Below are 50,293 nucleotides of genomic sequence, written 5' to 3' on the forward strand. Positions count from 1 at the left end.
AGGGACCAGTTGAACATTTAATTTCTAAATATGACTTGTAGCTAGTATTTAATCAACAAATTAGGAGCACTGCCGATGCGTCAAACAATATTCAGCTTGAGTGCCTTGGCATTGATTGCAGGGACATTAATCATGACCGAACCAACTTTGCCGGGCCACCACGCAGTTGCACATGCGCAAAGTTCTCTCATTGAAGCCGCAGCTGCGGGTAATCTTGCTGCAGTCAATGATGCTATCAAAGCAGGTATTGATCTAAACGCGCGTGGCAGCCGGGGCGAAACCGCCCTGCTGGCCGCCACCCACGCCAATCATGTCGATGTCGCTCGTGCGCTTATCGAAGCGGGCGCAGATGTGAATGCCAAGGATGCAATCAAGGATAGCCCCTATCTTTATGCAGGTGCACGCGGTCATCTCGAAATCCTCAAGCTCACACTCTCCCATGGTGCCGACCTCAAAAGCACCAATCGCTATGGTGGCACGGCGCTGATTCCAGCGTCAGAACGCGGTCATGTGGAAACCGTACGGACATTGATTGAAGCAGGCGTGAAGGTTGATCACGTCAATAATCTCGGTTGGACCGCTCTTCTCGAAGCCATCATCCTTGGTGATGGTGGGCAGCGTCATGTCGACATCGTGAAATTGCTGATTGATGCGGGAGCAGTTGTAAATCTTGCCGATAATGATGGCGTTTCGCCGTTGCAACATGCGCGTCAGCGCGGTTTTGCGCCTATGGTGGCGATGCTGGAAAAGGCTGGCGCGAAATGAGTGTGAACCGCGCATTCCTCGATCAGGCAATCGCGCTCGCATTTGAAAATGTCGAGCAAGGCGGACGCCCCTTTGGTGCAGTTGTCGTGAAAGACGAAAATGTCATCGCCACCGGCGTCAACCGGATGCAAGCAGACTGTGACCCGACCGCCCACGCCGAATTATTGGCACTGCGCGCAGCAGGCAAAGTATTGCAATCACCGCGTCTCAATGGTTGCAGTGTCTATGCAAGTGGACAGCCCTGCCCCATGTGCTTTGCTGCGATGCGCATGTCGGGCGTGGACAAGATCGTGTTCGCCTATTCAAACGATCAGGCTGAACCTTACCATCTCTCGACTGCAAGAATTGCCGAAGAACTTTCCAGGCCTATAAGCGAGCAAACCGGCATCAAGGTTGAGCATTGCTCTCCTGACGATGGCGAACGGCTCTATCGCGTATGGCAGGAAAAAGAACAGTCAAAACGCTAGATAAAAAATGCATCTCTCCACAACAGCGCCAGCTGGCAAGCAAGCCAGTCCAATCGCCCTTATCATCCTCGTTGTCTTGATCGGGCTTAATCTCCGGCCTTTCCTCACGGCACCGGGGCCGGTTCTCACGGATATCGCGAGCGATACCGGAATGGGCTTTGGCGCGCTGTCGTTGCTCACCTTTTTACCGATGCTGTTGATGGGGCTTGGTGCCTTTGTCGCGCCGCGCATTCAATCCTTGATCGGCACGCGGCGCAGCATGTTCACAGCGCTGATGGTGCTTGCAGCAGGCTCGGCCCTGCGTGGCTTTGTACCAAACGGCTTCTCGCTGGTGCTCACTGCCGTCCTCTGCGGTGCAGGCGTTGCCATGATTCAAGCAATGATGCCGGGGCTCATCAAGGCGAAATTTCCAGCAAATATTGCAGCCGTTACAGGTCTTTATTCCGCAATGATCATGGGCGGCGGCGCGCTTGGTGCCCGTTTGACACCATGGCTGGCGGGAACCGAACATAATTGGCGTCTTGCACTTGCAGTTCTCGCAATTCCAGCGGTCGTGGCGTTGCTCGCAGCAATACCAATCCTGAGTGAAACGGCCTCATCCGGTTCAAACACGGGCATAACGATCAAGCTGCTTCGACGCCCCCGAACATGGGTCCTGATGGCAGCCTTTGGGCTGGTGAATGCCGGTTACACGTCGATGGTGGCCTGGCTTGCACCTTATTATCAGTCGCTCGGCGTCGAAGCCTCGGCAACAGGCAATCTGGTGGCAGTCATGGCAATTGCTCAGGCGCTCTCGGCCTTCGGCCTCCCGCTTCTTGCACGACGCAGCATCGACCGCCGGCCTTGGCTCTTTCTGACATTGGCCATGCAGGGCATAGGATTTGCGGGTCTTGCCTTCACCCCACAGCTTTCCCCGATGTTCTGGTCTGCCATTTGTGGAGCCGGTCTCGGCGGTAGTTTCGCGCTCGCAATGATAACGTCGCTCGACCATCTACCGAAGCCGGAGGAAGCCGGTGCGCTGGCAGCCATGATGCAAGGCGGTGGCTTTCTGATTGCCGCCCTCGGCCCGATTGCCACAGCATTCCTGCACAACCTGACCGGCAGCTTTGCTTCCGGCTGGATCATGCATCTTATTTTGGTTGCAACTATCTGCCCGCTTTATCTGAGCTTCAATCCGCGACACTACGCACGCGTGATGAGCTTCGCAATTGCGACCGAAAACAGCACACAATAGCGTTACCTGACCCTTTTCATGGGTTAAAGACGATGTTTTGCGCGAAATTTAGGAGTAGACACCTTGCTGACCTACCCAATACGGATAAGGTTCGCAGAGTTCTCTCGCATATTCGCAGCGCAATGATCTGTCGCTCGCCACCCATATAATTGGTCGTGAAATGAAGCATGAAACGGTCGTCAAAGAAGGGTCATTCGTAGCACCGGATGGTCTTCCCAAGCCGCGCATTTATTGGGCGTGGGCAACACTCATGGTGGGGCTGACCCTTGCCGTCATCGATGGCACCATCGCCAATGTCGCGCTTCCGACCATCGCTGCCGACTTTTCCGCAGGCCCCGCCGCGTCTATCTGGATCGTCAATGGCTATCAGCTTGCAATTGTCATCACGCTTCTGCCTCTGGCAGCATTGGGTGAAATTTACGGCTACCGCCGCGTTTATCTTTTGGGCGTGTCATTGTTCACACTTGCCTCGATTGCCTGTGTTTTCTCCCGCTCGTTGGAGGCGCTGACCATAGCGCGTGTCATTCAGGGCTTTGGCGCTGCGGGCCTGATGAGCGTCAACACAGCATTGCTGCGCTATACGGTGCCACAGGCCAGGTTCGGCACGGCCATCGGTCTGAATGCGCTCTTCGTTGCCGTTTCCTCGACCATCGGCCCCACCCTTGCGGGAATCATCCTGCATTCGCTCAGCTGGCCGTGGCTTTTCGTCATCAACATTCCGCTTGGCGTGCTGGCGGTCGCAATGGGCATCAAAAGCTTGCCCGACAATGAACGCTCTTCACGCCGCTTCGACTATCTGAGTGCGGTTCTCAGTGCGCTCGCGCTCGGATTGCTGGTGACGGTGATCGATAGTGCAGGTAACGGCGTCGAAGCTGGCTGGCTTTTGTTGCAGGCCGTGGCTTGCGTGTTCGCTGCAATATGGCTTATCCGCCGTTCACTTCGCACCAGCGATCCGCTGTTACCGCTCGATCTGTTGCGAATTCCTGTTTTCAGCCTGTCGCTCTGCACATCGATCATGTCATTTCTGGCGCAGATGATGGCCTTCATCTCTCTGCCGTTTCTGTTTCAGAGCGTTTACGGCTTCAAACCGATCGAGGTCGGTTTCCTGATAATGCCCTGGCCAATTGCGCTGGCGGTCGTCGCGCCCCTATCCGGTAAGCTCTCAGACAAATATTCGCCCGCAACACTGGGACTTGTTGGATTGGTGATCTTTGCGACAGGCCTGACCTTGGTTGGCCTTCTGCCAGAACAGCCGACTATTCAGGATATCTGCTGGCGCATGGCAATTTGCGGCATTGGCTTTGGCTTCTTCCAGGCACCAAACAACCGCATGATTATCACCTCTGCGCCACGTGCCAGAAGTGGCGCGGCAAGTGGCATGCTCGGAACAGCGCGATTGATGGGACAGTCACTCGGCGCGGCCTTCGTTGCCTTCCTGCTTGCCCATTGGGGGATCGCCAATATCCCGAACATCTTGCTTGTTGCAGCAGGCTTTGCTGCGTTCGCCTCCATCATCAGTATCGCGCGGCGCAAGCGTTAAAGGCGGAATGGATCAGCCTGTGAATCTTTGCAAATATCTTAGTCGAAACATCAAATTCCCTGTTGCAATCCCGAAATGCTTAGTCCATATAGCGCTTGCCTAACGGAAACGACTTCTCTCAGAGAAGACTGGCGCGAGCGGGTGTAGCTCAGGGGTAGAGCACAACCTTGCCAAGGTTGGGGTCGAGGGTTCGAATCCCTTCGCCCGCTCCAGTTTTCCTAACATTATCAATGACTTGCGTTGCACTAAGCGCGACGTCTGCCTTCTGGATTTCGGCTGGGCTACCACCGGGCTACCACGTATAGAGGCTAGTTGCCGACATCCGCTGGCGCCCCGCAATGGTTGCGCAAGCATTTGTATCAGCAATGCAATCAGGGCATGTAGCCATCTCTCGCTAGGAGAAGATGGTGGACGACCGGAAGGAAGTATTGCCGCTCCGCATCGTCGCGGGTCGCTTCATCAACACCGATGAGAAAATCGGACTTGCCGAGCTTGACCGCATCACCGCGGATGCCTCGCGCGCGATCCGGAACCAATATTGGATCTGGACGGTCTCGTTCATGACGACGGCAGCAGTAACCGCCGGCTCCGTTCTCGTTGGCGGGGCTCTTACAATTGGCGGGATGCCGGGCGCGGATTTGTCGGCTCTGATCGGACTTGGCGGCGCTGGGTTGATGGTTGCGGAAGGAGCATCGTGGCGCGTATTCCAATATGGCGGGATGAAAGCGAGATCGCCTCAGGATCCTGTGTACGCGGACCGAGGGGACAAGGCCGTTTTAAATCTGGAACGCCTGTTCGGCATTCTCCAGCTCGAGTCGACGCCGCGCCCCTTCTACTATGCCCGCAACGGCGCGCGCCGATACGTCGACCATCGCTATTTCTTCGGAAAGCTTCGCGCCGCGCATGTAGCTAATGACAACGCGATCCGCAGCGCACTCTTCGGTCCCGTAGGTCTCTGGTTCGACCGCGAACTATTCCTCGAGGCGGACATCGACAAGCTTATGGCCGACGCCAAAGCGAGGCCGAATCGCGCCGGAGCGCCCAAGAAATATGATTACACGGACGCGGTTATCTCGTTGATCGAGCATCCCGAGGTGCGGAAGATCGACATAAGCAAGAACCGCGGAAATCAGACTCGAATCGTCGAGCTGCTGGAAGATTGGTATGACAGCCGCCGCCGTGAAGCCCCGAGCCGAACGCAGCTTTCCTCCTATGCAAAGCAGATTCTGGAGACGATCGCGAAAAATCGTTCATCTTAATCTGGCGCTGAATTACCGAGGAACGACGCATTTCCGCGCGTTCTGTTCGACGGCAATTACCGGGGAACAGTCGCGAACGGCGGATTCCCGATACATCCGCATGCCGTTGGAACTGCCGACGATTAGCTGCAAATGATCCTGTCGCCCGCCGCATCGCGGCACTCCAACGGAGGCGACAATGGATGAACTCGCATACTCGATTAACCGCACGGCCAAGGCGCTCGGCGTCGGCCGGAGCACAATCTACAAGCTCATCAAGACCGGCCAGGTCGATGCGCTGAAGATCGGCACGCGAACGCTGATCACGACCGCATCCATCGCGCGGCTCACCGAGGCTCGCCCCGAGACTTGATGCCGACGCGGCGAATTGCCGTCTGCGCAGCCCGATCACCTCTCGATTCAGGAGGACATGACATGTCCGTTCTTCGCAACGCTCTCGCCCGCTTCTTTTCTTCGAAGCCCAAGCCCGACATGCACATCGACGCCGATGTTCAGACCGCCATCTACATGTGGCCGATTATCGAAAAGTTGCTCGCCCCCGGCGAGGATGGCGACACCTACCGCGCCGCAATCAATTTCTGGCGCTACGCCGAGCGGCCGCCGCTAGCCACCTACGATGGCGATGGGAGCCACTGTCATATTGATGGTCCGCTTCAAATGGCGGGCGATTTTGATCTTCCCTTGGGCGGAGAAATCTTCAGTCGCGGCGTCACGATTGATCTCGATCCCTTCGAGGCGAGCGACCTTCGCGACCATATGCGGGCCGCTATCGAGCGCGCTATTCTCGCCTGGCTTGCGGACAATAGTCGCCGCGCATTTCCACCTTCGAAAAATCCTTACGACCGCCAAACAGCCGACCGCGAAGCCAAGGCGATGATCGCCGACTGGGTCGCACGCAGGGAAGCGAAGTGCCATGTTGCGGAGGGTCCGGATCATGTCTGAGCCGATAGACTTTCATGCAAGGTTGCGGGGCCGCGATGCTACGCATCGGACCCGTAATTTGGATACACACCTCACGCACAGGTGCATCCAGCTTTTCCGCCACTTTTCGAGGGTGCGATCAGAGTACGCTCTGCCATTGCTTCGCCGAAGCGACGCTTTTCCGCCAAAATCGGAGGGTGCGATCCGCACCCTCGTGGAGGTGGCGTGATGAAGACCGTCCAACATTCCATCCGCCTGCCCGCGGCGCTCGATACGGCGCTTCGCGCGCTGGCCGACCGGGAGGGCAAGACGGTTTACGCGATGCTCCGCCGCTGCGTGAAGACAGGGATCGACGGTCAGGTAAATCCCACCGTCAGCAGCTCAGACGATCACGAACTGGTCGCGGAGGTGGCGTCGATGAGCACGCGCCTCGCCGATATCGAACGCCTGCTCGACCGCACCTTGCACACGGCCTGCGCCGCCTATTGCTACGCGCGCAGCGCAGCGATGGGCGGCTGCAAGAACGACGAGGTCATCACCGCCGAGACGCAGCGGGCTTATGACCGGCAACGAGCGGCAGCGGAGGAACGGTCATGAGCGAGCCTCACGATCTCCGGCTTCATGCCGAGACGCTGCGGCGTCATCTTCGCTACAGCCAGACGCGGCGGTTCAAACGGCATGTTGCCGTCATGCTGTCATCGATCGCGCTCGGCGGTTTGGCGGCACCCTATCTGATGCTCGACCCGAGCATCCTTCGGGACACCGGCACCCATTATCACGCGAAGATGCTGTCATGGTTTGCAGGCGACGGCGGCGACCCCGGGATAGTGATCCGTTATGAGGGAAGGGACTATCTGACGCCCGCTCGCACGGTCGCGACCGATCCTTATTGGGTCCGCCGGGCGAGCATCGCCAAGTCCTTTATTATGCACGGCGGCATGCTGGGGTTTGTCGTGTGGCTGTCCGGCTTGTTCCTGCTCCGCGACGTCGCCGCGCGCAGGCGCGAACGCGCGCTTCGCGATCACGTGATCGACGGCACCAGGGTGACGAGCGAGAAGGAGCTTGTGAAGCTGGCGCGAGCCGAAGCCGGATCGCATCCTCTGGCGATCGGTCCTGTCCCCTTTCCCCGCCGCCTCGAAACCCGGCACATGGCGATGGTCGGCACCACCGGCAGCGGCAAGACGACGGTGCTGCGCCAGATGCTCGACGGGATCGCGGCGCGCGGCGAAGCCGCGCTGGTCTATGACACCAGCGGCGAGTTCATCGCCCATTATTACCGGCCAGAATGTGGCGACATTATCCTCAATCCGTTCGATGCCCGCTGCGTCTATTGGTCGCCCTTCGCCGAGATCGCGCATCCGGCCGATGCCGATCGCATCGCGCAGCAACTCGTCACCGAGACCGGGAAGCAGGACGACGACGTCTGGCTGGAAACCAGCCGCATCCTCGTCGCTAACATGATCCGTGAGTTGTGGAAGGAGAAGAAGTGCACGCTGCCCGACCTGCTTGAAGCGCTGCAGAAGATGGACAAGGACAAGCTCAAAACCTGGCTTAAGGACACGTCGTCGGCGCGCACCTTCTCGGACGACGCCGACCGCGCCACCGGCAGTGTGCTCTTCATGCTCGCGAAGGCCGCGAACCTGATCCAGTTCCTGCGGATGCCGGAGGAGGGCGAGAAGGCCTTTTCGTTCCGGAACTTCATCGCCGGCCTCGACGAGACGAAGGGCGCCAAGCCCTGGATCTTCGTGCCGCGGAAGGAAGAGCAATTTGCGGCGCTCAAGCCTCTGATCGCCTGTTGGCTCGAATGCGCCGCGAGCGCGATGCTGGGCCTTGCTCCGTCATCCGACCGCCGCGTCTGGTTCCTGCTCGACGAGCTTGCCGACCTGCCGCGTGTAGACAATCTGACTCGCCTGCTGCCCGAGGGACGCAAGTTCGGGGCGGCGGTCGTGCTCACCTTCCAGGGCGTCGGCCAGATGCGGCATCGCTACGGCGACGACCTTGCCGAATCCATGCTCGGCTGCTGCAACACCAAGCTCTTCCTCCAGATGGGCGACGGCGAGTCCCGGCGCTGGGCGAGCGACACGATCGGCACCTGCGAGGTCGAGATCCAGACCATGACCGGCGCGCTTGGCGAGGGCGACGACAAGCCGCGGATGACGCTCGGCCGCCAGCGCAAGACCCGGCCCGCCGTGTTCGAAAGCGAACTCCGCCTCGCGCGCTATGAAGGCTATTTGCTGTTCCCCGATGGGCTTCCCGTCGCGCGCATCGCGCTCACCGCCGACCATATTGAGAAACGCGGCAAACCGCGCCAGCCCGCCTTCGTCGCCGCGAACCCGGAGACGACCCTTTGGCACCGGTCGATAGCAGCGCCTGCGCTGGAGAAAGCCGAGGACGCTGCGCCGCCAGCGGCGGAGAAGCCAAAACCAAGGAAGAAGCCGCCGGCACCCCCGCCCGCAGACGATGGCGGGCCGATCTGATGGTCGCGTCGGTATCGGCGCTGACCAGTTCGGCGCAGGCGAGCAGCTATTATGAGGCCGACGATTACTACGCCGGAGGCGGGCTGTCGCCGTCCGAATGGCAGGGCAAGGGCGCCAAGGAGCTTGGGCTATCCGGCGATGTCGATCGCGACCAATTTCGGGAATTGCTCGACGGCAAGATCGCGGGCGAGCAGCTCGGCACGGTGCGCGACGGCCAGCTTGAGCATCGCCCTGGTTGGGACGTGACACTCAGTGCGCCCAAGTCGGTGTCGATCATGGCCGAGGTCGCGGGCGACCGGCGGTTGATCGAGGCACATGGGCAGGCGGTGAAGACCGCGCTCGCGCATGTCGAGACGCATATGGCCGCGACCCGCGTTCGGCATGGCGGCAGCGTGGCGCGCGAGGCCACCGGCAATCTCGTTGTCGCGAGCTTCCAGCATGGCACGAGCCGGGCGCAGGACCCGCAGCTTCATACCCATAATGTCATCATGAACGCGACGCAGGGTGAGGATGGATCGTGGCGCAGCCTGGAGCCGCGCGCGATCTATCAGCTCCAGAAGCAGATCGGCGCGATCTACCGGCAGGAGCTGGCGGTAAAGGTCCGTGAGCTCGGCTATGAGATTGCGCCGGGCAAGGAGTCGATGTTCGAGATCAAGGGTGTCTCGGCCGAGGTGATGGGCGCGTTCAGCACGCGCAGCGCCGAGATCGAGGCGGCGCTTGGCGAACGCGGAACTTCGCGCGAAGAAGCCAGCGCTGCTGAAAAGCAGGTGGCCGCGCTCGATACGCGGCAGGCGAAAGTCGCGACCGATCATGGCGCGCTTGTCGCCGGCTGGCGCGAGACCGCCGATCGGGCTGGGTTCAATGCTGAGGCCCGGCTAGCGCTGATGCGCGAAGCCGAAGCCAAGGCCGCGAACGGCGCTCATCTTCCCGATCCGTCGGTTGTTGACCGTGCCGTCGCCCATGCCGCAGACAAGCTCGGCGAGCGGCAATCGGTGTTCTCGGTCGCGGCGCTCCACGAGGAAGCGGGGCGGGTTGGGCTTGGGAAGGTCGGCTATGCCGAGATCGGCGAAGCGATCGGGCGTGCGGCGAAGGAGGGAGAGCTGATCGACCGCACTTTCCTCGACCGGCGGGGCGCCGCGTTTGCCGGGTTCACGACGAGGCAGAATATCGCGGCCGAGAAGACATTGCTTCGTATCGAAGCGCACGGGCGCGGTGTGCTCGCGCCGATCGCCTCCCCGCTCGCTGCCGCCAAGGCGGTCGCGGGCGCGGCAGCGCGGGCGGAGCGGTCCGGCTTTGGCTGGAACGCTGACCAGAAGGCCGCGACCGAACAGCTCCTTACTAGCCGCAATCGGATCACCGCGGTTCAGGGCTATGCCGGGACCGCGAAGACGACGACCGTGCTCGCCACCTTCGCGCGCGAGGCCAAAGTTCGCGGCGTGTCAGCAGTCGCGCTGGCGCCGACCGCATCGGCGGCGATGGTGCTCGGCGAGGCGCTCGGCACGCGCGGCGATACTGTCGCGCGCCATCTGCTCGTGCCGGAAGGTTCGGCGCCCGGTCAGCCGGTCGCGTGGATCGTCGATGAGGCCTCGCTGTTGTCGGCGCGCGATACCGCCCGGCTGTTCGACCTTGCCGAACAGCAGGATGCGCGGATCATTCTCGTCGGCGATGTGAAGCAGCTCGGATCGGTTGAGGCCGGCGCGGCATTCGCGCAGCTTCAGGGCGCCGGCATGGAAACCGCGACGCTCGGCGAAATCGTCCGGCAAAGCAATGCGGCCACCAAGCAAGCGGTGCTGGCCTCGATAGAGGGCGATGCGAAGAAGGCGCTCGCCGCGCTCGATCGCGGTGGCGGCCAGATCATCGAACATGCCGATCGCACTGGCCGCTTCGCCGCCATCGCCGACCGCTATGCCGGGCTCGACAAGGCGGCGCGGGCGCGAACGCTGGTCATCGAACCCTCGCGCGAAGGGCGCGATGCGTTGACGGCGAACATAAGGGCGGCGCTGGTCAGGTCGGGCTCGCTTTCCGGTCCCGCCGTCGCCATCGAAAGCCTCGTCAACAAGGGGCTCACCCGCGCCGAGGCACGCGACCCGCTAAGCTATGATCGAGGCGATGTCGTGCGGTTCACCCGCGATTATGCCGACAAGGGCGTCGCGCGGGGCGAAGCCTATCGCGTCGAGGCGGTCGATGCGGCGAAGGCCGCTATTGCGCTCAAATCCGAGGATGGGCGCGAGGTCGACTGGCGGCTCCGCCAATGGGGCGCTGGCAAGGTGCAGGCGTTCGCGACCCAGAATATGGAGCTGAGGACCGGCGACAACATCCGTTTTACCCGCAACGATCGCGAGGCCGGGCGGATCAACGGCGCGCGCGGAGAAGTCACGGCCATCGACGAGCAGGCGCGGACGGCGACGGTCATTGGGGCTCGCGGTCAGACGCAGACCCTCGACCTCGACGCAGCGCGCGACCGACATATCGCCCACGCTTATGTCGATACCGCCTTCGCCGCGCAGGGACGCACCGCCGATCATGTCATCATCCACGCCGACAGCAAGGCGACCAATCTGGTCGACCAGAAGAGCTTCTATGTCGGGATCTCGCGCGCCAAGCAGTCAGCGACGATCTTCACCAATGACCGCGTGAAACTGGTCTCGGCGATCACTGAACGCGCTGGCACCGTGCAGACTGCGATTGCCCTAGCGGCAATGCCTCAGCCCACTGCCGCGAATGCGAGCGCGTCAGGATTAGCGCAATCTCTGTCTTCCCGTTTCGGCGCTGGACTCTAGCGTCTTCGGCAGGCCAACGCATTTCGGTGCGACTTAAACTGGTTCGCCAAGCACCCTATTCGTTTCACCGACAAGCCCGCTCTGCTGCGGCACTTCGCCTGCGTAAGGCGTGGCGCCTTCAAGTTCCGCGATTGCCATTTTACACTCGTGCGCAATGTTCGCCGTCACTTCGGGAAAATTTCGCTCATCCAATGGGTGGAGTTCGCCTTCCTCATTCGCATCGGTCCAGAACCGAAGGTATTCGTCGATTACAAATTGCACGCGTCTCACTGCAGCGCGGTGAACAAACGACAAGGCTTTGGCGTGAGCGAGCGCCTCTTGGGCAATCGCGTGAACGTCCCCAGCAGTTTCCGCAAGGACATAGAGCTTGGGGCGATAATCTTTTGGCCACGGCATATTGGCTCCGGGCTCTGCTTTTTGCGCCGAGACCGCCTTTTCAAGAAGCTCTTCGTATTCAGCAACGAGCAGCGAAATTTCTGCATCTCTCTCGATGACCTTGCTTCGATCCGCCAGCCACGCCGCGCCACCGATCGTGGCTGCGGCGCCAATAATCGCTCCGACCAAGGCAAAGAGTGCTTCCTGTTTGATGCCGAATATGACCATGAAGCTCAACGCGAACCCGGCGGCACCCGCGCCAATGGCGATTAGGCAGATTTGAACGACATCATCTCGCTTCACGAAATCCTCCTCCAGCGATCTACTTAAGTCAGTAGATATTCTGTTAGTCCTGACATCTGCATACGGAAGCAGCGGCACCAATTCGTCATCACTTAAATCCGGTCCTTGCGCATGAATAGGCAAAATGCAGACCCGATTGCCCTTGCTAAAGCAGCCAAAATTCTCGAAGAATCGCGATAATGCGTACCGACCTAGAACACCTTCCTGCCGCCAAGCAGCGCGAGCTTGAACGGATCGTCGAGACGATCTTCGATGAGTTTCGGGTCGCCACCGAGAATGCGACGGGACCCCGCAAGGGTGCGCGTATCCTTAAGATCATATTGTTCGGCAGCCATGCGCGGGGCGACTGGGTCGACGCGCCACTGTCGGCGAACCAGTATAAATCCGACTATGACATCCTCGTCATCGTTAGTCAGAAGGAGGTGACAGACCGTGCCGCTTATTGGGCGACCGCCGAGGAACGGCTCATTCGCGCCTACACGATCGAAAAGACGCTCCATACGCCGGTCAACTTCATCGTCCACAGCTTGCACGAGGTAAATGACGGGCTCTCGCATGGACGTGTCTTCTTCATGGAGGTAGCGAAGGACGGTGTCGCCCTTTACGAAGCGGATGACCGGGAGCTGGCTACGCCGAAGCCAAAGACGCCGGAACAGGCGCTCGAAACGGCGCGAGAATATTTTGAGGATCACGTCGCCAGCGCGGCAGAATTCCTTGAAGGCTACAAATTCTACATGGGGCGGGAGAGCTGGAAGAAGGCCGCCTTCCTGTTGCACCAAGCTACCGAAAATATCTACACCTGCGCCTTGCTGACGCTCAGCTTCTACTCACCTTACAACCACAATATCGGTTTCTTGCGCTCGCTTGCCGAAGGGTTGGATCGTCGCCTCTACGGGATATGGCCGGAAGCGACGCATCGCGAGCGCGCCATGTTCCAGAAGTTGAAAGAGGCGTACACGAAGGCAAGGTATTCAAAACATTACAGGGTCAGCGAAGAGGAACTCACCTGGCTCGGTGAGCGGGTCGAGGAACTCGGCCGTGTGGTCCATCAGGTTTGCTCGGACAAGATTGTCGAGCTTGAGGCGGCGGCGCGCCGATAGGCGATCGGTCCGGGCCGCTTGCCGGGACTCCCGGATTCTGGCATAATCGTCAGCACGGAATGGAACGGCTGGCGGCCATTTCGGGGATAAACCTGCCAGGCATCATGTAGGTCCGGCTGCGTGTCGGACGGTTGCTGATAGCCGCTCCAGCGGCGCCACAGCGAACACCGCTTGCCCATCCGCGCGCAATCGCGCGGACCGCCGCGGTGCGAGCTGTAAATGACACTCCCAACCACCGACGTTTACGCGCGCGAAATCGTGATGGCGCGCGTCGGCCATCTCATCCGGCGCAAGCAGCGCGAAATCGAACGTATCACCCGCATATTGCGCGGCCTGTTCGACCCATCGCAAGTTCAGGCGCCCGAGCTGGGACGGATCACGCGGATTATCCTGATCGGTCCCTATGCGCGGCGATCTTGGTACGAAGACAGCCGGACGATCGAATTTTCCGATTATGAATTCTGGGTCGTCGTCAATCATCCGCTCTTCACTGACGAGCATTGTTGGCGGCGCGCGCGAGCGACGATCGACCGCGAACTGGGCAATCGATGCACGGTTGATGTCGAGATTTACTCCAAGTCCGATCTCCGCACGGCAAAGTCAGAACGCGATACGTTCATTCTCGACCGGATCGAGGCCGGCATTACCCTCTATCGCGCTTCGCGGGATGCGCCGCTGTCCTCGCGCGAACATTGGGAGGGACGGCCATGACCGCCCCCGGTCCGTTCACTTCGTTCGAGGAATTCTACCGCCGCGAGAATCCGCGGCTATTTCACTTCTTCAGGCGTCGCGTGGGGCGCGAGGAAGCCTCCGACCTCACACAGGAAGCATTCACGCGCATGTTGCGGACCGGCGCATTCGAGCGTGTCGAAAATCCGCGCGCATACCTCTTCCGCGCTGCTCACAATCTCGTGATCGAGCGCGCACGCCAAGGGAAACGGAAGGGAACAGGACTGTTCCCTTTCGATGACGAGCGTGATGCGCCCGCCGGCCCAGAACAGACCTTGGCGATAGAAGCATCGGATTTGCGGCGGGGCTTGCGGCGGGCGCTTCTTGCCATGCCGCGCCGCACGCGGCGCATTTTCTTGATGCATCGGCTGCGCCGCCAGACCTACCGCGAAATCGCTGCCGAAATCGGCATCCGGGAACAGGGGGTCGAATACCATATGATGCGCGCCCTCACGCGATGTCGAAAGGCTGTAGCGTTTCAACGGTGGTAGACTTAAGGACCGAGACGACGGCTTCGCGCCCAAGTCCGCGAGAGAAATCTCGGCTGATTTGCCCCTGATGCCGGGTGGCAGGGCGAGAAGGGCCAGCCGTGCGCTCCGCTTGGAGGGGCGTCGAATTATCAGGTCGCAGAGGTTTCAAGAGACATTCGCCGATGCTCGGCTCGGTGGCAGCTCGCGCACAGACATTTAAGGTCTGCAACGGTGGTGCGATGCCCTGCCGACATTGTCGCGACGGGGGTGGCGTGATGAATCTCGAAGACACTTTCGGCAACCGCGACCGGGAAAATGTCGTACCAGTCAACAGCGCACGCCGGGTTCTCGCAAATCAGCTTTCCATCATGCTCGCGGCGCACCGCGTCGCGCTTCGCCGCCGCAGCTGCCGGATCGCGGCGACGCTCGGTTCGCAGGTGCCGACTGAGTTTGACATCGCCCTCGGCCCACTCTTGCTCGTCGGGATCGGGAAGTGCATCATCTCCTGCGCGATTAGCGGGCAGGTAATTACGGTCGTCGCTCTTGGGGACCATGCGAAAACCAGCCGCCTCGAGGAGCTCGAAGCTTGTTTGGCCTGGAGCGACGTTGAAATGTCCGGGAAAGACCTTGATGCCCAGCGCAATCTCGAGCGCTAAGCCAAAGACTTTCTCTGGGGCAAGTCGTGTGCCGCCGGTGGCGATTAGCTCATAACCGGCTGTCTCTGGAAAATTGGACGCTTCCGAGCCAGCAACCAGCCGGTCAACCGCTTCCCGAATCTGTAGCGTGGTGACGCGGCCTTGCGTCTTCGCGGTAAGCGGAACGATCGAGGGAGGCTGAGGCTTGCCGGGCGCTTCCTCGCGCCGCAGTCCAAGCATCTCGATGATTTCCGCGCTAGGAAGCCTGAAGTCGAACCGGATTTGCTTCGTCGAATTGCCGCCTTTCGTGCCTTTAGCTTGTCCAAAGCGGCGCATCCGGACCCGTATCTCACGGGCGAGTTCGTCTGGCCGCAAGGAAGCGATTTCGACGCGATCAACGAGCAAGCGCTCGCTTTCGGGCAGGTGCCTCGCGGGAGCGCTATCAATCAGCACGCGATCAAGCACTTTTCCAAGTCGTCCCGAGCGACGACAAATTTCGATCAACGCCAAGGCATAGCTGGTATTTCGCGCCGGCCTTCCTCCCGTGGCGCCGCCTCGGCTGTGAAGAACAACCGATTGGCCATGAAGCTCGATCCGTGCGTCATGAGACTGCTCGCCATCTGGCCCAATCGTGAAGTACATATCCGGATGATATCGCTTTGTCGGCCCGACGAAAAGCGTCCGCTATCTCCGCATCCGCTCCGAAGCCGCCCATTCCGGCATGCGCGTCTTCATGGAGATTCAGCGAGCAAGCTTGCCCAACTGGGTGCCGGCGCGATATCGCGCGCTTCAATGCCAAGAGACTCGAGTCCCGTTGACCCGTTCGATCCACTTGCGGTGGAGAATGTCGGCGTGACTCTCGCAATCGAACTCATGGAGCAGCCGCTTCACTCGGTCCCTCCGCAAACGAAATTCGGCGGAGCCGGCGTATATGCCCTCTACTACGGCGGCGACCTTGACGCCTACGCGCCTCTTGTCGCGCTCGATAAAGCCGAAGGCGGGTGGCGGATTCCCATTTATGTTGGTCGGGCATTGCGTGAAAACGCGCGGAAGGGTTTCACCACTCGGCCGGTGACCGAGGATGCCCTGCATGAGCGTATCAGGAAGCATGCTCGATCGATCGCGCAGACCGAGAATTTGACTCTGTCCGACTTCCGCTGCCGCTACCTCGTGCTGAACGACGCCTATATCAGCCTCGCCGAAAGTGTGATGATCGCGACTTTTCGTCCACTCTGGAATGGGATGGGGCTTGGGAGCAATCAAACGGGCGGCCCCCGCATGGCTGGCCAGGCATCGCAATGGGATTCGCTTCACCCCGGCCGCAAGGGCCGACCGGCCGGCACGCCCGAGAGCCGGGCGCTCGCGGCACAGGCGGTCAAGAATGTCATCGCGAGCCTTGGCGATCCTCGTGATGACCCAAGGACCGAGGCGATGATTGAGAAAATTCGTCGCCGGGCGCCAGGAGATCCGCCATCGACCGGCTGATCCGGCGTTGAACGGCTTTCGTGTGCGAGCGTTGACCAGGTATGACTGACACACTCACTCGCGCTGAGCGCGGCGCGCGCATGGCCTTGGTCAGGGGGCGTGATACCAAACCCGAAATGATCGTCCGTCGATTGTTGCACGAAATGGGCTATCGCTACCGCCTTCACGCGAAGGACCTTCCCGGTAAGCCGGACATTGTGTTTCGTGGACGCAAGAAGGCCATCTTCGTCCATGGCTGCTTTTGGCATCGTCATTCGGCTCTGGGGTGCCGCCTCGCTCGCCTCCCAAAAAGTCGCCTCGATTTCTGGGAACCGAAGCTCGAGGCGAACCGAAGGCGCGACGAGGCGAATGTCGCTGCGCTGGGGAAAATGGGGTGGAGTGTGCTTGTCTTGTGGGAATGCGAGTTGCGCGACCGTGAACAATTGGGCAACAAGCTATCAGAATTCGTTGGGGAGTCACCATGAACGCGATTGAACTTTTTGCCGGTGCCGGAGGCCTTGGGCTAGGGGTGACGCGCGCGGGATTCAAGACACTCGACGTTGTCGAATGGGACCGTTGGTGTTGCGACACCATTCGCCAGAATCGGGCACGCAAGGCGGCCGGAATGGAATATTGGCCAGAGCCCCGGGAAGGTGACATTCGTAAGTTTTCCTTCGATCAGTTCGAAGGCAAGGTGCAGCTCGTCACCGGCGGCCCGCCGTGCCAGCCCTTTTCGCTTGGCGGACGGCATCGCGCGCAGCAAGATCATCGCGACATGTGGTCCGAGGCGGTACGTGTCGTGCGGGAAACCCAGCCGACAGCCTTCATCTTCGAGAATGTTAAGGGTCTCACGCGCGCTACGTTCGAAACCTATTTCACCTACATCTATTTGCAGCTTTCTTATCCCGAAATCGCTATGCGCGACGAGGAGACTTGGCTCGATCATCGCGCGCGTCTCGAACAACATCATAGCTCGAAGGGCAGCTCGGCGCTCTCATATCAGGTGATGCCGCCCAAGGTGCTCAATGCCGCTAACTTTGGCGTGCCGCAGAAGCGGGAGCGGGTCTTCTTTGTCGGCTTTCGCGCCGATACCGGCATCCAATGGTCGTGGCCGCGCGAGACATATTCGCGCGAGGCGCTGATCTGGGATCAAATTCATGGCGACTATTGGGATCGACACAAGGTCGCGAAGCGGGACCGCCCGACCGCACCCCGTACATCGCCGCTCGCTCGCGACGAGAGACCTGAAGGCCAGGCATGGAAGACCACGCGCGACGCGTTGGTGGGATTACCCGACCCCGAACTCGCGCCTGGTGCGCGATCGAAGTTCACGGATCATCGGTATCAGCCTGGCGCGCGAAGCTATCCTGGACATACGGGTAGTCCCCTCGATGAGCCGGCGAAGACACTGAAGGCCGGCGTGCATGGCGTTCCTGGTGGCGAGAACATGCTACGACGTCCCGATGGCTCCGTGCGCTATTTCACAATCCGCGAGAGCGCGCGTCTCCAGACCTTTCCGGACGAAATGCTCTTCCATGGCTCATGGAGCGAGACGATGCGACAGCTCGGAAACGCGGTGCCGGTCGATCTCGCGCACACGGTGGCGGACTCGGTCGCTGGGCATTTGAAGGCCATGGAAGCGCGTACGGGCAACGCTTGAATGACCGACGTCTATAATCCGCTCGACAAAATCAATCTTGGTAAGTCTGTCGCGGAAGCCCTGCTGGACTGTCCGGCGCGTCCGCTAGGTTCGATAGAGCCATTCGAAGGGGCCGGTATTTACGTTCTCTATTACGATGGTCCGCATGCGGCTTATGCTCCGATCGCGGCGGCGAACGCGAGCGCCGCTCGTTGGCCGATTTACATTGGCAAGGCCATTCCGTCGGGCGGCCGCAAGGGCGCGAGCCTCGCCGCGAGTGCGCGAGGGTCAGCCCTTTACAAGCGGCTGGCCGATCATCGTGATAGCATTCGAGAAGTCGAACTGGGATCGGGGTCGCTCGCCGTCGCCGACTTTCAAGTCCGTCATCTGGCCGTCGACGACATCTGGATTCCGCTCGGAGAAAGCCTGCTCATCGCTCAATTTCGCCCGGTCTGGAACATCGCTCTCGATGGCTTCGGAAATCACGATCCAGGCAAAGGGCGCTACGGCGGGCTACGCCCGCTGTGGGATCATCTCCATCCCGGACGTCCTTGGGCGGATCGGTGCGCGGCGCGGGAGGAAACGCTCGACGAGGTGCGCAGTCGGATTGCCGATTTTCTCGTCGCGCACCCCTTCGACGATGGCGAAGGCGCCGAGAGCTAGGCGGCAACCTTCGCCGCAAAAACGCAGGACGCCGCCTGCGCGGGACTTGCGAGCATCGGCCACCAGAAGGGACCTGCTTTCCAGCCGAGGGCGGGACCGCCTTCCTGCCTGAGCAGAATGATTGCTGGCGCGTTGCGGTCCGGCGTTGTCACCAGCGCGCGCAGTTCGGGAGTGCCGAGAATCGAGAGGCCCGACCGATCCCCCGATCTCGCGCGGTCGAGCCTGCGTCCCGTTTCCGCGAGGACGAGTACCGATCCGTTGCTCTTCTCCGCGTAGTAGCGCAGTAAGCTCTTCATCGCTTTCCAATCAAACGTGTCATCTTCCGGAAGTACCAGCGTCGGCGCGACCGCATCAATAAGCGCGAGGGCGGCGTCGAGGCCTATGTCGACGAAGGTCTTGCTATCCGTCGCGGCCGCAGGGACGAGAGCGTCCACCTGCTTCATTTCGCGCGTTAGGTAGGTCGCCGCGATCGTGTCGAAACCCGTTGGCAGCAACACGCCGTTCGGGCGGACCGCGACGACGTCGCTCATCGTTATCTTGCTAGGCGCGCACGGGACGAAGCCTGCCGTCGCGTCGCTCTGAATGAATACGACGCCACTGTCATGCGCGCCACTTTCGAAGGCCTCGCGGAGCGCGACTTCAAGCGCGTGAATCTTGGACAGGCGTTTGTGAACGCCCGCAGAGGTGTAGAAGCGCGTGACCGCGAGATCATCTCGCGGCCTCGCTCCGTACATGCGCGAATGCTGCAGCACCGTGTCCGCCTGCATACGTTTGGGGTTGCGGCCGTAGTAAAATGCAATGAGGTGCGGCACCGTGATGCCGCGATCCAATATGCTGCCGCCAATGAAAATATTGGCCTTTGCACGGAGCTTTAACTCGGCCGTTTCCTGGTCGAGTAGGGGCTCGAGCTGCGTGTCGGAGTTCACCCGCTGGGCATGGAGTTCGCCGTCGGCGATAAGTTGGCATACGTCGGCGAAGGCCTCATCGGCGCTTGGCATATGGCCATCGTTTGCGAGAACGGAGCGCGAGATATCGGCGTAGGCTTCGTCGAATACCGCGCGAAGCCGCGCGTCATTGTCTTCGACCGCCAACTCGAACGCCGCGATAAGCCGCTGGACAATCTCCCATTGCCAGTCATGCGCGGCGCGCTGGGTGTCGTTGTGAATGATCATCGCGTATTTTAGCGGGCGCTGATCAAGCATTTGCTGCTGTCGGCGGCGGACCGCGACGGCTAGCAGGAAGCTGAGCAGGCTTCGGCGCAGGATCTTGACGTTCTCGCTGGTCCAAAGGCGGTCATCCCGGATGGTTCGGCCATCGATTGAACGCAGCGCGTCATGCTCGCGATCGTCGACTGGAACATGCAGATAGTAGCAAGGGTCATCCGCCCCGCATCCACCAAAATAGGCCTCACCTCCGACATAGCGGTCATGGATCGGCAGCAACTCGGTGAAGGCCGGCCGCTTCGGAAAGAATAGCTCTTTCGCCTGCGAGGCTTGCTCGTAGTTTTCGGGCTGAAGATACAGAGCATATGGCGTCGCGGTCACTTGCAAAAAGGAAATGCGTGGAAGCATTTCACGAAGCGCGTCCATTTGCGACGCGATCCGGCCTTGGTCATATTCGTCCTCACCCTTTTTTTTGGTGAAACGAACGCTCGCCATGTCGGCTTCGTCGTCGACGAGAATAACCCTTCGACCCTTGAGTTCCGGATACTGCTCGTCAAAAAAGTCCTGAACGCGATCGAGGTTATGTACCTGTTTCTTTGCGACAATGATGATCTTGCGCCGTAACTCCGATTTGGTCAGTCGCTCTGGCGCGCTCATGATGTCGAAGAGAACGATCTCGTCCTCGTCGATAAATTCCTTGAAATCGCTGCCAATGCGTTTGACCGTCTGGCTCGCGAGCGTCTTTGTCCCCTTCGTGAGGACGATGGCGATGTCAAAGTCCCGGTCAAAGGCACGCGCGATGATGCCGAGGAAAGCTCGCGTCTTTCCCGACTGGATCTTTCCCAGCAACATGCCGGGCCGCGCGGGATCATCCGCCGTTTGGAGCTGATCGACAACCGATTCAACGCAGTGCTGGAGCGCTTCATCGTCGCCGCGCGCGTCGCGGAGCCGCGAATAAAAACCCATATGACCCCTCCATTGTGGGAGGGACCCGCGCCGCCTCCAAAATCTCTTCGAGACGAACTAGTCGCGAATAGCTCGCACTTGAAGACCAATCGCGCGATCACTTCCAATTCGGACCAAAATGACGGTCAGCAACCCCATAACCTCATTAGCCTGCTTAAGCCCGTGGTGCCTCACCACGCGCGAACTCCGCCTCGAAGCAACGCAGCTGCGGATATCACTCGCACACGGCTCCTGCCTCCCGCCAAGACTCGCCCAAGCCTCGGCTGATAGGCAAAAGTGGAACACCCGTAGCCCGTCAGAAGCCGTACTTCTCCCGGCGCAGCCGGAAGGCGTTTTCGCCGCCTTCCATGATCTGCTTAATCGCTTCCCGTGCCGCAGGCACGTCGATCGCCCCAACGCCCTTAATCGTACCGCGCGATTGATCCCCCGTGGTTCGGTATCCGAACCACGCGACAAGCTCCGCGTCGCCGTTCACAACGAGATTGGCGTTATGGCTTGCAAAGACGATTTGACGGAGCCGTTTCGCATCCCAGAGTTGATTGACAATTTCCAGCATGACTGGGTTGTCGAGGTCCTCCTCGGGCTGGTCAATTATGAGAGGCGGCCCAGGCTGATTGAGCAGTGTTTTCAGAAGTGCCGTCGCCTGCTGGCCGGCTGAGGCGTTCTTGAAAGGAATATACTCTCCTTCCCGTGCCCGGAATTCGTAGACCGGCACCGAGGCGATCGGCGTCAGCGACAACGCCAGCCAGTTCTCCGGTGTTAAATGCTGCGCGATCCTATCAACGTCGCCAACGTTGAGTCCGAGATCCAGCAGAGTGATCGCACCCGGCCTCGCGCTTGGCGGGCCGCGCTCGGCATCATAGTCTGCCAAACCTTCCAATTCCGCCAACGCCGCCATCCAAGATGCTTTTGGATCAGCTGCGCCCGTGATCCCGTCGCCCAGCGCATCGAGCTTCGCCGATTGAACGCGCGAGCCCTGCAGCGCCGAGCGCAGTGTGCTAACGAAGGCGACGGGATCCGCGTACCGCTTGACGCCCACACGAATCAAGCCGCCCGAGCGGGTTGTCAGCTCGGAACATTCGCGGTCGACCAGATCGTCATGCTCGGCCTGTGCTCCCAGCCATTCATCGCGCGCGGTCGTGTAGTTCTCGTCTGCGGTAGCCAGCGTCACCAGCATCTCGCGCACACGCGTCGTTTCATCGGCGAGTTCGGCTACGCGCGCCTCAAGCATTCGGAGCTGCTGCAGCTTTTCTGTGTGCGACGATGACCGCTCCATCGCAGCGCGGTATCCATCTTGAAAGGCGGCATGGCCCGCCTCCCACACTTCCCAGGGGCCAGCGGCCTGCTCTCCGCCTTCGATAAGGCTCGCCGCCGCCGCCATTTCTTCGAGCGAAGTTAGCGCGGCCTGCAACATCGTGTCGTATTGCGCCCGGGCAAGATCGAGCGCTTCCTTCATCGCGGCGGGTTCTGCCGGCACGGGCTGTATAGCGGCGCGCTGGGTTTGAACGAGCTGGCGTAGCTCACGAGCCTTCTGGCTGATCGTGCCTGCCCCTACTTTCCATGACGCTACGAGGGAGCTCGCTGCGTTGTAATATTGGCCCTGCTCTAAGAGCGCGTGATCGGCGTCCGATAACCCTGAAAGTGAAGTGCGGATCGTATTCGCCTGCTCTGCGATCGAGCGTTCTTCTAAGACCCGGTTTTGCAGCGTCCGCGACAAATCCCGGAAACGCTGGCGGGTGGCATAGGCCTCCCGGATACGATTCGCCCTATCGTCCGCTTTCCGCTGCAAACGGTCGAGATCGCCTTTGATCGGCGCAGTGATAAAGCGGGTCAGTTCCTCGATGCGGACACTCACATCGCTGAGCTGCTTCTGGCTGTAAGCTTGTATCGGAAGTAGCGCCCGAACCTCCTCTTCGGTGCAGGGCTGCAGAGCGGCCGTACCGATCTTCATCTGAACACCGCCGTTGGCACTTGCCCGGCGGACGAGATGGGGAACCCCATTGAGGACATACGTCACGTCAACTGTGGCACCGTGCGGCTTCAACGTACCGTCGATCAGGCGCAGGCGCCGCGCCTGATAATTAGGTGTCGCGTCTTCGTCGCCGCTTGGCGGCTGATCACAAAGCGCCCAGCGGATATATTCCAGTACAGTGGACTTGCCGGTGCCACGACCGCCGATGAGCGAACTATATTGCGGGTTGAAGTCGAGATCGAGAGGCCCGAGGAACGTAGAATTGCTGACGCTGACGCTGGCAAGGTACGTTTCCGGTACATGAGGCGAGTCATGCGCGATGCGGGATTCTTGCGCGAGGCAGGCCTGCCGGAGAGCTTCCGCAGTCGGGGTCGCCCATTTCAGCCAGGTCGAGGGTACGCCAAGCGTTGTATGATCGTCGCGGCGCGTGTCCGAGGTTTGAATACAGGCGATCCGCTTGTGACCCCATGCGCCATCGATGCCTGCCAGCTTGTTTTTCGTTCCCTGCCGCAGATTGGCGAATAACCCATCGCTGTACCCGCCAACACAGGGCATCTCGATATACTTGTCCGTTTGACCGGCGCGCAGCAGCGAATGCTGCCCCTCGTCGGTTACGTTCGGCAGAACGATGTACCGGCCGCGGAGATATTCATGCGCGTCGAGTCTTGCTTTCAACTCCGAAAAGGTCGTGATACTTCCGAGGCGCACGACGTCCCGGACCTTCGACTGACCAGCATCATTTTGCGTGATCGCCAGCGCATTTATCGCCAGCGAGAACATATCATTGGGAAAGTCAGCATCGAAAATGATGATAGCTTGACACGGAACACCAAGCGTCAGCTCCATGCCAGGGAACACGATGAGCTTAGTTTCTGGATCGAGCGCCGTACCGTCTTCCGCCAGTTCTTCCTCTGCCGCCCTCCGGATGAAGGGTAGGAACGTCATGCAGTGATGATCCGTGATGGCAACCGCCTGTAGCCCCTTTTCTCTGCAGGCAGCGACAAACCGACGAGCGTAGACGAGCCGCTCTTCGTTTGTGACAGCATCCGGTCCCGCCCAGCGAAGATCGCGCGGCGTGTGAACTTGAAAATCGCTTCGGTAGAAATGTGCGCCCTTGTCCAAGGCCAGCCCCCTATCTCTTGAATTTACGTTCTACGCCAATGGAATGCAGAAGCAAATCTGTTGACGAGGGTGTAATGACTAAACTTGAGAACAACAGAGGCTAACTCTTGTGCCCCAAAGTAATATGCTGTTTCCTTGCCAAACTGACTTGAAGAGGCGGATGTGGCCGCCTATTCTCCGGGTTCAAGTTTGAGGAGGAAACTTCGCGCAAAACGACTCACGGCTATCGCGGCGTGGATCGCTATCACCATCGGGTTCACCACCACGGTCACCATTCAGGTGGCAAAAATGGAGGTCCATATGGATGCACACGTCGAACTTATCGTGCAAGGAAAAGCGGGCGCTGACGTGATCCCTGGTGGGGTAGCTAATCCACGCAAGCGATAGGGTGATGTTCGTTGTAGTGAGGTGCCTCATCAAGGTCGCGCCGGGGAGAGGTTCGATTCCTCTTCGTCACTCCAATACATAGATCGATAATCTTCGTTTACTCCCTTCGCCCTTGCGCAGGAGCTGACCGCCCAGCCGCCGCGCCGGAAATTGTGCGCGGTTGAAAATGGGCGCTCGCTGCCGGCGGCAGGCGCCGACAGGGATCGCGCGTCTGCCCTGACCGCGCTGCGCACTCGGCCCGGCGATCTTGACGGTGCAGCGGCTAAGCACATCTGCGCACGCACGCCCCACCGCCTGCGGCCGGTCTGAGAGCGCGTCTCTTCTAACGATCCGCCGGCACGGCGAATAAGTCCTCGTCGCTGACGATCATGTCGGCGCCGCGTTGAACGCGGCGGCGTTGTCGATCGGCCTCCCGTCTGTCGCTGGGTTGGCCGGCTCTCCCCTCTGGGCGCGTCCCGGCATCCCGCAAGCCGCTGGGCGGCTCTTCCTCTTCGTTCCAGCCCTTCGGGTGCGGGCCGCCTTCCTGGCCGCGCCCGGCAGGTCGTTCTCGCCGCCCACCCCCGCTCCGCCGGGGGCCTGATGGTTAGGGGGCGGGAATGGAGGATGACATGGGAAAGACCAAAAAGCGCCGCGTTGGGCGCAAGCTCCTGACCGCTGAACTTCATGACGCTTTGCGCGCGAATGACGAGACCCGGCGTGCTGCCGTGATGGCCGGTGCGGCGGAGCCAGACTTCGTGCCGGTCGTCAAATTCTTCTCGCCGGTCGGCTCGGCGACATGGCTTGCGACCGAATTGGATGAGGATGGCGATACGCTGTTCGGGTTGGCCGATCTTGGGTTCGGCTGTCCTGAACTCGGTTCGTTCAGCCTGTCCGAACTGGCGTCGGTGCGGCTGCCCTTCGGTCTCGGCATCGAGCGCGATCTGGGCTTTGCGTCCGAGGTTCCATTGTCCCGCTGGGCGGCTGCCGCTCGCCGTGCAGGTGCGATCATCACCGCCGAACAGAATTTCCGCCGTGCCGCGCGTGGCGACGAACTTCCGAAGCCCGAGGGCCGAGGCTGACGCGGGCGGCGCGTCTCGCCGCCGAACCTAAGCCGGTCCGCCCAATCGCGAAACTCGACGGACCGGCACCTTCCACAAAGAAAGGTGAAGACAATGAAACTCGACTTTATCGACCTTGGCAAGCTGTCGATCAGCAAGACGAACATGCGCTACGCCAAAAAGGCGCCCGACGTGACGGATATTCTGCCTACCGTCCGTGCGCGAGGCATCCTCGTTCCGCTCATCGTCCGGCCGAACTGCGCCGAGGGTGCATTCGAGATCGTGGCGGGTGCACGGCGCTTCACGGCGGCGACCATCGTCGCGGGCGAGAGAGGCGAAGCCGAGCCGCTTCCTTGCGCGATCCTCGAAGAAGGCGACGATGCCGCCGCGCTCGAGGCCTCGTTGATCGAGAATGTCGCGCGGCGCGATGCCGACGAGGTGACGCAGTGGGTCACCTATACGCGGCTGGTCCGCGAAGGACGCAGCGTTGCGGATATTTCCGATACGTTCGGAATGCCCGAGGCGATGGTGAAGCGCATTCTCGCGCTCGGCAACCTGTTGCCGCGCATCCGTTCGCTCTACGCAAAGGAGAAGGTCAGCGCGGGCACGGTGCGACACCTGACGATGGCGTCCAAGTCGCAGCAGCGCGCATGGCTGGCGCTGTTCGACGACGCGGATGCCTATTGCCCGCAGGGTCAGCAGCTCAAGAACTGGCTGTTCGGCGGCGGCGCGATCAGCGCGGCCCATGCCCTGTTCGAGGTCGAGGCGAGCGGCCTCGCGATCATTGCCGACCTGTTCGGGGACGAGCGCTATTTCGCGGACAGCGATGCTTTCTGGACCGCGCAGCTTGCCGCCATCGAGGAACGGCGGACGTGCTTTCTGGACGCGGGGTGGAACGAGGTCGTCGTCCTGCCCAAGGGCGATCATTTTCGCGAGTGGGAACATCGTCACGCGGCGAAGCGAAAGGGCGGGCGCGTTTATATCGAGGTGCGCGATAGCGGCGAGGTCGATATCCACGAGGGCTACATCACCGCCAAGGAAGCCGCGCGGCTCGAAAAAGGCGAGAAGATCGAAGCCGCGCCCAAGGCGCCGCGTCCGGAACTGACTTCGCGGATGCAGACCTATGTTGACCTTCATCGCCACGCGGCTGTGCGCGCCGAACTGACCGGCCATACGGCGGTCGCGCTGCGGTTGATGATTGCCCACGCCATCGCAGGTTCACCGCTGTGGAATGTGCGGGTCGAGCCACAGTCGGCGAAAGATGACGACGTGCGCGAGAGCGTTGAGGTCAGCAGGGCCGAGGCGATCTTCGACGAGAAGCGGCGTGCGGTGCTGGCGCTGCTTGGCTTTGACCCCGAGGAACCGACCGTGACGGGCGGCAATTCGATGCCGCTCGCGGACCTGTTCCAGCGGCTGCTTGACCTGCCCGACCGTGCGGTGATGGACGTCATTGCTATCGTCATGGGTGAAACTCTGTTCGCCGGGAGCGCGGCCGTCGAGGCGGTGGGCCTTCAAATCGGTATCGATATGGCGGCATGGTGGAACGCCGACGACGCCTTCTTCGACGGGCTTCGCGACAAGGAAGTTCTGACCGCGCTGGTTGCCGAGGTCGGCGGAGACGACATTGCATCGGCGAACGCCAAAGAGAAGGGCGCGACCTTGAAGACGATCGTCCGCGATCATCTGAACGGCAAAAATGGCCGCACCCAGGTCGAGGGGTGGGTGCCGAGGTGGATGGCCTTCCCGCCCGCCGCCTACACCGAGCGCGGCGGGATCGGTGCCGTGGTCGCACCCAGAGAAGCGGTCCCTCAGGGAGCCGAGGAAGAACCGCAGCGCGAAGCCGCGTGAAGCTAGGGGCGGCGATGTTCGCCGCCCCTATTCCTTAGCGCCGAAAAATCGCGCGCCGCCCGCCCTTCGAGCGGGCGGCGCGATAGTTCTGCCGCCTCGTTTCGGGACGGTGTGCCAATAGTTAACAGACTCGACTCCCCGTTCGCCCAACGCAATTATCGCTGCGGGTCACAGCCCCTTGGAACCGGTGCTCCTTCTCGACGCGAGGCGCATCCGGCGTCTCGGGGAGGGCGGCCCAACCGCTCGGCTTGTGCAAGGAGAAATCCAATGAGCAAGACGCGCAAAATTGGTCGTGATGCCGGAACCGGCAAATTTATCACGATCAAGGAGGCTCAACGCCGCCCCAAGGGTGCGGTCGTCGAGACTCTCCATGTCGTGAAGAAGGTCAAGCGCCCTAAGCTGTAAGCCTTCCGAACGGGGGTCCGTCAGAGGAAACTCTGGCGGGCCTCCCCGAGCTTGAATCAGAGGGCGAACGCTGCGTCAATCTATTTCGATTTCTTCACTGCTATCACTCCGGCGTTCGTCGAAAGCCTTATCTTAGACGGCCGCCAGATGTTGAACCTGCGAGGGAGGCTCAGGAGCGACGCCCAATGTCTCGATCTCGGCAATTCGTTCGAACTCGGCGAGATATTCTTGCCGATGCAGCGTAAGCCAGCGTGCTACGTTCGGGTTGGCTAGCAGCTTCGACAAATAGCCGCGTGCGAGCGTCAAATGCAGATTATCTATGCCATAGCTGTCCTCAACCGACGTGATCCGGCTCTGAAGTACCGCGAGCTCACGCTCCATGCGGGCGATTTGCTGCCCGTCGGGTGTCGGTGTTCGTCCAGGCCTGCCCTTATGTTTGACCAGTTGATCTGGTGACGTCGCGGCGAGGAGAGCGCTCGCAAAGACCGAGCTGAAATTGTTCTGCCCGGACATTAGATCGGCGGCTTCGATTTGGCGAATCGCAGACATGCGTCTCAGAATATCGAACACCTTGATCGAGCAATTTGTCTCTTTCAGCTTCTCCGCCACGTCGGGGCTAATCCCATCCAACAGCCTGAAGCGCTTCACGATCGTGTCAGCCTCAAGGCCGAGCGCTTCCGCTATCTGTGCAGGCGCGACACCTCGTTCGACCGCTCGTACGATCATCCTGTGCTCCTGAACGGGCGGAAGGCGGCTGATGCGCTTATTGTATGTGTAGGTGTCCTCTTCCGTCGCGAGCAGGCATTCGACTTCTTCTATGCCAAGCTGCTTGAGAGCTTCGATCCGCAAATGGCCGTCGAGAAGGTAATACCGTTGATCATTTCCCGGCGCGGCGATCACAGCTGGCGCCTCGACCAGCCCAATCGCTTTTATCGAACTCAATATTTGCGCGTATTTGCCGCTTTCGAGTGCGCCCTGCCGCAAGCTCTTAAGCGGCACAATCGCGGCGATCGGTACGGTGACAAAGTCCCTGTCGAATGCCGCGCGGACCCGGCCTGCATCAATCGGCGGCATGACCTGCCATCCTTAGTTCAAGCCAGCGCGGAACCTGGTCAAGGCTCTCGGCGCGCAGCATCGTGTGAAACCCATCGTCGGCCAGCAACTCCTTCATCGCCTCCACGACGAAAAGCAGGCGAGTTTGCGCGAACTCGGATTTCTTGACCAACAGTCGCTGCTTCTCTGCTTCGCGCTGGTAGATTTCCATCAACTGACTGGCGGTCAGCCGACGCGACGTCCGTTTGCGGCCGAGCCTCCCATCTGGAAGGCCCTTATTACGGGCTTCGAGACGCGCTTCCAGCAATCGCCGAACCGCCGTCAGCTTCTTCCCTCGCAGATCGCCTTTTTCGTACGCGTCGAGCAATATTCGCTGCGCCTCGTCCGATTCCGCGCGTGAAATTTCGATCGCCAAAGTGATAGGGATGAGCCCCGTCTCTACCGCCGAGAGAAGTCGCTCCTCACCACGCGAGATCAAGTTGAGAACCAGATTTACCCAAGATGCCGACACGCCGATTTTTTCCGCGATCGCTGTTTCGGTATGTCCCCGCTTCCTGAGTTCGCCCACCTCGCGGATGAGATCTATTGGCCGGTGATGCCGCCGCGCGATGTTTTCGACGAGGCTCATGACAAGGCACTCGCTCTCGGTGGCCTCGATCACGACCGCAGGTATCTCCTCCTCTCCGAGCATTTGGAATGCTTCCAGACGCCCTTCGCCGCACACGAGGTCATATACGAGCCCGCCGCTTCCCGCCCTTCGGCTCACCGTAATCGGGCGTTTCAAACCGATCGCCTCGATATTGTCGACGATTTCTCGGTGCTGGCGCTTGTTGCGCCCGCGGGGGTTGAGAACATTGATCCGTGATAACGGGATCATCTCTATATGCTGTGCGCGTGAAACGTCGCTCATGCGACCTCGCTCAGCGGCACCGGAGCCGCGATATGGTATAGATAATCGAGGCACTCGAACCGGTAGGCATCGAGACCCAGTCCATTGTCTTCGGCCAGCCGCAGCCGTCGCGCCGCGAGATCGATGCGGGGAAACAGATAATAATCGAGCGGTCTCCGGTTCATCCGGTCCATGCGGACGACGATCGTGATGTCCGGCAGAAGGGCGGTGTCGAACCGAGGCTTCCAGCGCAGCAATCCCGTCGGCGTAGACGTGCAACGGGCGATGACTATGGACAGGCTGAACTCGCCGTTGACGAGAAGTCGCTCGCCTTTTTCGTCTTGGCCGACGACACTGCCCATCTCGACCAGACCCTCCAGAACATTTTTCACCACATCGGGGTGCAGGCGTCGAAGGGCTCGGTTGATTTCAATATAGCGGTAGTCGTGGTCTGGCCGATAACCCACTAAGCTGTAGGCTTGCAGCAGGCTCCCGAACCGCGACCCATAAGCACTGCTAGAGGCCATTCCGTCGGATTCGTCGATGATGAGGCCGGAGAGTAGTCCCCGGCGTTCGTAAAGATCGCGAAGTGCGCCGAGCATTTCTTCGTCGCTGAGTCGGAATGAGCGCGCCCCGATAATGGATCGCGCCGCTTCGAACAGATCGCGCTCAACGATCGCATCAAAGGCGCCGTCCGCCCGGATCCAGATGCCCGGATCGTTTCGAACGCGCTTCTTCTTGAGCTTGAAGGATTGTCGGTTCCAGACATTGTCGCCGACATATTTCTCGTTGATCAGCACCTGATGAACTGTGCCTCGGGTCCAAGGACGATCGAGGTCGGTGCGGATTCCGCGGCGATTGAGCCCGTCAGCGATTTGAGCCTCAGTCTGCCCCTCATGAACGAAGGCCCGATAGACGTCGCGAACGACCTCCACTTCCTCGCTCGGGCCGAGAGTGAGGATAACGCGATCGGTTTGAATGCTTTTGTGCTCTCCACGCCTCAGCACTGCCTTCACATGACCCTGTTCGTCGACAAGCGTCCGCCGAAGCCCGAAACCCGCACCGCCGCCTTGGCGGAACCCTTTTTCAATTAGTCGGCCTTGACCGGCGAAAACCTTCGCCGATAGCTCGCGACTATACTCTCCAGCCATGGCGCGCTTGACGCCCTTTACGATCGTCGAGACCGGGCTGCCGTCATTGTCGAACTGCTCCGCGCAATATTCGACGGCGATCCCTGCCCGCTTACAGATATATTCGTAGTAGGCGCTCTCGTCGGCGTCCTGGAACCGGCCCCAGCGACTGACATCATAGACCAAAACCATCGTGAAATCGGTTGTCCCGGCCTGAACATCCTCGATCAATTTTTTGAGAGCGTCCCGGCCGTCGATACTCAATCCGCTTTTTCCGGCGTCGGCATATGTTCTGACGATCTCAATTCCGCGAGTCTCAGCGTACCGGCGGATTGCCTCACCTTGATTCTCGGTAGAGTAACGCTGGTGATCGGTCGACATCCGCACATATTCGGCAGCGCGAACGGTCGGCGACAGCGCTTCGCCTTCTTTTCGGAACTGATCGGACCATTCTGCCACTTCACCAGCCCCAAATCTAAAGAGGATGGCTCGCAGGGTCCGGTCGTATGCGATCCCCACGAGTCGATGACGCAACGCGGGGTGAGTATAGACGGCGAGGAGAGGTAAGATGTTGCCGAAAACGGGCAAGAGTTTACCGCAACGACAGGCCGACATCACCTTCGCGGAACTGGTTTCAGCCGCGCTCACGGAGGAAGTCGGAGAGACCCATCGAGGGGTCAAAACGCTGATGCGATGGACGGGCGCCAGCGAGCGATGTGTGAAGCATTGGCTCGCTGGAACTCACGCTCCTAGTGGATCGCATCTACTCGCGCTGATGCGACATTCGGACGAACTTCTGCGTCACCTGCTCATCGCCGCCGGGCGGCGCGAAGCTACTGTTGGGCTCGAGCTCGCCAGCTTGCGCCTTAAGCTTCGCGAGCTCTTACTCTTGATGGACGAAGGAGGTGCGCCGCCAATACGTCACTGACGCGCTGCCTCCTCCGAAACTATCACTCGCCCGGCATGGTATTAGTCGAAGCGTAGTCCTTGAACTTGTCCGTGAAGTTCGCGTGATAGTCGTCGATCTGCATCTGCGCATTTTCCTCGGCATCGGCTTGCGAATCGCCGCCCGCCCGGTTGGTCGCCGTAACCGCAGCCTTAAATGCCGATTGTTCTGTGTCGCACGCCGACTTCACGGAAAGTTCAAACTCCGCCTCCGTCACCTTGGCCTCAAGCTGCTTCTTGAGATGCTCGCGGAGGCATTTCGTGAAGGCGGCTCGCGTCGCGTCGACATTGCCGGCCGGTGCTGGCGCCATTGCAGCCAAAAGAATTGAAGCGATAAGCATCCTGCGACTCCCCGTTTGCAGATGTTCTGTGGTTAGAAATTAGCGCAACCCGAAAAAAATTGGGAGCGCCATTTTGCGCCACCATTCGATCCGGTCGTTCGCCAAGTTAGCCCCTGCAACCAACGCATGCCTCCGCGCGATATTGAATCAAAAGTCAAATGATGGAATTCGCCGCAAGCCGTCAGGCTAGCGCGATGGGTGCCCGGTTCTGGGCTCCCTATCCCCTTCGGGACTGGGCCGGGCACCAATTCCTATTTCGTGCGTCAGAACAAGAACGCGGGTTTCCTACAATATTCGGTCGTGTCATTGTTGGCATATGGCAAAGCAAGCGAGGAAATGGCGGGACAGGGCGCTCGCGATCGAATTTTGGATCGCGACCTGTGTGGTGGGCGGTTCCTTTGTCGTTGGCCTTCTCAGAGCGCTGGGTTATCTTTTCGATTAGAGGAGAAGTCGTCGGCCGAACATGCTCGACAAGCTCCACGGTCGGAATCGAACCTCCGGACTTTTAAGTACAGTACTTACGGGGGCTTTTCAGGGGGCCTCCAAATTAGCATCGGACTGAATTACTAGGCTTCCCTTCGGTTCTTTCGGTTATTCGATTCCCTTCACCCGCCCTCGCTCACATGGTCGCGGGGAGCATCCGGCGCATATATAACCAGTCGGCCTATTGGGCGGAACGCGTCGAGATGGCCCAGTGGTGGAGTGATTATTTGTGTCAGCTCCGTGATGGAGGCAATGTAGACTTCCCTCGCTAGGAGAAGATGGTGGACGACCGGAAGGAAGTATTGCCGCTCCGCGTCGTCGCGGCTCGATTCATCAGCATGGATGACCAAGCGGGACTTGCCGAGCTCGACCGTATCACGGCGGAAGCTTGGCACGTCATCCAGAAGCGATATTGGCTGTTATCTACCTCGTTCACGGCTACCGCTTCAGCAACCGTCGCTACACTGCTTTCTGCGATCGCGCTCACTTGGAGTGAAACGCCTGGGGCCGAAATCTTCACGCTGATTGGATTGGGATGCTTCGGTTCAATGCTGGCCGTCGCCGCATCGTGGCGTGTGTTTCAGTATGGCGGGATGAAAGCTGCCGCACCTCAGAAGCCCACATACGCGGACGTGGAAGACCCGGCCGCGCGAAATCTCGAACGCCTGTTCGTCATTCTCCAACGCGAATCGACGCCGCGCGCCTTTTACTTCGCTCGCAATTCCGCAGCCGCTTGCCGCGAAGACGAGCGCGTCCGGATTGGCGCAAACTCTGCTGCAATCCAGCCCGACCAAGAAAGCGGGATTCAGTCGGCGGAATTGCGTGGGGCTTATCGACGGGCGCTTCTCGCGATGCCGCGCAGAACGCGGCGGATATTCCTGATGCATCGACTCAAAGGCATGTCCTATCGGGTGATCGCCGAGCAACTCGGCATCGGCGAAAAGGGCATTGACTATCATATGATGAAAGCTTTGAGCCGGTGCCGGCGGGCTGCCGCGCGACTGGAATAGGCCGTCGGCTTCTTGTCCGCTTTGCGCCTGATGTCAGTCGTTGCTGCCCGCGAGACGCCTGCCCAGAAGAGGACACGCACGGCGTCGTCCGCAACGCTTTAATGGCTTGGCTGCTCCGGTCCCGCGCAGCCGTGGCACCGAAGCTAAGTCGTTCGGCGTTGACAGGAGTTGCGTGCACAAATGCCTGTATCAGAGTCCGGCTTTTGTTCGGGATCAGGTGGCCGCGCGCAGCAGCATGCCGTAGAGATCGCGGGGGTCGTCGGGGTCGGCGAGTATGTCGATCGGCTGGAAGAAATCACTGCCTTCGAGCCTGCCGTGGATATAGCGCAGCGCGGAAAAGTCCTCGATCGCGAAGCCGACACTGTCGAACAGCGTGATTTGCGCTGCGTCCCCGCGGCCCTCCGCGGTACCGTCTAGGAGCCGCCAGAATTCGGTGACGGGGTAATCCGCGCTCATCTGCTGGATTTCCCCTTCGATGCGAGTCTGGGGCTCGAACTCCACGAACGTCGTGGCGCGGGCGAGGATGTCGCGATGCAGCTCGGTCTTGCCCGGACAGTCTCCGCCGATCGCATTAATGTGGATACCCGACCCAACCATATTGTCGGTAAGGATTGTCGCATAGGCTTTGTCGGCCGTGCAGGTCGTGACGATGTGAGCGCCCTCGATCGCTTCTTCAGGAGAGGCGCAAGAGACAGTGCGGAGGCCGCTCGGTGCGAGATTCCGGGCCGTCTTGGTCGTCGCCGCGGGGTCGATATCGTAGAGACGAATCTCCTCGATGCCGACGACGGCCTTCATCGCCAGCGCCTGGAACTCCGCTTGCGCGCCGTTGCCGATCATCGCCATGATCCTGGCGTTCGTCGGAGCGAGATGGCGCGCCGCCATCGCCGACGTCGCCGCGGTGCGCAGCGCGGTCAGAAGCGTCATCTCGGTCAGCATCAATGGATAGCCGGTCTCGACCTGCGCGAGGACGCCGAACGCGGTGACGGTCTGGAAGCCCTTCGCCGTGTTGCTGGGATGACCATTCACATATTTGAAGCTGTACACCTCGCCGTCCGAGGTCGGCATCAACTCGATCACGCCCTCGCGCGAATGCGATGCGACCCGCGGCGCCTTCTCGAAGCTCTCCCAGCGGCGATAATCGGCCTCGACCGCTTCGGTCAGCTCGACGAGGACCCTCTCCAGACCGTAATGGTGCACGAGGCGCATCATATTCTCGACGCTGACGAATGGGACATAGGCGAGAGGCGAGGCGACAGGTGGCATCGAAAATCCTTGGCTGGAGGGCGCCTGCCAAAGTTATCTGCTTCGCATTTTCATCGAAATGGCAAGTCTGCGCCGAATAGCGCAACAGATTGTGCATATTGATCGGCAGAATTGACGAAATAGCCAGTGGGCTCTAGGCGCCGCGGCCGGAGGGCTCATGACAATTGCAAAATTCATTCCGGACGCGCTCGATCGCCGGATCATCGCGCACCTGCGCGCCGATGGGCGCGCGTCGCTGTCGAAGATCGCCGATGCGCTCGGCGTGGCGCGCGGCACGGTCCAGAACCGGCTCGACCGGCTTGTCGAGACCGGCACAATCCTGGGCTTTTCGGTGCGGGTGCGCGCCGATCATGACGATTTCAACGTCCATGCCGTCATGATGATCGAAGTAACCGGCAAGTCGACGACACAGGTCATTCAGCGACTGCGGGGGTTTTCGGAGATTCGCGCGCTGCATACGACCAACGGCAATTGGGACCTCGTCGCCGACATCTGCACCTCGAGCCTCGCGGATTTCGACCGGGTGCTGCGCGAGGTGCGCCTGATCGACGGGGTTGCCAACAGCGAGACCAGCCTGTTGCTGACAACGGTCTAGCGGCGAGTGGGGGAGCGGGGAAAGGGGTTGCCGCCAGGCTTGCGGCTAGCCTATCGCTCTGACGGGTTGGAATGACGGGAAGCGGATGCGACGTGGCACAGGAATTTGAGAGCGTGACCGACAGTGGCCCGCCGCCGCTCGGACCCCATCTCCAGCGGCTGCGCAAGGATCGCGGACTGACGCTCGACGATCTGGCGCGTATGTCGGGCGTCTCGCGCTCGATGCTCTCGCAGATCGAGCGGGGCCAGGCGAACCCGACGGTTGCGACGGTCTGGGCGCTGGCCGAGGCGCTCCACATCGAAATGGCGGACCTGCTGGGCGTGGGGCAACGCACGGCGCCGCCGCGGATCGCCGTGGCGAGCGCGGCCTTCACGCCCGAGATGCGCAGCGACGACGGATTGTGCGTGCTCAAGATTCTCAGCCCCGCCGAACGCGTCGGCAGCATCGAATGGTACGATCTGCGTATCGCGCGCGGCGGCGTGCTGCGCTCGGCCGCCCATGCGCGCGGCTCGATGGAGCATCTCACCGTCCTCGCTGGCCGCCTGATTGTCGAGGCGGGCGACGAGCGCACAGAGGTTCTGGAAGGCATGACCGCGCGCTATCCAGCAGACATCCCGCATTGCATCTCGAACAACGGTGAAAACGACGCCCAGGCGCTTCTCGTCAATCTATTTTGAGTGATAATTCCATTATAATGGACATCAAGTCCACTATTCTATAATTTGCTCCCGTCAGGGAGTGAGAATCATGTCATCGCGTTTTTACGAATATGTCGCGGCAGAAATCGAGGCGATCGAAGCCCAGGGCTTGTGGAAGCCCGAGCGGATCATCTCGTCGCCGCAAGGCGCCACTGTCACGCTCGCGGGCCGCGCCGCCACGTCGATCAACCTTTGCGCCAATAATTATCTCGGTCTCGCCTCCGATCAGCGCGTGATCGACGCCGCAGTCAACGCGACACGGCGCTGGGGTGCCGGACTGGCTTCGGTTCGCTTCATCTGCGGGACGCAGGAAATACACCGCGAGCTCGAAGCGTCGATCGCCGCCTATCTCGGCTTCGAGGATGCGATCATCTTCGCCGCGGCCTTCGACGCCAATGGCGGCCTGTTCGAGCCGCTGCTCGGTGAAGCGGACGCGATCATATCCGACAGCCTCAACCATGCGTCGATCATCGACGGTATCCGGCTTTGCAAAGCGAAGCGCCTTCGCTTCGCCACCGGAAACATGGAGGAGCTCGAGCAGCGGCTACGCGAAGCGCGCGACGACGGGGCGCGGACGGTCCTGATCGCGACCGACGGGGTCTTCTCGATGGATGGCGCGATCGCCGACCTTGCTGCGATCACCACGCTCGCCAAACGCTATGAGGCGCTCGTGATGGTCGACGATTGTCACGCGACCGGCCTGCTTGGGACGAAGGGGCGCGGAACGGCCGCCTATCGCGAGGTCGAGGGCCGGGTCGATATTATCACCGGTACTTTCGGTAAGGCGCTCGGCGGCGCGATGGGCGGGTTTATTGCCGCCCGCCGCGACGTCGTTGCGCTGCTTCGCCAACGAGCGCGCCCCTATCTGTTTTCGAACGCGCTCGCGCCGTCGGTGTGCGGCGCCTCGCTCGCCGCGATCGAGATCGCCCGCTCGGACGAAGGCGATATCCTGCGCGACCGCCTGTTCGCTAACACGCGGCGCTTCCGCGCCGGAATGGAAAAGGCGGGATTCGACCTGCTGCCGGGCGAACATCCGATCATCCCCGTGATGCTCCACGATGCGGCGCGCGCGCAGGCGTTCGCAGCCGCGCTGCTCGAAGCGGGCATCTTCGTCACCGGCTTTTCCTTCCCTGTCGTTCCCAAGGGGCTCGCGCGCATCCGGACCCAGATGTCGGCGGCGCATAGTCCTCAGCAGATCGATCGGGCGATCGAGGCGTTCGCCCTAACGGCAAAGCAGCTGGAGGCCGCGCGATGAGCGCTCAGACACAGGCCGCCGGAGCCGCCGATATGTTCGCGCTCGCCAAGCTCCATGCCCGCGAGGGCATCTGGTCGAGCCGCGCGCCCGTTCCTGAGCCCGGACCCGACGATGTCCTGATCCGCGTCAAGCGGACCGCGATCTGCGGGACCGATATCCATATCTACAACTGGGATAGCTGGGCGGCGAAGACCATCCCCGTCCCCATGATCGTCGGGCATGAATTCGCGGGCGAGATCGTCGCGATTGGCTCGGGCGTCAGCCGCAAGCTGCGGATCGGGCAGCGCGTCTCGGGCGAGGGGCATATCATCGATTTTGATTCGGCGGCGGCACGGGCCGGGCAATTCCATCTCGATCCCGACACCAAAGGTGTCGGGGTCAACCGGCAGGGAGCCTTTGCCGACTATCTTGCGATCCCTGCCTTCAACGTCGTGCCGCTTCCCGACGAGGTCGGGGACGATTTCGGCGCGCTCCTCGACCCCTTGGGTAACGCCGTCCATACGGCGCAGCAGTTCGACCTGCTCGGCGAGAATGTGCTCGTCACCGGTGCGGGACCGATCGGCATCATGGCAGCGGCCGTCGCGCGGCGCGCCGGCGCCGCGAACGTCCTCATCACCGACGTCAATGATTACCGCCTCGAGCTTGCTGTGAAACTCGCCGATGTACGTCCGGTCAATGTCGCGCGCGAGGATTTGCAGGAGGTTCTCGACCGCCTCGGGCTTGCCGGCGGCGTCGATGTCGCGCTCGAAATGTCGGGCAATCATGCAGGACTTGGGCAGGCGATCGACGCCCTGCGCATGGGCGGCAATCTCGCTCTCCTCGGTATCCCGGGCGAACCGATGCAGGTCAACTGGTCCGAAATCATCCTGAAGGCCCTGACCATCAAGGGTGTCTACGGACGCGAGATGTTCCGGACCTGGGGAAAAATGCTCGGAATCCTGCGAAGCGGCCTCGACCTCTCACCGCTCATCACGCATCGCTTCGCAAAGACCGATTATCAGCACGGTTTCGATGCCGCGCGCTCGGGCACGGCGGGCAAGGTCCTGCTCGACTGGAGTTAGAAGCGGGAACGGTTTGACTTTCACCCTTCCGATCCGGCAGATATTTCCCTACAGAAAATATTTCTGTTGGGGGAAATGGCGATGCGCGACGGTAAGTTCGAGCGGATATTCCTGCCGGGACTGGCGTTCAAGGCGGCGGTGATCGGCGGCGGCTATGCCACGGGCCGCGAGCTTGCATCCTTCTTCCTGCCGAGCGGCGCGGTCGGCGGTTTCAAGGCGATTGCGCTCGCGACGGTGATCTGGAGCCTCATCTGCGCACTGACCTTTGCCTTCGCCTTCGAGACCCGCAGCCGCGACTACCGGACCTTCTTCAAGGCCCTGCTTGGACGCGGCTGGTTCGCATATGAGATCGCCTTCCTGCTCGCCCTGGTCGTGATCCTTGCGGTCTTTGCGGCCGCGGCCGGTGAGATTGGGAGCGCGCTTTTCGGTCTGCCCGGCTATGCGGGCGCGATCAGTCTCGCCGTCGCGATCGCCATCGTCGCATCATGGGGGAATGACGCGGTCGAAGGTCTGTTCAAATATGTGTCGATCCTTCTCTACGGCACCTATCTGCTCTTCTTCATCTTTGCGCTCTTGCGGTTCGGCGACCGGATCGCGGCAGGGCTCGCCGATCCCGCGCCGTCTACCGGATGGATCGTCGGCGGCACGACCTACGCTATCTACAATATTATCGGCGCGATCGTGATCCTCCCGGTCACGCGTCACATGCGCTCGCGCCGCGATGCCGTTGCGGCGGGCCTCCTTTGCGGGCCGCTTGCCATGCTGCCCGCGGCGCTCTTCTTTCTTGCCATGATCGGCTTCGCGGACACGTTGCTCGTTCATCCGCTGCCGTCCGATTTTCTCCTTTCGCAATTGGGAATGCCCTGGTTTCGGGTCCTGTTCCAGTTGATGATCCTTGCGGCGATGCTCGAAAGCGGCGTGGGCGGCGTCCACGCCATCAACGAGCGGCTGTCGAACATGGCCGCCGCGCGGGCGAAGCGCGAAGGCGGCCTGAGCCAGATTCAAAGGCTGGCCTCGACCTCAGTCGTTCTGGTTTTTGCTGTCGTCGTCGCAGGTCGTGTCGGTCTCGTGGCGCTGATTGCCGATGGCTACCGCTGGCTCGCCTACATCTTCCTCCTCGTCTACGTCGCGCCGCTCCTGTCGCTCGGCGCCGCGCACCTGTGGCGTACGCGCAGGCGGCTGGCTCCCGGGGCGATTGCCGAAAAGGCCGTGTAGCGTCAGAAATGAAAAATATTTCTGAGTAGGAAGAATATTCTGTTTAAGAATATTTTGCTTGATTGGCGCCGGCCAAACACGCATGATCTGCTCCAGGGAGGATCGACATGCATATTTGGGATTCGCCGGAGTTCGACGCACACGAGCAGGTTTGCCTGTTCTCGGACGAGCGCACCGGCCTGAAGGCGATCGTGGCGATCCATTCGACCGCTCTCGGCACGGCCGCGGGGGGCACACGGTTCAAGCCCTATGCCTCGAACGGGGAGGCCGCCGACGATGCGCTCCGCCTGTCGCGTGCCATGTCCTATAAATCCGCGCTCGCGGGACTTCCAGTCGGCGGCGGAAAAGCCGTCCTCGTCGGCGACCCGTCGCGTCTCAAGTCGCGCGATTTTCTCCACGCCTATGGGGCGTTTATCGACCGCCTCGGCGGCATATTCTCGACTGGCGAAGACGTCGGGATGGGGATGGCAGACATCGACGTCGTCAGCGAGGTCACACGCTTTGTCGGGGGGACGTCGGCCGGGACCGGCGATCCGTCCATCCATACCGCCGTCGGCGTCATGCACGGACTGGAAGCCGTCGTCGCCCATCGCTTCGGCCGCGCCGACTTCAGCGGCCTGCGTTTCGCGGTGCAGGGTCTCGGCGCGGTAGGGATGGGTGTTGCCGAGCGCCTCCATGCGGCAGGCGCGGAGCTCGTGGTTGCCGACATCCGCCCCGATGCGGTCGACCTCGCGGTCGCGCGCTTCGGGGCCGAAGCCGTGGCCGCCGAAGACATTCACCGGGCGTGCGTCGATATCTTGTGTCCCTGCGCGCTCGGCGGCAGCGTGACGGAAGAGGCTGTCGATGAAATCCGCGCGGCCGCAGTAGCGGGCGCAGCCAACAACCAGCTCGCCTCGCCCGCGGCCGGCGAACGCCTCGCGGCGCGGGGGATACTCTTTGCCCCCGATTATGTGATGAACGCCGGCGGCATCATCAGCGGCATCACGGGCGGCGGCGCGCGGCGCGGGCGCGGCGGCGCGGCTTTCCCGCCGCTCGATGAGAGCCTTGCTGTCATTCGCCAGCGGCTGCTCGATATTTTCAGCCGCGCCGAGGCCGAAGACCGTACGCCCGAACTGATTGCGCAACATCTTGCCTGCGAACTGATCGGCCGATCGCCGCAACGCGATTCGCAGGGCTGACCGAAACGGGAGCATGCCTTCGCGCGACGGGGAAAGCGCGGAAACAGGAGGCGGCGCCCAACCAATGACCAATAAGGAGGAGGGCTGACATGCGGTACTCGATTATCCACTATCTGCTTCTGGCAACCGCGGCGGCCGTTCCGGTTTCCGCAACCGCGCAAACCGCGCCGGTGCGTGGCGAAGCCTCGGCGCTGCCCGACGACATCGTCGTCACGGCAACCAAGCGCGCCGAACCGGTCCGCGAAATCGCCGGATCGGTCTCGGCGCAGACCGGTGAGGAACTTGACAAACTGGGCGCGCAGGGATTGTCCGATTATCTGACCCGCACCCCGGGCGTCGTGTTCAACGCCACAACGCCCGGCTCGGGCTCGGTGATCATCCGCGGCGTCGGCACCACCACGGGGCAAGATATTGGCCAGGCGACGACCGGCATCTTTATCAACGAAGTCCCGCTGACCGATCCGTCACTCTCGATCGGGACGCCCGACATCGACACGTTCGACGTCGACAATGTCGCGATCCTGCGCGGCCCGCAGGGAACGCTTTTCGGATCCTCGTCGCTCGGCGGTGCGATCAATTACCAGGCGGCACGGCCCGATCTCGACGACTTTGGCGCGCGCTTCCAGGGAAGCCTGCGCGGAACCCGTCACGGCGGAACCGGAGGGGCCGCGAAAGTGATGCTCAACGCGCCCGTGGTCGCCGGCAAGCTCGGCATTCGCGGCGTTTTCGTCTATCGCGAAGACGCGGGCTATATCGACAATATCGGCACCGGCGACAGCGATGCAAACCGGACGGTCACCAAGGGCGGCCGCCTGCTCGCAACCTGGGCGCCAACCGAGACGACGACGTTCAACTATCTCTATCTCGAGCAGCGCCAGCGCACCGATGACTCGGGTTATCGGCAGACGGGGCTCGGCGGCGATCTCAGAAAGAGCACGGCGGCGCCCGAATTTTCGACGTTCGGCACGCTGCTGCACCAGCTACGCCTCGACGAGGAACTCGCATTCGGCACCATCACGGCAACCGCGACGCGTCACGAAAAGAAGACCGACGGGCTCACCGATCTCACCGGGGGGCTCAGCGACGCCCTGTTCGGCCTTGCGCCGATCTCGTCCTTCGGTCCGGGCAGCAGCAAGGGCAATACGTTCGAAATCCGGATCGCATCGCCCGCGGGCTCGACCTTCGAATATCTGATCGGGGCAATGTACGACCGGACGAAGATGCGCCAGCGCCAGGTCATCTATGCCGAAGGCCTTGCCGACTTCGTCGATGCGGCCGGGCCGTTGCTGGGGCTACCCGCCGACAGCGGCCAGCTGCTCGCGCCCGGCGACCTCCTCGTCGACGCCGCGCTTCCGGCGACGGCGAAGGAAATCGCGCTCTTCGGCGAGCTGACCTATAATTTCAGCGACCGGTTCGAGGCGACCATCGGAGGACGCCTGTTCGAACAGCGGCTTGTGAACGGCTCCGATGCGTACGGGCTGTTCGTGCTTCTCAATGCCGGCGAATATGAGCAGTCGATCTCGGGCTCGCGCAAATGGAGCGGCTTCAGCCCCAAGGCGTCGATCACCTGGAAACCTAACGAGGACCTCATGGTCTATGCACTCGCATCGAAGGGGTTCCGCTTCGGCGGGTCGAACCTGTCTGCGCTTCCGGGGATACCGTCCTCCTACGACAGTGACTCGCTCTGGAACTTCGAGCTCGGAACGCGCGCCGACCTGTGGGACCGCAAGCTCCTCCTCGACGTGACGGGATTTTACATCGACTGGAGCGATATTCAGCTCAAGCGCCAGCTGAGCGGCCTCAATTTTGCGCAGAATGCGGGCAAGGCCGAACTCTATGGGATCGAGGCAAGTCTGGCGCTTCGCCCGGCCGACGGGCTCGAAATCAACAGCAGCCTGACTTGGCTCGATGCGACGCTGTCCGAAGATTTCGATCCCGACGAGCTCGATCCCGCCAACCCGGTCATTCCCTCGGGAACGCGGTTGCCCGGCTCTTCGAAGTGGCAGGTGTCGAACAGCCTGAGCTATGAGTTCGAATGGGCGGATGTCTCGCCGCGGCTCAGCCTGTCGCACCGTTACATCTCGCGCGCGCCGAGCGATCTGGAGGCCGCGTCGAGTCAGGGCGGCTATCATCTTTTCGATGCCCGGATCGGCGGAAAGCTGGGGCCCGTCGGCATGACCGTCTTCCTCGAGAATATCACCGACCGCCGCGGCGTCACCAACAGCAGCCTGCTTCCGCCGCTGCAGGAATATCTGGTTCGCCCGCGTACCATGGGCGTGACGCTCGATGTGGGTTTCTGATGGGGTCGGGCTCTGCGGCGAACGGGTTTCCTGTCATCTCGCGAAGGGCCGCACATGATGAGATTGCAGAATATGGCCGCCGCGTTCCTGGCCGCCGCCGCGATGGCATGGCCGGCGCCCGCCTCCGCTTGCGACGATCCTTTCGTCGGGGTGTGGCAGCTCGACCTCGCGAATTCGGAATTTTCGGCCGGCGCGGGGGTGCGAAGCAAGACGCTCATCTTTTCCGAAGTCGCGGCGGGCATGCTCATCACCGAAACCGTGGTGACCGACGAAGGCGAGACCGCTGTGTACCGGATACCGTTCACCTATGGCGGCGGGTTCGCCGCGCAGGATGCGAATCCCGCTTATGACGCGCTCGCCGTCGAGCGCGTCGACGCGCGCACGCTGGTGTCGACGCTGAAGTTCAGGGGAGCCGTGGTGGGCAAAGCGAAACAGCAAATCGCGGCGGACGGCAAGAGCATGGAATTTACGTCGGAGCTGACCCTGCCGTCGGGCGCGATCGCGCGGCAGGCGTCGCTGTTCCGGCGGATGTGAAACGATGGGCCGCGTTCCGTTGCATCGAGACGAGGGCGTGAAAACTGGTCGGACCGACATGTGCGCGACTGCCTGTGCGGGCCGTTTTGAAAGGTGAAGAGAATGAACGACATCGAAAGACGGGGCGGCACCGCGGCGCAGGGTCGCGCAACGAAACTCCTGGGCACGCTCGGCGGCGCCCTGATGGCCTTGGCGGTGCCGCTTTGCGCCGCGGCGTCGGAAGGCGCGTCGGCACCCGCCGCGCCGCTCGTCGATCATCATATCCATCTCGGCAGCAATGAGCTCGCCCGGCAAATGGACGAAATGAAGAAGGCCGATCCGGATGCGTTCGAGCATCTGTCGGAGGATATCTTCAACAAGCCGACCCCGGCCGACGCCATCCGCAATCTCGACGCCGCCGGGGTGAAGCGCGCCGTCCTGCTCTCGACCGCTTATTGGTTCATGCTCCCTGGCCAGGCGGCCAATCCCGCCGAGGCGGCGCGCAAGATGCGCGCGGAAAATCGCTTCAATGTCGAGGCCGCGCTTGCCTCGAAGGGACGCATCATCGCCTTTGTGGCGATCAATCCCTTCGCACCGAACGCGCGGGAAGAGCTTCGCTATTGGCAGGGCAAGCCGGGCGTCAGCGGGCTCAAACTCCACCTTGGCGCCGCGGGCTTTTCCGCGGACTCACCCGAACAGGTCGCGCAGCTCGGCGAGATTTTCGCGCTTGCGCGCAAGGCAAAGCTTCCAATCGTCGCGCATCTGCGCGGCGGCGGGTCATTCACCAAGGCCGACGTCAATCTCTTCATCGACAAGGTCCTCTCGAAGGCGGGCGATCTTCCGGTCCAGATCGCCCACGGCGGCGGCTACGCCGGCGCCGACCCGGCGACGATCGATTCGCTCGAGGCTTTCGGCGCGGCGATCGCCCGCAAGGCGCCGGGAACGCGCAACCTCATATTCGACATCTCGGGCGTGGTGATGCCCGAGGTGGCGGCGACGGCGCTCGGTAGCAGCGATGCGCAGCTGGCGTTATTCGTGGCCGACATGCGGCGGATCGGCCTCGACCGGTTCGTGATCGGGAGCGACTGGCCAGCGATCGGCCCTATCGCACCCTATTTCGAGCTGATGCGCCGGAAACTTGCGCTCACCGATGCCGAGTGGACAACGCTGTGCAACAATGTCGCCCCCTATCTGAAGCGCGGCCGCTGATATCGAGCCGCACGGCGCGCATTTTACGCCCCGAAACGCGCTTTTGATATTGATCGCGCCGCGCGTAACGAGCAGGGAGAGGGCATGAAGGCCGTGCGTTCCGCCACCTCGAAATCGATCTCGGCCGGGCCCGTCCTGAAGACGCTTCGCCTCGAACGCGGTTGGTCGCTCGCCGAAGTAAGCGACAAGACGGGCATCCCGACATCGACCCTGTCGAAGATCGAGAATGGCAAGACCGAGATGACGATGGACCGCTTGCTGCGGATCAGCGTCGCGCTCGACGTCAACATCGCCGACATTCTGGGATCGCCGCGGACCGAATATGTGTCGGGCGATCGCGGCCGCCGCAGTATCACGCGGATCGGCGAGGGCGGCATCGTGACGTCGCAATATGGCGAAATCTGCTATCATGCGCAGGACTTGCTGGAGAAGCGCGTCTCGCCGCTGCTGGCCACGATTTCTGCGCGCTCGATCGAGGAGTTCGGCGAACTGCACCGTCATTTCGGCGAGGAGTTTCTTCTCGTGCTCGATGGCGAGCTCGCGCTGCACACCGACACCTATACCCCGGTTCACCTCAAAACCGGCGAATCCATCTATTTCGACAGCGAGATGGGGCATGGCTATGTTGCCGCCGGGGACGGGCCATGCCGGATCATGATGATCTGCATTCCGCGCAACAATGATGTGGTCCGGACGATCGACGGCCGGTCGGATGTCGAGAATATCCATAAGGTCGAAGCGCTTTCGCCGGTTCGCGCGCTGAAATAGCCGCGCGTCTTACCCGCTGCGGATGCGACGCGATGCCCGCTCGGATCACGTGCCGCTTTCGTTCCCCGCGCCCTCGATCTGCGCAGCGTGCGATATCATTTCGGCGTCGGCGCCCGAGCAGACCGAAAGCACGCGGCAGGGCCCCTCGCCGACGAGCAGATAGGCGTGCGCCATGCTGCTGTCGAAATAGATGGAATCGCCGGCATCGAGCCGAAGCGGCGCGAAGAATTCGCTGTGCAGCTCCATGCTGCCTTCGAGCACGTAGAGATATTCCTCGCCGCGATGCCCGAGGAGGCCGTTGAGCTCGTCGATATGCCGCGCGACCACATCGATGAGGATCGGCGTCATCGTTTTCCCGAGATATTCGTCCGCCAGATAGGCGTGCTGCTGTTTCTCGAAGTGGATTCCCGCAATCTCGCCGGCCCGGATGACGCTTCGCCGTCCGGGCCCCGGCGTCGGGACCGGCGCGTCTTTCCCGCTCTCTTTTTGAATGAGGAGCGCGATGTCGACCTGCAACCCGGCGCCTAGCCGCACGAGCTTTTCGTAGGTCATCCGCATCTTGCCATTTTCGAGTTTCGACAGCGTGGACTGCGGAATGCCGGTCTTTTCGGCCAATTGACTCATCGTCAGCGATCTCTCGAGACGGAGCGCGCGCAGCTGCGCCGCGGGGCCGCCAAGATCGGCCTGCTTTTTCAACTTCTTGCCACTCATTCGTTCGACCGTCATTCCCAGATTATTCAGATTTTGAATTAATTTATTGCAAAATTCAGATTTTGAAACCACAAACCCCGCCTATAGCGAGTGGCATTGGGAGTATATAAAAATGAGCGACGGCAAAACCCTGGGCATCCTGTTTATGGCGGCGGCCGCCGCGTTGCCGGCCCAGCCGGCCATCGCCCAGGCCCTGACCGACGATGCTGTGTCGGGCGATGAAATCGTCGTCACCGCGCAGAAGCGCGAGGAGCGGCTCCGCGACGTTCCGGCCTCGATAAGTGTGCTGAGCGGCGACATGCTTGAAGCATCGGGAAGCCGGAGTCTGGCCGATTTCGCGACTCATATCCCCGGGCTGGCGGTAAACAGCGGTGGCACGCCGGGCAAAACCTCGATTGTTTTGCGCGGGATTTCGACGGGTTCGGGCGGCGCCCTCGTTGGAACCTATCTCGACGACACCCCGCTCGGGACCAGCTCGGGTTTTGCGCGCGGCTCGTCCTTCCAGCTCGATCTCATGCCCTATGACATCGACCGTCTCGAGGTTTTGCGCGGCCCGCAAGGCACGCTCTACGGTGCGAGCACGATGGGCGGCCTGTTGAAATATGTGCTTAGCGCGGCCGATCCCGGCGACCTCGAAGTGCGCGCCGGCGGCGGCATCGAGAGCATCGCCAATTCGGGCCGCCTTGGCTGGGGTGCGCGCGGGATGCTCAATGTGCCCGTCATCGCCGACACGCTCGCCGTTCGCGTGAGCGGCTTCTACCAGGACAATGCGGGCTGGATCGACAATCCGGCGCTCGGCATCCGGAACGAGAACAGCTCGGTGCAGAAGGGCGGCCGCGCCGCCGTCTTCTGGCAAGCCACCGACCGGCTCACGATCAAGGCGTCAGCGATGTTGCAGGACATCGAATCCGACGGCAACGCCGCGATCCAGCTCGACGCCGTGACGCTCAGGCCGACGATCGGCAAGTACAGCCGCGCCCACGCGCTCGCCGAGCCTTATAACCAGAAGTTACGCTACTATGCCGTGAGCGCGGACTGGGACGTCGATTTCGCGACCGTCACTAGCGCCACCAGCTGGTCGCGCTCGCGCAATGTCTCGGTCGTCGACGAATCGGCGCTCTACGGGCCGCTTTTCCCCGATTTCGACCCGGCCGCGCCGGCCGACGGCCTGTCGGCCTTCACACTCGACGTGAAGCTCAACAAGTTCACGCAGGAACTGCGCATCGCCTCGCCGAAGAGTGATCGCTTCGAATGGCTCGTCGGTGGATTTTATACCGACGAGGACGTGCTCAACCGCCAGGCGCTGAGCGCGCAAAACCCCGACCGGACACCGATCGTCTCGCTCGATCCTTTCGCTACGGTCTACTGGCCGACGAGCTACCGTGAATATGCGGCCTTCGGCAATGCGACCTACAAATTCAGTTCCGCCTTCGACATCACCGGGGGCATCCGCTTCAGCCACAACAGCCAGGACTATGTCCAGGATATCGATGGGCCTGTGTTCGGCGGGTTCAGCCGCACCGCGCTGAAGTCGAGCGACGACGTCACCACCTGGTCGGCGAGCGCGCGCTTCCGTCCGAACGAAACCTCGACGCTCTATGCGCGCATAGCGAGTGGCTACCGGCCGGGCGGGCCGAACGCCCCGTTGATCGGCGCGCCCGATTCTTACGCATCCGACCGGCTGACCAACTATGAAGCCGGCTACAAGGGCTCGTTGTTGGGCGGTATCGTCGATTTCGATCTTTCGGCCTTCTACATCGCCTGGTCGGACATTCAGGTCCCCATCACCCTCCCGACCGGGAGTTCGACGGCCAATGGCGGCAAGGCCAGCAGTCGGGGCTTCGAAGCCACGGTGCAGGTCCGTCCCGCCCGCGGCCTTCGGATTTCTGCGAACACGTCCTACACCGATGCCAGGCTCGACAGCGACGTTCCCGCGCTCGGCGCCCGCGACGGCGATCGTCTTCCCGATGCCGCCCGCTGGACTGCAGCTCTTTCGAGCGAATATAGCGTTCCGCTCGGTGACGACACCGAGCTGTCGGCAGGCGCGAGTTATCGCTACCGCGGCGGATCGCTGACGGGCCTCGAAAGCATCGCAAGCACCGTGCGCATTCCATCGCAGTCGATCGTCGACGCGCATCTCGGGCTCACCGCGGGGCCGATCACGGGTCGCATCTTCGTGCGCAACCTGCTGAACGAGCGCGCCTATACGACGTTCTTCGATCCCGACGCGGGCTCCTCGACACTGCTCGTCCCGGTCCAGCCGCGCACTGTCGGCCTGTCGCTCGACGCGCGCTTCTAGGCGCGAGGGGGAAGGAATTATGCACGATCGCGCGCCAAGGGCTCTTGAGATAGGTTGCCAATATTGGGACATGGCCTATCCCGTCACGATCGCCGGGCATGTCATGTCGCGGATCGGCGTCGTCGAAGTGAGGGTCCGGGAAAAGAGTCTCACCGGACGCGGCGAAGCGGCAGGGGTCTATTATCATGGCGACACCCCCGAGAGCCTCGCAGAGGAAATCGAATCCGTCCGCGAAGCGATCGAGATCGGCGCCGGCCGTGCCGACATCGCGCGGCTGCTTCCGGCGGGCGGTGCGCGCAACGCCGTGGATTGTGCGCTCTGGGAGCTCGAATCGCACCTCGCGCGGCAGCCGGTGTGGAAGATCGCCGGCCTCGCCGAGCCGCGCGCGTTGCTGACGACCGTGACAATTGGCGCCGACGATCCCTCGTCGATCGCCGCGCGGGCCCGCGATGCCTGCCGCGATGCGCGTGCGATCAAGCTCAAGCTGACCGGCGATGGTGCCGACAGCGAGCGCGTGCGGGCGCTGCGCGGTGCACGGCCCGATGCGTGGATCGGGGTCGACGCCAATCAGAGCCTCGGTCCCGAAGGCCTGTCCGATCTGCTGCCGGTCTTCGTCGATGCGCGCGTCGCTCTCGTCGAACAACCCGGTCCGATCGGCCGCGAAGAGGACTTTCGCGGGTTCGCCAGCCCGATCCCGCTCGCAGCCGACGAGTCGGCCCAGACCGCTGACGATCTCGATCGCCTCCTTGGCCTCTTCGACGCGATCAACATCAAGCTCGATAAATGCGGAGGGCTAACCGCGGCGCTCGCGATGGCCGAGGCGGCGCGCGCGCACGGTTTCGGTGTGATGGTGGGCAATATGGGCGGAACGTCGCTCTCGACTGCCCCCGCCTTCCTCGCCGGACAGGGCTGCGACTTTGTGGACCTCGACGGACCTGTCCATCTCGAAGGCGATCGCAATCCCGCGGCGCGCTATCGTGAAGGACGGCTCGACATTCCTCCGGGCCTATGGGGGTGGTCCGCATGAACCGGCCTCTCGAGCCGGGCGCCGGAGGCAAGGCGGATGACTGGTTCGGGCAGCCGCGCGGCCTGGCCATCCTCTTCCTGACCGAAATGTGGAGCCAATTCTCCTTTTTCGGGATGCGCGCGCTGCTCGTCCTCTACGCCACCAAGCATCTGAAATTTGCACAGGCCGACGCGTCCTGGATTTACGGCCTTTACGCCGCGGCGGTCTATATCACCCCGGTCTTCGGCGGCCTGATCTCGGACCGCTGGCTCGGGCGCCGCAATGCCGTGATGATCGGCGGCCTGATCATGGCCGTCGGCCATATCTTCATGGCTTTCGAGGATCTCTTCCTCGTGGCGCTGGCTACGATCGCGCTGGGCAACGGGCTCTTCCTTCCGGGCCTCCCGGCGCAGATCGACAGCCTCTACGCGGCCGACGATCCGCGGCGCAAATCAGCCTACAGCATCTATTATATGGGGATCAACGTCGGGGCGTTCGCGGCTCCGCTCGTCATCGGCACAGTCGGCGAACTCTACGGTTTCCACTGGGGGTTCGGTATCGCCGCCATCGGCATGTTCATCGGCATGGCCGTCTATGCGGCCGGCGGGCGCTACCTGCCGCGCGAACGGGGGCGCGGCGCAGTCGCGGCG

General features: G+C 61.6%; 46 protein-coding genes and 1 tRNA gene. 37 read left to right on the plus strand and 10 right to left on the minus strand.

Annotated features, from left to right (window positions below):
• Positions 1-75: 75 nt before the first annotated feature.
• From VN047_RS00695 to mobF, 11 genes are all read left to right on the plus strand, one after another.
• The gene (locus tag VN047_RS00695) at positions 76-765 is read left to right on the plus strand and encodes an ankyrin repeat domain-containing protein (RefSeq protein WP_325539005.1); all 690 of its coding nucleotides are present in this window, start codon (positions 76-78) and stop codon (positions 763-765) included.
• A complete protein-coding gene (locus tag VN047_RS00700; protein WP_325539007.1) occupies positions 762-1,232 on the plus strand; it encodes a nucleoside deaminase in 471 nt (156 codons plus the stop codon). The genes VN047_RS00695 and VN047_RS00700 overlap by 4 nt, the downstream gene beginning before the upstream one ends.
• 7 nt (positions 1,233-1,239) lie before the next feature.
• Complete coding sequence (locus VN047_RS00705; protein WP_325539009.1) at positions 1,240-2,466, plus strand: cyanate transporter; 1,227 nt, start codon at positions 1,240-1,242, stop codon at positions 2,464-2,466.
• Positions 2,467-2,626: 160 nt separating this feature from the next.
• Positions 2,627-4,006 carry an MFS transporter gene (locus VN047_RS00710; protein ID WP_325539011.1) on the plus strand — a complete coding sequence of 460 codons (1,380 nt, stop codon included), beginning with the start codon at positions 2,627-2,629 and terminating at the stop codon, positions 4,004-4,006.
• A 137-nt stretch (positions 4,007-4,143) separates the two neighbouring features.
• Positions 4,144-4,218: transfer RNA gene (locus VN047_RS00715), tRNA-Gly, on the plus strand.
• 192 nt (positions 4,219-4,410) lie between these two features.
• Positions 4,411-5,265 carry a hypothetical protein gene (locus VN047_RS00720; RefSeq protein WP_325539013.1) on the plus strand — a complete coding sequence of 285 codons (855 nt, stop codon included), beginning with the start codon at positions 4,411-4,413 and terminating at the stop codon, positions 5,263-5,265.
• A gap of 178 nt (positions 5,266-5,443) precedes the next feature.
• A complete protein-coding gene (locus tag VN047_RS00725) occupies positions 5,444-5,617 on the plus strand; it encodes a helix-turn-helix domain-containing protein (RefSeq protein WP_184101351.1) in 174 nt (57 codons plus the stop codon).
• Between the two features lie 62 nt (positions 5,618-5,679).
• Positions 5,680-6,207 carry a hypothetical protein gene (locus VN047_RS00730; RefSeq protein ID WP_325539017.1) on the plus strand — a complete coding sequence of 176 codons (528 nt, stop codon included), beginning with the start codon at positions 5,680-5,682 and terminating at the stop codon, positions 6,205-6,207.
• 207 nt (positions 6,208-6,414) lie between these two features.
• Positions 6,415-6,783, plus strand: coding sequence for a hypothetical protein (locus tag VN047_RS00735; RefSeq protein WP_325539019.1), 369 nt, complete (start codon positions 6,415-6,417; stop codon positions 6,781-6,783).
• Positions 6,780-8,663 (plus strand): type IV secretion system DNA-binding domain-containing protein, encoded by a 1,884-nt coding sequence (locus VN047_RS00740; protein WP_325539021.1) that lies wholly within the window; start codon positions 6,780-6,782, stop codon positions 8,661-8,663. The genes VN047_RS00735 and VN047_RS00740 overlap by 4 nt, the downstream gene beginning before the upstream one ends.
• Positions 8,663-11,443 carry a MobF family relaxase gene (gene mobF, locus VN047_RS00745; protein ID WP_325539023.1) on the plus strand — a complete coding sequence of 927 codons (2,781 nt, stop codon included), beginning with the start codon at positions 8,663-8,665 and terminating at the stop codon, positions 11,441-11,443. Before VN047_RS00740 ends, mobF begins: the two co-directional genes overlap by 1 nt.
• Before the next feature lie 33 nt (positions 11,444-11,476).
• Here the strand turns inward: mobF and VN047_RS00750 are convergent, their stop codons facing one another.
• Positions 11,477-12,121, minus strand: coding sequence for a hypothetical protein (locus VN047_RS00750; protein WP_325539025.1), 645 nt, complete (start codon positions 12,119-12,121; stop codon positions 11,477-11,479).
• Positions 12,122-12,300: 179 nt separating this feature from the next.
• Here VN047_RS00750 and VN047_RS00755 point away from each other — a divergent pair, with 179 nt between their 5' ends.
• The 3 genes from VN047_RS00755 (at position 12,301) to VN047_RS00765 (ending at position 14,441) form a co-directional block, all read left to right on the plus strand.
• Complete coding sequence (locus VN047_RS00755; protein WP_325539027.1) at positions 12,301-13,221, plus strand: nucleotidyltransferase and HEPN domain-containing protein; 921 nt, start codon at positions 12,301-12,303, stop codon at positions 13,219-13,221.
• A gap of 219 nt (positions 13,222-13,440) precedes the next feature.
• Positions 13,441-13,932, plus strand: a complete 492-nt coding sequence (locus tag VN047_RS00760; protein ID WP_325539029.1) for a hypothetical protein — start codon at positions 13,441-13,443, stop codon at positions 13,930-13,932.
• Positions 13,929-14,441: an RNA polymerase sigma factor gene (locus VN047_RS00765; RefSeq protein ID WP_325539031.1), complete on the plus strand. Its 513-nt coding sequence runs from the start codon at positions 13,929-13,931 to the stop codon at positions 14,439-14,441. The genes VN047_RS00760 and VN047_RS00765 overlap by 4 nt, the downstream gene beginning before the upstream one ends.
• Before the next feature lie 128 nt (positions 14,442-14,569).
• Here VN047_RS00765 and VN047_RS00770 read toward each other — a convergent pair whose 3' ends face one another.
• Positions 14,570-15,697, minus strand: a complete 1,128-nt coding sequence (locus VN047_RS00770) for an HNH endonuclease (RefSeq protein WP_325539033.1) — start codon at positions 15,695-15,697, stop codon at positions 14,570-14,572.
• Between the two features lie 210 nt (positions 15,698-15,907).
• Here VN047_RS00770 and VN047_RS00775 point away from each other — a divergent pair, with 210 nt between their 5' ends.
• Genes VN047_RS00775 through VN047_RS00790 form a run of 4 tightly spaced genes read left to right on the plus strand, consistent with a single transcriptional unit; the run spans position 15,908 to position 18,821 of the window.
• Positions 15,908-16,540: an Eco29kI family restriction endonuclease gene (locus VN047_RS00775; protein WP_325539035.1), complete on the plus strand. Its 633-nt coding sequence runs from the start codon at positions 15,908-15,910 to the stop codon at positions 16,538-16,540.
• A gap of 41 nt (positions 16,541-16,581) precedes the next feature.
• Entirely contained in the window at positions 16,582-17,004 is a 423-nt protein-coding gene (locus tag VN047_RS00780; RefSeq protein WP_325539037.1) for a very short patch repair endonuclease, read from the plus strand.
• Positions 17,001-18,179, plus strand: coding sequence for a DNA cytosine methyltransferase (locus VN047_RS00785; RefSeq protein WP_325539039.1), 1,179 nt, complete (start codon positions 17,001-17,003; stop codon positions 18,177-18,179). Before VN047_RS00780 ends, VN047_RS00785 begins: the two co-directional genes overlap by 4 nt.
• Positions 18,180-18,821: an Eco29kI family restriction endonuclease gene (locus tag VN047_RS00790; RefSeq protein WP_325539041.1), complete on the plus strand. Its 642-nt coding sequence runs from the start codon at positions 18,180-18,182 to the stop codon at positions 18,819-18,821.
• Here VN047_RS00790 and VN047_RS00795 read toward each other — a convergent pair.
• Both VN047_RS00795 and VN047_RS00800 read right to left on the minus strand, forming a co-directional pair.
• The gene (locus tag VN047_RS00795; protein WP_325539044.1) at positions 18,818-20,950 is read right to left on the minus strand and encodes a Z1 domain-containing protein; all 2,133 of its coding nucleotides are present in this window, start codon (positions 20,948-20,950) and stop codon (positions 18,818-18,820) included. The two genes, VN047_RS00790 and VN047_RS00795, sit on opposite strands and share 4 nt — an antisense overlap.
• Before the next feature lie 295 nt (positions 20,951-21,245).
• On the minus strand, positions 21,246-24,044 hold the full coding sequence (locus tag VN047_RS00800) for a TrlF family AAA-like ATPase (RefSeq protein WP_325539046.1): 2,799 nt from the start codon (positions 24,042-24,044) through the stop codon (positions 21,246-21,248).
• Positions 24,045-24,206: 162 nt separating this feature from the next.
• On the opposite strand from VN047_RS00800, the gene VN047_RS00805 reads away from it, so the two are divergent.
• The 4 genes from VN047_RS00805 (at position 24,207) to VN047_RS00820 (ending at position 27,721) form a co-directional block, all read left to right on the plus strand.
• Positions 24,207-24,431 carry a hypothetical protein gene (locus VN047_RS00805; protein ID WP_325539048.1) on the plus strand — a complete coding sequence of 75 codons (225 nt, stop codon included), beginning with the start codon at positions 24,207-24,209 and terminating at the stop codon, positions 24,429-24,431.
• A gap of 608 nt (positions 24,432-25,039) precedes the next feature.
• Complete coding sequence (locus tag VN047_RS00810; protein ID WP_325539050.1) at positions 25,040-25,489, plus strand: DUF2958 domain-containing protein; 450 nt, start codon at positions 25,040-25,042, stop codon at positions 25,487-25,489.
• A 93-nt stretch (positions 25,490-25,582) separates the two neighbouring features.
• On the plus strand, positions 25,583-27,316 hold the full coding sequence (locus VN047_RS00815; RefSeq protein WP_325539052.1) for a ParB/RepB/Spo0J family partition protein: 1,734 nt from the start codon (positions 25,583-25,585) through the stop codon (positions 27,314-27,316).
• Between the two features lie 267 nt (positions 27,317-27,583).
• Complete coding sequence (locus VN047_RS00820) at positions 27,584-27,721, plus strand: hypothetical protein (protein WP_167541740.1); 138 nt, start codon at positions 27,584-27,586, stop codon at positions 27,719-27,721.
• A 132-nt stretch (positions 27,722-27,853) separates the two neighbouring features.
• Here VN047_RS00820 and VN047_RS00825 read toward each other — a convergent pair whose 3' ends face one another.
• The 3 genes from VN047_RS00825 to VN047_RS00835 are packed head-to-tail and all read right to left on the minus strand — an operon-like array spanning position 27,854 to position 31,252.
• Entirely contained in the window at positions 27,854-28,795 is a 942-nt protein-coding gene (locus VN047_RS00825; protein WP_325539055.1) for a plasmid partitioning protein RepB C-terminal domain-containing protein, read from the minus strand.
• Positions 28,782-29,684 carry a plasmid partitioning protein RepB C-terminal domain-containing protein gene (locus VN047_RS00830; protein ID WP_197410131.1) on the minus strand — a complete coding sequence of 301 codons (903 nt, stop codon included), beginning with the start codon at positions 29,682-29,684 and terminating at the stop codon, positions 28,782-28,784. The genes VN047_RS00825 and VN047_RS00830 overlap by 14 nt, the downstream gene beginning before the upstream one ends.
• Positions 29,681-31,252 (minus strand): recombinase family protein, encoded by a 1,572-nt coding sequence (locus VN047_RS00835; RefSeq protein ID WP_325539058.1) that lies wholly within the window; start codon positions 31,250-31,252, stop codon positions 29,681-29,683. Before VN047_RS00835 ends, VN047_RS00830 begins: the two co-directional genes overlap by 4 nt.
• Before the next feature lie 109 nt (positions 31,253-31,361).
• Between VN047_RS00835 and VN047_RS00840 the strand changes: the two genes are divergently transcribed.
• The gene (locus tag VN047_RS00840) at positions 31,362-31,721 is read left to right on the plus strand and encodes a hypothetical protein (RefSeq protein ID WP_325539060.1); all 360 of its coding nucleotides are present in this window, start codon (positions 31,362-31,364) and stop codon (positions 31,719-31,721) included.
• A gap of 22 nt (positions 31,722-31,743) precedes the next feature.
• Here VN047_RS00840 and VN047_RS00845 read toward each other — a convergent pair whose 3' ends face one another.
• Positions 31,744-32,079 (minus strand): hypothetical protein, encoded by a 336-nt coding sequence (locus VN047_RS00845; protein WP_058455934.1) that lies wholly within the window; start codon positions 32,077-32,079, stop codon positions 31,744-31,746.
• Between the two features lie 761 nt (positions 32,080-32,840).
• Between VN047_RS00845 and VN047_RS00850 the strand changes: the two genes are divergently transcribed.
• Entirely contained in the window at positions 32,841-33,572 is a 732-nt protein-coding gene (locus VN047_RS00850) for a sigma factor-like helix-turn-helix DNA-binding protein (RefSeq protein WP_325539064.1), read from the plus strand.
• A 213-nt stretch (positions 33,573-33,785) separates the two neighbouring features.
• Here VN047_RS00850 and VN047_RS00855 read toward each other — a convergent pair whose 3' ends face one another.
• A complete protein-coding gene (locus VN047_RS00855; protein WP_325539066.1) occupies positions 33,786-34,835 on the minus strand; it encodes an ornithine cyclodeaminase in 1,050 nt (349 codons plus the stop codon).
• A gap of 157 nt (positions 34,836-34,992) precedes the next feature.
• On the opposite strand from VN047_RS00855, the gene VN047_RS00860 reads away from it, so the two are divergent.
• The 10 genes from VN047_RS00860 to VN047_RS00905 all read left to right on the plus strand — a co-directional run bounded on the left by VN047_RS00860 (position 34,993) and on the right by VN047_RS00905 (position 45,627).
• Complete coding sequence (locus tag VN047_RS00860) at positions 34,993-35,430, plus strand: Lrp/AsnC family transcriptional regulator (RefSeq protein ID WP_325539069.1); 438 nt, start codon at positions 34,993-34,995, stop codon at positions 35,428-35,430.
• A 113-nt stretch (positions 35,431-35,543) separates the two neighbouring features.
• A complete protein-coding gene (locus VN047_RS00865; RefSeq protein WP_325539071.1) occupies positions 35,544-36,107 on the plus strand; it encodes an XRE family transcriptional regulator in 564 nt (187 codons plus the stop codon).
• A gap of 70 nt (positions 36,108-36,177) precedes the next feature.
• Positions 36,178-37,383 carry a glycine C-acetyltransferase gene (locus tag VN047_RS00870; RefSeq protein WP_325539073.1) on the plus strand — a complete coding sequence of 402 codons (1,206 nt, stop codon included), beginning with the start codon at positions 36,178-36,180 and terminating at the stop codon, positions 37,381-37,383.
• Entirely contained in the window at positions 37,380-38,444 is a 1,065-nt protein-coding gene (gene tdh / locus VN047_RS00875; protein WP_325539075.1) for an L-threonine 3-dehydrogenase, read from the plus strand. Before VN047_RS00870 ends, tdh begins: the two co-directional genes overlap by 4 nt.
• Positions 38,445-38,525: 81 nt before the next feature.
• Complete coding sequence (locus VN047_RS00880) at positions 38,526-39,659, plus strand: hypothetical protein (RefSeq protein WP_325539077.1); 1,134 nt, start codon at positions 38,526-38,528, stop codon at positions 39,657-39,659.
• A gap of 107 nt (positions 39,660-39,766) precedes the next feature.
• Positions 39,767-40,837 (plus strand): Leu/Phe/Val dehydrogenase, encoded by a 1,071-nt coding sequence (locus VN047_RS00885; protein WP_325539079.1) that lies wholly within the window; start codon positions 39,767-39,769, stop codon positions 40,835-40,837.
• A gap of 89 nt (positions 40,838-40,926) precedes the next feature.
• Positions 40,927-43,137, plus strand: a complete 2,211-nt coding sequence (locus tag VN047_RS00890) for a TonB-dependent receptor (protein ID WP_325539081.1) — start codon at positions 40,927-40,929, stop codon at positions 43,135-43,137.
• Between the two features lie 72 nt (positions 43,138-43,209).
• On the plus strand, positions 43,210-43,671 hold the full coding sequence (locus VN047_RS00895; RefSeq protein ID WP_325539083.1) for a hypothetical protein: 462 nt from the start codon (positions 43,210-43,212) through the stop codon (positions 43,669-43,671).
• 102 nt (positions 43,672-43,773) lie between these two features.
• Positions 43,774-44,859: an amidohydrolase family protein gene (locus VN047_RS00900; RefSeq protein WP_325539085.1), complete on the plus strand. Its 1,086-nt coding sequence runs from the start codon at positions 43,774-43,776 to the stop codon at positions 44,857-44,859.
• Between the two features lie 84 nt (positions 44,860-44,943).
• Entirely contained in the window at positions 44,944-45,627 is a 684-nt protein-coding gene (locus tag VN047_RS00905; protein ID WP_325539087.1) for an XRE family transcriptional regulator, read from the plus strand.
• A 45-nt stretch (positions 45,628-45,672) separates the two neighbouring features.
• Here VN047_RS00905 and VN047_RS00910 read toward each other — a convergent pair whose 3' ends face one another.
• Positions 45,673-46,353 carry an XRE family transcriptional regulator gene (locus tag VN047_RS00910; protein ID WP_325539089.1) on the minus strand — a complete coding sequence of 227 codons (681 nt, stop codon included), beginning with the start codon at positions 46,351-46,353 and terminating at the stop codon, positions 45,673-45,675.
• Positions 46,354-46,450: 97 nt separating this feature from the next.
• On the opposite strand from VN047_RS00910, the gene VN047_RS00915 reads away from it, so the two are divergent.
• From VN047_RS00915 to VN047_RS00925, 3 genes are all read left to right on the plus strand, one after another.
• Positions 46,451-48,637 carry a TonB-dependent receptor gene (locus VN047_RS00915; protein WP_325539091.1) on the plus strand — a complete coding sequence of 729 codons (2,187 nt, stop codon included), beginning with the start codon at positions 46,451-46,453 and terminating at the stop codon, positions 48,635-48,637.
• 19 nt (positions 48,638-48,656) lie between these two features.
• Positions 48,657-49,664, plus strand: coding sequence for a dipeptide epimerase (locus VN047_RS00920; protein ID WP_325539093.1), 1,008 nt, complete (start codon positions 48,657-48,659; stop codon positions 49,662-49,664).
• The coding region (locus tag VN047_RS00925) for an oligopeptide:H+ symporter (RefSeq protein WP_325539094.1) at positions 49,661-50,293 on the plus strand (633 nt) is incomplete at its 3' end. The genes VN047_RS00920 and VN047_RS00925, both read left to right, overlap by 4 nt.

This window comes from Sphingopyxis sp. (assembly GCF_035565275.1).
Classification (GTDB): domain Bacteria; phylum Pseudomonadota; class Alphaproteobacteria; order Sphingomonadales; family Sphingomonadaceae; genus Sphingopyxis.

Coding starts and splice junctions, on each gene's coding strand:
- VN047_RS00890 (WP_325539081.1), top strand. CDS start 40,927: ATGCGGTACTCGATTATCCACTATCTGCTTCTGGCAACCGCGGCGGCC.
- VN047_RS00900 (WP_325539085.1), top strand. CDS start 43,774: ATGAACGACATCGAAAGACGGGGCGGCACCGCGGCGCAGGGTCGCGCA.
- VN047_RS00830 (WP_197410131.1), bottom strand. CDS start 29,684: ATGAGCGACGTTTCACGCGCACAGCATATAGAGATGATCCCGTTATCA.
- VN047_RS00780 (WP_325539037.1), top strand. CDS start 16,582: ATGACTGACACACTCACTCGCGCTGAGCGCGGCGCGCGCATGGCCTTG.
- VN047_RS00735 (WP_325539019.1), top strand. CDS start 6,415: ATGAAGACCGTCCAACATTCCATCCGCCTGCCCGCGGCGCTCGATACG.
- VN047_RS00870 (WP_325539073.1), top strand. CDS start 36,178: ATGTCATCGCGTTTTTACGAATATGTCGCGGCAGAAATCGAGGCGATC.
- VN047_RS00905 (WP_325539087.1), top strand. CDS start 44,944: ATGAAGGCCGTGCGTTCCGCCACCTCGAAATCGATCTCGGCCGGGCCC.
- VN047_RS00725 (WP_184101351.1), top strand. CDS start 5,444: ATGGATGAACTCGCATACTCGATTAACCGCACGGCCAAGGCGCTCGGC.
- VN047_RS00760 (WP_325539029.1), top strand. CDS start 13,441: ATGACACTCCCAACCACCGACGTTTACGCGCGCGAAATCGTGATGGCG.
- VN047_RS00765 (WP_325539031.1), top strand. CDS start 13,929: ATGACCGCCCCCGGTCCGTTCACTTCGTTCGAGGAATTCTACCGCCGC.
- VN047_RS00790 (WP_325539041.1), top strand. CDS start 18,180: ATGACCGACGTCTATAATCCGCTCGACAAAATCAATCTTGGTAAGTCT.
- VN047_RS00815 (WP_325539052.1), top strand. CDS start 25,583: ATGAAACTCGACTTTATCGACCTTGGCAAGCTGTCGATCAGCAAGACG.
- VN047_RS00810 (WP_325539050.1), top strand. CDS start 25,040: ATGGGAAAGACCAAAAAGCGCCGCGTTGGGCGCAAGCTCCTGACCGCT.
- VN047_RS00785 (WP_325539039.1), top strand. CDS start 17,001: ATGAACGCGATTGAACTTTTTGCCGGTGCCGGAGGCCTTGGGCTAGGG.
- VN047_RS00895 (WP_325539083.1), top strand. CDS start 43,210: ATGGCCGCCGCGTTCCTGGCCGCCGCCGCGATGGCATGGCCGGCGCCC.
- VN047_RS00740 (WP_325539021.1), top strand. CDS start 6,780: ATGAGCGAGCCTCACGATCTCCGGCTTCATGCCGAGACGCTGCGGCGT.
- VN047_RS00730 (WP_325539017.1), top strand. CDS start 5,680: ATGTCCGTTCTTCGCAACGCTCTCGCCCGCTTCTTTTCTTCGAAGCCC.
- VN047_RS00845 (WP_058455934.1), bottom strand. CDS start 32,079: ATGCTTATCGCTTCAATTCTTTTGGCTGCAATGGCGCCAGCACCGGCC.
- VN047_RS00840 (WP_325539060.1), top strand. CDS start 31,362: ATGTTGCCGAAAACGGGCAAGAGTTTACCGCAACGACAGGCCGACATC.
- VN047_RS00820 (WP_167541740.1), top strand. CDS start 27,584: ATGAGCAAGACGCGCAAAATTGGTCGTGATGCCGGAACCGGCAAATTT.
- VN047_RS00705 (WP_325539009.1), top strand. CDS start 1,240: ATGCATCTCTCCACAACAGCGCCAGCTGGCAAGCAAGCCAGTCCAATC.
- VN047_RS00695 (WP_325539005.1), top strand. CDS start 76: ATGCGTCAAACAATATTCAGCTTGAGTGCCTTGGCATTGATTGCAGGG.
- VN047_RS00850 (WP_325539064.1), top strand. CDS start 32,841: ATGGTGGACGACCGGAAGGAAGTATTGCCGCTCCGCGTCGTCGCGGCT.
- VN047_RS00855 (WP_325539066.1), bottom strand. CDS start 34,835: ATGCCACCTGTCGCCTCGCCTCTCGCCTATGTCCCATTCGTCAGCGTC.
- VN047_RS00885 (WP_325539079.1), top strand. CDS start 39,767: ATGCATATTTGGGATTCGCCGGAGTTCGACGCACACGAGCAGGTTTGC.
- VN047_RS00700 (WP_325539007.1), top strand. CDS start 762: ATGAGTGTGAACCGCGCATTCCTCGATCAGGCAATCGCGCTCGCATTT.
- VN047_RS00920 (WP_325539093.1), top strand. CDS start 48,657: ATGCACGATCGCGCGCCAAGGGCTCTTGAGATAGGTTGCCAATATTGG.
- VN047_RS00720 (WP_325539013.1), top strand. CDS start 4,411: ATGGTGGACGACCGGAAGGAAGTATTGCCGCTCCGCATCGTCGCGGGT.
- VN047_RS00880 (WP_325539077.1), top strand. CDS start 38,526: ATGCGCGACGGTAAGTTCGAGCGGATATTCCTGCCGGGACTGGCGTTC.
- tdh (WP_325539075.1), top strand. CDS start 37,380: ATGAGCGCTCAGACACAGGCCGCCGGAGCCGCCGATATGTTCGCGCTC.
- VN047_RS00770 (WP_325539033.1), bottom strand. CDS start 15,697: ATGTACTTCACGATTGGGCCAGATGGCGAGCAGTCTCATGACGCACGG.
- VN047_RS00860 (WP_325539069.1), top strand. CDS start 34,993: ATGACAATTGCAAAATTCATTCCGGACGCGCTCGATCGCCGGATCATC.
- VN047_RS00825 (WP_325539055.1), bottom strand. CDS start 28,795: ATGCCGCCGATTGATGCAGGCCGGGTCCGCGCGGCATTCGACAGGGAC.
- VN047_RS00795 (WP_325539044.1), bottom strand. CDS start 20,950: ATGGGTTTTTATTCGCGGCTCCGCGACGCGCGCGGCGACGATGAAGCG.
- VN047_RS00910 (WP_325539089.1), bottom strand. CDS start 46,353: ATGACGGTCGAACGAATGAGTGGCAAGAAGTTGAAAAAGCAGGCCGAT.
- VN047_RS00710 (WP_325539011.1), top strand. CDS start 2,627: ATGAAGCATGAAACGGTCGTCAAAGAAGGGTCATTCGTAGCACCGGAT.
- VN047_RS00915 (WP_325539091.1), top strand. CDS start 46,451: ATGAGCGACGGCAAAACCCTGGGCATCCTGTTTATGGCGGCGGCCGCC.
- mobF (WP_325539023.1), top strand. CDS start 8,663: ATGGTCGCGTCGGTATCGGCGCTGACCAGTTCGGCGCAGGCGAGCAGC.
- VN047_RS00755 (WP_325539027.1), top strand. CDS start 12,301: ATGCGTACCGACCTAGAACACCTTCCTGCCGCCAAGCAGCGCGAGCTT.